We start from the raw sequence: 56,737 nt of genomic DNA, 5'->3' as shown, positions 1-56,737 counted from the left end.
CGTTGTCCAGGTCCGCCAGGGTTTCGAACAGCGGCACCACCCGCATCGGCCGGGTAAGGCCGGCTTCCTTGAGCAGCAGTTGTACGGCCAGCACATCAGAGGCCGCACCCGCCATCGAGATCACGTAGGAGCCCAGCGAAGCGCCCGGCGCAGCGGCGATCTCGCGGCAGGTGGCCAACACCTCGGCGGTCTCTGCCTGAGGCTTGAAGTGCGCGGGTAACAACGGCCGGCGATTCTTGAGTTCCGCCTGGAGGAATGCGATGCGCTGTTCTTCGTCCCAGTCGGCATAGCTGCCCAGGCCAAGGTAATCGGTAATCTCGGCCAGCGCATCACGGTGCCGGGCGGCATCCTGGCGCACATCCAGGCGGCCGAGGAACAGGCCGAAGGTCACCGCCCGGCGCAGGCTGTCGAGCAGCGGGCCATCGGCGATCACTCCCATGCCGCATTCGTGCAGCGACTGATAGCACAGCTCCAGCGGTGCGATCAGGTCGCGGTTATCCACCAGCACCTCGGCGCTGGCCGGCTGGTTGCTGGTCAATGCGAGTTGGGCCCAGGCGCGGGTCGCCCGCAGCCGTTCGCGCAACTGCTTGAGCACTGCCCGGTACGGCTCGGCACTGTCGCCCACACGTTCACGCAAGGCCTCACTGGCTTGTTGCATGGACAGCTCGGCCGCCAGCGCATCGATATCGCGCAGGAACAGGTCGGCGGCCATCCAGCGGGCCAGCAGCAATACCTCACGGGTCACGGCCGCCGTGACATTGGGGTTGCCGTCGCGGTCACCGCCCATCCACGAGGCGAAGCGAATCGGCGCAGCTTCCAGCGGCAGGTGCAGGCCGGTGGCGTCGAACAATGCCTTGTCGACCTTGCGCAAGTGGTTGGGGATGGCCTGCCACAGCGAATGTTCGATCACCGCGAAGCCCCATTTGGCCTCGTCTACCGGGGTGGGCCGGGTGCGGCGGATCTCTTCGGTGTGCCAGGCCTCGGCGATCAGCCGGCGCAGGCGCTCGCGCACCTGTTCACGCTCGGCGGGGGTCAGGTCGCGGTGGTCCTGGACGGCCAGCTGGCCGGCGATGGCATCGTATTTCTGGATCAACGTGCGCCGCGCCACTTCGGTCGGGTGTGCGGTCAGCACCAGCTGGATATCGAGCTTGGCGAGCTGCCGGGCCAGGGCCTCATCCTTGTGCCCGGCCTGCTTCAGGCGAGCCAGCAGTTCGGGCAGGACCCGCGCCTCGAACGGCTCTGGCTGACCGGCATCGCGACGGCGGATCAACTGATACTGCTCGGCCATGTTGGCCAGGTTGAGGAACTGGTTGAAGGCTCGCGCCACGGGCAGCAGGTCTTCTTCGGCCAGGTCGGCCAAGGTCGAGCTCAACTGCTCGCCAGCACCGCGGCGGTCGGCCTTGGCACTGTGGCGGATGTCCTCGATCTTCTGCAGGAACGCATCACCGTGCTGCTGGCGGATGGTCTCGCCGAGCAACTCCCCCAACACATGGACATCTTCACGCAGGCGCACATCGATATCAGTCATTGGCCCTCTCTTCGGCGCGGCTCGCCACGCTCTGCTCAGGAAACAGCACTGGGCCAAGAGTGCCCATTGCCGGGGCGCGATGGCAAGCCGCGATCGCGCAAAGCAAACTAAAGTTAAGCCAGCGCAGTCCGATGCAATGCAGCCTTTTCTGGCGTTCACAGAGGTCATCATGAAAATCCGCGAACTCGCCCAGCACTGGGAACAGAATGCCGCCGGCACCCTGAGCCCCACCGGCCACGCCTTGCACTTGGACCTGGAGTCCGAGGCACGCCTGGCTGCCCTGATCGACATGTACCCCAAGCGCACCGCCGAGGAACTGCTCGGCGAACTGGTCGCCGCCGCGCTGGAAGAGCTGGAAGCCAGCTTCCCCTACGTGCAGGGCCAGAAGGTCATCGCCACTGACGAAGAGGGTGACCCGCTGTTCGAAGACATCGGCCCGACCCCGCGTTTCCTGGCCCTGTCACGGCGCCACCTGCACGATCTCAGCAATACCGGCGAAGACACCGGGAACTGAGCGTTCAGTACCCCGATCCGGGCCTGCAACAGGCCCGGAAACCACTCCAGCGGGCGAAAGTTCCGGGCCAACTTCACTGACCGATCAGTCAGAAATAAATGGCAAAACGGCGCATTTTTTTCGGAACCATTCAAAAAACGGTCAAGTCCCAGCCAATAGCCATCACGCTAAAACCCTGCACTCCTGCCATGTGCATCGTTGAGCGCAAGCGCAGGCACTGTCAGGGATTGAGCGATGGACTGCTACGGACATCGTCGTAATCAGGAGTGATCCAATGGAACTGACCACCATCAAGACCCGCACCCCGAAACTCTCATCTACTCACGTGCGCGGATTGAAGCTGGCCGCGCTGGCCCTGGGCAGCAGCCTGGTCCTGGCCGGCTGTGCTGGCAACCCGCCTACCGAGCAGTACGCTGTCACCCAGTCCGCGGTCAATTCGGCCGTCAGTGCCGGTGGCACCGAGTTCGCCGCCGTGGAAATGAAATCGGCCCAGGACAAGTTCAAGCAAGCCGAAATCGCCATGCACGATAAAAAGTACGATGAGGCCAAGCGCCTGGCCGAGCAGGCCGAATGGGATGCCCGCGTCGCCGAGCGCAAGGCCCAGGCAGCCAAGGCCCAGAAGGCCGTGCAGGATGCCCGCCAGGGCGTTCAGGACGTACGTCAGGAAGGCCTGCGCAGCGCTGAATGAGCGCCGCCACGCCAACCCCAGCCTTCGCCACTGATCAAAGGATGAACACTATGCGCAACCACGTCATGATTCCCGCCCTGCTGGCACTGAGCGTCGGCCTTGCCGCCTGCTCCCACGACCCGAACCCCAACCTGGAGTCGGCTCGCACCAACTTCTCTGCACTGCAGAGTGACCCGCAGGCAAGCAAGGTCGCCGCGCTCGAGACCAAGGATGCCCAGGACTGGCTGAACAAGTCCGACAAGGCCTTCATGGACCGTGAAGACAGCCAGAAGGTCGACCAGCTCGCCTACCTGACCAACCAGCGGATCGAGGTGGCCAAGCAGACCATCGCCCTGCGCACCGCCGAGAACGAGCTGAAGAACGCCTCGGCCCAGCGCGCCCAGGCCAAGCTCGATGCCCGCGACGCACAGATCGCCAAGCTGCAGGAAAGCCTCAACGCCAAGCAGACCGACCGCGGCACTCTGGTGACCTTTGGTGATGTGCTGTTCGACTTCAACAAGGCCACCCTGAAGAGCAACGCCTACCCGAACATCACCAAGCTGGCCCAGTTCCTTCAGGAAAACCCGGAGCGCAAGGTGATCGTCGAGGGCTACACCGACAGCGTCGGCTCGGCCAGCTACAACCAGGGCCTGTCCGAACGCCGCGCCGCCAGCGTGCGCGCTGCACTGGTACGCGCAGGTGTCGACCCTGCGCGTATCGTCGCCCAGGGTTATGGCAAGGAATACCCGGTAGCGGACAACGGCAGCAACTCGGGCCGTGCGCAGAACCGTCGCGTGGAAGTGACCATTTCCAACGACAACCAGCCGGTGGCACCGCGTTCGGTGAGCCAGATTCAGCAGTAAGGCTGGCCGGCAGAAATGAGAAAGCCCCGTGATCAATGCGGGGCTTTTTCTTTGGGCGTTTTGTCTCATGCCTCTAGAGATGAGGCGGCGCTCGATGTCGCAGGCGCCATAAAAACCACGTCGATCCCTTACTGCACCTGCTGCGGCGTTTCCTGCCCCATGCAGCGCACCGCGCGCTTGCGGTTGTCCACCAGCACACCGGTCAGGCCTTTCTGCTCGGTATCGAACAGCACCAGCACGCCATCCACGCACTGGGCCACCTGGGGTGCCGGGTCCAGCGAGACCTTGTAATCCTCGCCAGGGATTGTCTTGAGCATGGTGAAGTCCTGCAGCAGCAGTGCATCCTCAGGTTTGGCGAAATGCAGGTAGCCGTAGTACCAGAGGGCTCCCACCGTCACGATGATGCTGCCGACACCGGTCAGGATCAGCGGGATGGCGTTGCGTTCTTCACTCATTGGGTGTTCTTCTCGTCAGGATAGTTGGGCACTTCGGCAAGCCGCCGCAGGCCATTGAAATGGCTGGGGTCATCGAGGAAGCGCAGCATCACCTGGCGCCATACCGGGTCGGCGAAGGTCTGCACGTGACCGCCACGGGTCAGTTGCAGCACCCGCGGCGCTGGCGTGTGCTGGTACAGGCGGATGCCGTTGTCCATCGGCACCAAGGTGTCGTCGATGCTGTGGAAGAACAGCTTTGGCGGGCTGCTTAGCTGCCCGATCGAACGGATTGCACTGTCGCCGTCCGGTACCAGCCAGGACAGCGGCACCTGCAGCGGCCAGGTCAGCCACGAGGTACTCAGGGCATAGCGACCGACCTCGCGGTAACTGGCCGGCACACCATCGAACACCAGGGCACTGAAACGCTGACGCTGCTCCGGGTGCTGTGCCAGGTAGTGGATCGCCATCGCCCCGCCGAGGCTCTGGCCGAGCAGTACCAGCGGCTTGCCCTTGACCTCGGGGGCCTGGGCCAACCATGCCATCGCCGCGTCGATGTCCAGATAGACCTCAGGCAAGCTTGGCGAGCCCTCGGACAGGCCATAGCCACGGTAATCGATCATCAATACCTGGTAGCCCTGCTCCGGTAGCCAGTAGCTGCCGCCAAGGTGACCGGACAGATTACCGCCGTTGCCGTGCAGATGCAGAACCGTGCCCTTGACCGCCACCCCCGCCTTGGCCGGCAGCCACCAACCGTGAAGGCGCAGGCCATCGGCGGTGGTCAGGCTGATGTCGCGGTACGCCAGCTTGGCCCGCTGCGGCGTGAACGGTTCGCCGGGTTCCGGGTAGAACAACAGGCTGCTGCAGCCGCACAGCCCCAGCAGGAGCATGCCCAGTGCCAGCAGGCGGCAGCGCTCAGAGAATGTTCGCGTAGTCGGCTTCAATGCGATCCAGGCTCAAATGGTTGAGGAAGTTGGAGAAGCACATCCAGGCCGACAGCGCGTTGAGGTCGCGGAACTGCTCAGGCAAGTACTTGGGCGGCTCGACCAGCCCTTCCTCGACCAGCTGGCGCAAGGTGCGCATGTCTTCCAGGGTGGTCTTGCCACAGAACAGCAGCGGTATCTGCTCGAGCTTGCCCTTCTTCACGGCCAACTGAATGTAGTTGTAAACCATGATGAAGCCCTTGAGGTAGGACAAGTCCTTGGTGAATGGCAGGCCATTGGGCACCGAACCCCGGAACACCCGGCTGGCGTTGCTGTAGCTCTGTCCCATCTCGAAGCCCTGCTCGCGGAAGAATCCGAACACTTGCAGGAAGTCGGCGCCCTCTTCGACCATGTGGATGGCGCGGGTGCGGTTGGTCAGCTTGCGCAGGCGGCTGGGGTAGGAAGCGAAGGCAATCACCTCCATGAGGATGGCCAGGCCTTCCTGGGTCACCGTCGACGAGGGCGGGCCCTTGGCCAGGAAGGTGCAGATCGGCTGGTTCAAACCGTTGAGGGTGGTCCCCACGTGCACCAGGCCCTCATGCACCTCCAGCGCACGCACGTCACGGTTGTTGAACATGGCATCGGCGCGCACCTTGATGTAGTCGGCACCGGCTGCGGCATCGGCGACGATACCGTCCGACTCGAACACGCGGATGGTCTCCTCGGCCTCGCCGAACACCTTGTTCAGGCGGCGCTGGAGGATGTCCACGGCCTCCTTGGCAGTCAGGTTCTTCGGCTCGTCCTTGAGGTCGCCACGCCCGTCGATATTGTTCAGGTAGTCCGAAAGCATCAGCCCCAGGTCGGCCAGGGTCGGGTCACCGGCGTGGAAGGCGTCGGAGGCCGCGCCATACAGTTCCTGCGAGATCAGCCCGAAGTCTTCGGTACCGCGGGCTTCGAGCATGCGCACGACCATGCGGTATTCGCGGCACATGCGCTTCATGATCTGCCCGACCGGGTTGAACTGGCCCAGCTGGCGGATGATGTCGCGCTCGATGGCCTGGAACTCGGCCTTTACCGCGCTGGAGTCGAATGCCAGCGGGCGCGCCAGGTAGTACTCGCGGTCAACGGCGGGCGGCTCCTTGCCCTTGGCCTTGAGGAAGCCCTGGCGGATATTGTCGTCCCATTTCACGGCGTCCAGGACCCGGATCGGGGTCTGCGCCGCGACGATGCGGTCGGACAGCGCGCGGATGGTCTGCTGGTACTCGTCCACTGGGGACTCCTTTCTAGAACAAGATACCGGTACCGGCCTCTTCGCGGCTTCAGCCGCGAAGAAGCCGACACGGTCATTTGCCGGAGCGCTGGAACCGCGCCACTTCGACGAACAGGTCGGAGTTGGCCGGGTCATCGAGGTACGCCAGCACGCGTTGCGACGGGCTGTCGATCAGCACGCCCTGCTCGCTGTCTTGCGCAATCTGGGTACTGCGCCCGCTCAGTTCCTTTTTCTCGACCGCCTGCTGCACTTGCTCGACATCGAGGTTATAGACCACCAGTTCCTTGCCATCGATGATGTCGAAACCGCCAATCAGGAAGTTGCCGCCCAGGCGCTTGGGCACGCCAGCCGACAAGTACCAGCGGTTGCCGTGGCGCGAGACGGTGAAGGTGTATTCCTCCGGCGCCTTGCCTTTGGCCGTGGCCACCGCCTTGTACGCATCACCGCCGCTGCGGCTGATGGTCAGCTTCAGCGGCTCGCCCCAGGCATCCTTGCTGCTCCACTTGCCGAGCAAGGCCTTGGGTGCAGCCTGGTTGTTCGGCAGCGGCTCATGAAAGCTCACAAGGCAACCGCCCAGCAGGAGGAATGACAACGTCAACAACACCACACGCCAGGCTTTCATCAGGTTCTCCTTGAAAGTTCGGTCACTGCTCAGGCCGAGGCCAACACCAGGTGCAGGTAACGGGTAAGCATAGCGAGCATCTGCCCATCGGCTTGCGCATCGGCATCCTTGAGCAGGCCCTGATATTCCATCTGCTCGATAATCGCCGTCAACATTTGGGCGTCCTGTTCCGGTTGCTGCGAGCCGACCACCTGCAGCAGCTGGCGGGCGCCGTGCAGCAGGATCTGCTCGTGCGCGCACACCAGTTCCGCCAGGCGCGGGCACAGCAAGGCCTCCTGGCGGAAGGCCTGCTCGGCCATCATGAAGTCGCGGCGGCTGAGCAGTTGACGCTGCACATAGTCGACGGTCATGCGGGCGATTTCATCAGCCAGCCGCGCCCGCGACTGCACACTGCCATCCCCCTGGGCGAGCAACTGGCGCAGCACCACCTCGGTGTTGGCCCAGAGCTTGGCCATGTAGGCGGCGCTGCGCTCGACATACTGGGCAAAGGTGTCGGTGAGCAGGTCTTCGATGTCCTTGAAGTAGTACGTGGTGGCCGATAGCGGCACTCCCGCCTCGGCGGCCACCGCACGGTGGCGCACGCCTCGCACGCCATCGCGCACGACGATGCGCATGGCGGCGTCGAGGATCAGCTGGCGGCGCTGTTCGCTGCCTTGACGGGCGGTCTTGCGACCCTGGTACTGCACGCTTTCGGCGACGGCGGTGGCGATGCCGGCGGCGCCTTGTTGGGCCATTGCGGGTGTCACAGTGGTTACCTCATGGTTCGAGTCATCTGCTGCCTGTACCGGCCCTATCGCGGCTGAAGCCGCTCCTACAGGACCACAGATACCTGGAGGAGCGGCTTCAGCCGCGATAGGGCCGGTACAGACAACATAAAGCTTCAGGCATGAAAAAGCCGCCCCGAAAGGCGGCTTGTTCAGTTCACTCAAGCCTGTGGGCGCATGTGCGGGAACAGGATCACGTCGCGAATCGACGGCGAGTTGGTCAGCAGCATCACCAGGCGGTCGATACCGATGCCTTCACCGGCAGTCGGTGGCATGCCGTACTCCAGGGCGCGAACGAAGTCGGCGTCGTAGTGCATGGCTTCATCGTCACCGGCGTCCTTTTCTGCCACCTGGGCCAGGAAGCGCTCGGCCTGGTCTTCGGCATCGTTGAGCTCGGAGTAGGCGTTGGCGATTTCGCGGCCGCCGATGAACAGCTCGAAGCGGTCGGTCACGGCCGGGTTGTCGTCATTGCGGCGGGCCAGTGGCGACACTTCGAACGGGTACTCGGTGATGAAGTGCGGCTGCTCCAGCTTGTGCTCGACCAGCTCCTCGAAAATCATCACCTGCAGCTTGCCCAGGCCTTCGTGGCCCAGCACCTTGGCGCCGGCCTTCTTGGCGATGTCGCGGGCACGGTCGACATCCTGCAGGTCGGCAGCGGTCAGCTCGGGGTTGTACTTGAGGATCGAGTCGAATACCGACAGGCGAGCAAACGGCTCGCCGAAGTGGAACACCTTGTCGCCGTATGGCACGTCGGTGGTGCCCAGCACCAGTTGCGCCAGCTCGCGGAACAGTTCCTCGGTGAGGTCCATGTTGTCGCGGTAGTCGGCGTAGGCCTGGTAGAACTCGAGCATGGTGAATTCAGGGTTGTGACGAGTCGAAACGCCTTCGTTACGGAAGTTGCGGTTGATCTCGAACACTTTCTCGAAGCCGCCAACCACCAGGCGCTTGAGGTACAGCTCCGGCGCGATACGCAGGAACATGGCCATGTCCAGGGCGTTGTGGTGGGTTTCGAACGGCTTGGCCGCTGCACCACCCGGGATGGTCTGCAGCATCGGCGTCTCGACTTCGAGGAAGTCGCGCTCGATGAGGAACTTGCGGATATGCGAGATCACCTGCGAACGCACCCGGAAGGTGTGGCGGGTTTCTTCGTTGACCATCAGGTCGACGTAACGCTGGCGATAGCGCTGCTCGGTGTCGGTCAGCCCGTGGTGCTTGTCCGGCAGCGGGCGCAGCGACTTGGTCAGCAGGCGCACCTGGGTCATCTCGACGTACAGGTCGCCCTTGCCGGAACGGGCCAGGGTGCCTTCGGCGCTGATGATGTCGCCCAGGTCCCAGGTCTTGACGGCGGCCAGGGTTTCTTCCGGCAGGGTCTTGCGGTTGACGTAGACCTGGATGCGGCCAGTCATGTCCTGGATGACCATGAACGAGCCACGGTTGAGCATGATGCGACCGGCAACCTTGACCGGGATCGCGGCTGCTTCCAGCTCTTCCTTGGTCTTGTCCGCGTACTGCTTCTGCAGGTCGTTGCAGTAGCTGTCGCGGCGGAAGTCGTTGGGGAAGGCATTGCCCTTGGCACGCTCGGCGGCAAGTTTTTCCTTGCGCAGGGCGATCAGGGCGTTTTCTTCCTGTTGCAGGTCTTGCGATTCGGTCTTCAGGTCGCTCATGTCGTCATTCTTTCCATCAGGTATTCGTTGCCCTTTCCGGGCAGGGCACGCGCTACCGGCAAGTGGCCAGGCAGCGCGGCGGTGGTGTACGGCTTACAGCCCCTGCTTGAGGCTCGCTTCCAGATACTGGTCGAGGTCGCCATCCAGGACCTTCTGGCAGTCGCTGCGCTCGACGCCGGTACGCAGGTCCTTGATGCGCGAGTCATCCAGCACGTAGGAGCGGATCTGGTGGCCCCAGCCGATGTCCGACTTGCTGTCTTCCAGCGCCTGCGAAGCGGCGTTGCGCTTCTGCATTTCCAGCTCGTACAACTTGGCCCGCAGCATTTTCATGGCGGTGTCCTTGTTGGCGTGCTGGGAACGTTCGTTCTGGCAAGCCACCACGGTGTTGGTCGGTACGTGGGTGATACGCACCGCCGAGTCAGTGGTGTTGACGTGCTGACCACCAGCACCGGAGGAGCGGTAGGTGTCGATGCGCAGGTCGGACGGGTTGATCTCGATCTCGACCTTGTCGTCGATCTCGGGGGACACGAACACCGCCGAGAACGAGGTATGGCGACGCGCGCCGGAGTCGAACGGGCTCTTGCGCACCAGGCGGTGCACGCCGATCTCGGTGCGCAGCCAGCCGAAGGCGTACTCGCCCTTGATGTGCACGGTGGCGCCCTTGATGCCGGCGACTTCACCTTCGGACAGCTCGATGATGGTGGCGTCGAAGCCACGCTTGTCGGCCCAGCGCAGGTACATGCGCAGCAGGATGTTGGCCCAGTCCTGCGCCTCGGTGCCGCCGGAGCCGGCCTGGATGTCCAGGTAGGCGTTGTTCATGTCCATCTCGCCGCTGAACATGCGACGGAACTCAAGCTGGGCGAGGGACTCTTCCAGGGCCTGCAGCTCGGTCTCGACGTCGCTGACGGCGCCTTCATCACCTTCCTCGACAGCCATGTCGAGCAGGTCCTTGCAGTCGGCCAGGCCATTGGACAGCTTGTCCAGGGTCTCGACGACCTGCGCCAGCATGGCACGCTCGCGGCCCAGCGCCTGGGCGTACTCGGGCTTGTTCCAGACGGCAGCGTCTTCCAGCTCGCGGTTGACTTCGATCAGGCGGTCATGCTTGTGATCGTAGTCAAAGATACCCCCGAATGGACAGGGAACGCTCGGTGAGGTCCTTGATGGTGTTCAGGATCGGTTGGATTTCCATGGGCGGCTGGCTCTCGTGCGAATTCGGTGAAAAGCCCGCGAGTATAACCCATCCAAAGAGCGGCGGCAGCCCGTTGGGCAGCCGCATCGGCGTCAGGCAATGCCGAGCTGGTTGCGCCCGTTGTTCTTGGCCTGGTACAGCCCCTTGTCCGCTGCCGAAATCAGCTGCCGCCAATGGCTGCCAATGGCCGGTGTCTGGGTCGCCAGGCCGATGCTCACGGTCAGCAGCGAGTCTGCCGTCGGCACACTGTGCGCAATGTTCAGGCCAAGCACGGTCTGGCGCAGCTTTTCGGCGATCAGGCGTGCACCGCCCGGCGAGGTGTTGGGCAACACCAGGGCGAACTCCTCGCCGCCGTAGCGCGCCGGCAGGTCGGTTGGCCGCGAGCAGGAGCCGCGAATGGCCTCGGCGACCTGGCGCAGCGCTTCGTCGCCGGCCAGGTGACCGAAGCTGTCGTTGAACACCTTGAAGTAATCGACATCGATCATCAGCAACGACAATTGCTGCTGCTCGCGCATGGCCCGGCGCCATTCCAGCTCCAGGTATTCGTCGAAGTGGCGGCGGTTGGACAGCCCGGTCAGGCCGTCGGAATTCATCAGCCGCTGCAGCATCAGGTTGGTGTCGAGCAGCTGCTGCTGGCTGACCCGCAAGGCGCGGTAGGCCTCGTCGCGTTGCAGCAGGGTCAGGTAGGAGCGCGAGTGGTAGCGGATGCGCGCCACCAGCTCGATGTTGTCTGGCAGCTTGACCAGATAATCGTTGGCACCGGCGGCGAAGGCGGCGCTCTTGACCAGCGGGTCTTCCTTGGTCGACAGGACGATGATCGGGATGTCCCGGGTGGCCGGGTTGTTGCGGTACTCGCGCACCAGGGTCAGGCCGTCCAGGCCGGGCATGATCAGGTCCTGAAGGATCACCGTGGGCTTGATGCGCACGGCCTGGGCTACCGCCTGATGCGGGTCGGCGCAGAAGTGAAAATCGATGTTCTCTTCCACTGCCAGGCCACGACGCACCGCTTCACCGATCATCGCCTGGTCATCGACCAGCAGGACCATCGCCATGTTTTCATTGGGGGTCGTGAACCCTTCGATCGGTAGATCAGTCATTCGAATTCACCTGACCACGTCCGCTCACGCGGCGCGATTCTATACAAGTCGTCATTTTGCGAAGAGTTCCATCAAGCGCCCGGCGATGCGTTCCAATGGGCGGATTTCCACTGCGGCATCGATCGCCGCAGCGGCCTTGGGCATGCCGTACACCGCACTGCTGGACTGGTCCTGGGCAATCGTCAGAAAGCCCTGCTGGCGCATCAATTTCAGGCCCTGGGCGCCGTCACGCCCCATGCCGGTAAGCAGCACCCCCACCGCATCGCCGTTCCAGTAGCGCGCCACGCTCTCGAAGAACACGTCGATCGAAGGCCGGTAGATTTCGTTGACGGGCTCGGCAGTGTAAGCCAGCTGGCCGCCCTGTAGCAGGCGGATATGGTGGTTGGTGCCGGCCAGCAGCACCTGCCCGGGCTGGGGCGGTTCGCCCTCGCGGGCCAGGCGCACGGGCAAGCCGCAGGCGCTGGCGAGCCATTCGGCCATGCCGGCAGCGAACACCTGGTCGACATGCTGGACCAGTACGATCGACGCCCCAAAACCGCGCGGCAGGCCTTTAAGCAGCACTTCGAGGGCGGCCGGGCCGCCTGCGGAAGAGCCAATCGCAACCAGGCCACTGCGCTGGGAAGCCTCGCGCAGGGGGGCGGCGACCGACTTGCTCGCGCCGGGCCGCTGCTGGCCAATCAACCAGCCGATATTGAGGATCTTGCGCAGCAGCGGCGCCGCAGCCTCACGTGCGTCACCGGCTCCCAGTGCGGGGGTGTCGACCACATCCAGGGCGCCATGGCCCATGGCCTCGAACACCCGGTGCACGTTCTGCTTGCGGTCGACCGTGACAATGACGATGGCGCAAGGCGATTCGGCCATGATCCGCCGGGTCGCCTCGACGCCATCCATCACCGGCATGATCAGGTCCATGAGAATCAGGTCGGGAGTGTCCTCGGCGCATTTGCGCACGGCTTCAGCGCCATCGCTGGCCACCCAGATCACCTGGTGCGCCGGTTCGAAGGCCAGGGCCCGGCGCAACGCCTCTACCGCCATGGGCATATCGTTGACGATGGCGATCTTCATCCCTGAGCACCTCCGATCAGTTCCACCACGGCATCCAGCAACGCATCGTCATGGAAGCTGGCTTTTGCCAAATAGTAGTCGGCTCCCGCATCAAGGCCACGCCGGCGATCTTCTTCGCGGTCCTTGTACGACACCACCATCACCGGCAGTGACTGCAACCGTTGGTCGCGGCGCACCAGGGTGACCAGTTCGATGCCATCCATGCGCGGCATGTCGATATCGGTGATCAGCAGGTCGAAGTCTTCGCTGCGCAGCGCATTCCAGCCGTCCATGCCGTCCACCGCCACCGCGACGTCATAGCCACGGTTGCCCAGCAGCTTGCGCTGCAGCTCGCGCACGGTGAGCGAGTCGTCGACCACCAGGACGCGCTTGCGGCTGGCACCTCGCGCCCCTTGCGCGCCGCGTTCGATGCGCTCCAGCCGGCCGGTGCTGAGCAGCTTCTCGACCGAGCGCAACAAGTCTTCGACATCGATGATCAGCACCACCGAGCCATCGTCCAGCAAGGCCCCGGCCGAGATGTCCTGGACCTTGCCCAGGCGCGGATCGAGCGGCATCACCACCAGCACCCGCTCACCGACCAGGCGCTCCACGGCTACCCCGTAAAGCTGCTCGCGCTCTCGGATCACCACCACCCGCAGGCTGCTGGCCTCGCCCTGCCCTGCCGGCCGGTTGAGCAACTGGCTGGCAGCCACCAGGCCGATATGCCGGCCTTCGTGCCAGAAGTGCTGGCGGCCCTCGATCTGCACGATGTCTTCGGTTGCCACTTCAAGGGTGCGCTCGATATGCGCCAGCGGGAACGCATAAGCCTCGCCACCGACCTCCACCACCAGGCTGCGCACCACCGACAGGGTCAGCGGCACCTCCAGGTGGAAACGACAGCCCTGGCCGGGCAGCTGCGTCAGCTCGATCGAACCACGCAGGTCGCGGACCATGTGCTGCACCGCATCCAGGCCGACGCCACGGCCAGACACTTCGGTGACCTTGTCGCGCAGACTGAAGCCCGGCAGGAACAGGAAGGTCAGCAGCTCGGCCTCGCTCATCTGCGCCACGGTGTCGGCCGGCGACAGGCCGCGCTCGACGATGTTGCGCCTGAGGCGCTCAAGGTCGATGCCCGCGCCATCATCGCTCAGTTCAAGGATCAGCAGCCCGGCTTGGTGCGAGGCGCGCAGTCGGATCGTACCTCCCTCCGGCTTGCCCGCCAGCAGGCGCCGCTCGGGCAGTTCAATGCCATGGTCGACAGCATTGCGCAGCAAATGGGTCAACGGCGCTTCGAGTTTTTCCAGCACATCACGATCGACCTGGGTTTTCTCGCCTTCGATCTGCAGATGCACCTGCTTGCCAAGCGAACGCCCGAGGTCGCGAACCATGCGGGTCTGGCCGGTGAGTACGTCGGCGAACGGGCGCATGCGACAGGCCAAGGCCGTGTCGTACAGCAGCTGCGCTCGCTGGCCGGCCTGCCAGCCAAACTCGTCGAGGTCGGCGGCCTGCTGCTGCAGGATCTGCTGGGTTTCCAGCAACAGGCGCTGGGTCTGCGCCAGGGCATCCAGCACCTCGGGGCTCTGGCCACTGTCTTCAAGCTGCGTCTTCAAACCGTCGAGGGCACGCATGCCCTGGCCATGCATGCGTTTGAGGCGCTGCAGGGTGGCCAGGTAGGGCTTGAGGCGCTGGGTCTCGACCAATGACTTGCTGGACAGGTCGAGCAGGCTGTTCAGCCGGTCGGCGGTGACCCGCAAGACCCGCTCACCGCCCTCACCTGCGCGCTTGCCGGCCTTGCGCGGCACGGCGGGTTCGACTTCGGCCGCGACGGCCGGCGCCATCGGCTCAGGCTCAGGCGGGGACGGCGGGGCCACGGCAAGCGCCGGTTCGAGCGCAGCCGCTGCCGGTACCGAGCCAGCGGGGTCGAGCAGGCCGGCCATCTGCACCAGGAACGCCGGCACCAATGCCTCGCCATTCGGATCGCCGGGGGTGGCGATGTGCATCAGCAAGTCGGTGCCGCGCAGCAGTGCATCGATGTGTTCGGCGCGCAGCAGCAGCCGGCCTTCCTGCGCCGCCACCAGGCAGTCTTCCATGACATGGGCGACGCTGACCCCGGCATCGATGCCGACGATACGCGCGGCGCCCTTCAACGAATGCGCCGCCCGCATGCAGGCTTCCAGCTGGTCGGCCTGGGTCGGGTTGTGTTCCAGTGCCATCAGCCCGGTACTGAGCACCTGAGTCTGTGCCTCGGCCTCCAGGCTGAACAGTTCGAGCAGCGATGCGTCGCGCATTTGCTCTGGGGTCATGACAGGCTCCGCTGCACGGCAGACAGTAAATGGTGATCGTCCAGCACCCGCACACTGCGCCCCCGCCACTGCAACACCGCAGCGGTAAACGGTGCGGCATCCTCGGTGTCCCCCTGCAAAGCGGCATCGAGGCGATGAATGCCGTCGATCTCGTCCACCGCCATCACCACCGGCCCGCCCGACGCTGCCAGGATCAGCATGCGCGGCATCGCCCGACCGCTGCGCGGCTGCTCGGGCATGCGCTCCACACCCAGCAGGTCGGCCAGTGACAGGCACGGCACCAACGCGCCGCGCACATTGGCGACCCCTTGCAGTACCCGGGAGCGTTGATGGGGCAACGAATGCACCGGTTGCAGGGGAGCGATCTCGGCCAGGCAGGCTGTGGCCAGGGCCAGCCACTCCTCGCCCAGGCGGAACAGCAGCAGCGAGCGCCCGGCCGAGGTTTCGACCGGGGCCGGCTCGTGCGCCAGGTCGGTTTCGATCAGCGCGTAGCGGTCGAGCAGGCGCGTGGCCGCCGCCGCATAGACTTCACAATTGCGACAATGGATATGCCGTTCCAGCAACGGGCAATCCTTGCTGCCGTGGACACCGATACGGTTCCAGCAGTCGTCGATGCGCTCATCGTCCTTGGCCAGCAGCTCGACCGCGTGTTCGGCTTTCATCGTTCAGACTCCCGGCCAGCACGTGCGGCACGTTCCTGCAAGCGGCGGGCACCGGCTTCGTCCCCTTGGGCAGCCAGCAGCGTGGCCAGGTGCAACAATGCCTCGGGATGCTGCGGCTCCAGGTACAGGGCCTTGCGGTAAAGGCTCAACGCCTGCTGCGCATCACCTTCGGTATCGCTCAGCAGCCCCAACCAGTAGTAGACCTGGGCTTTGGGGGCGAACAGGTGCAGGTAGCGCTGGCAACTGGCGCGGGCCTGGGCGCTGTCGCCGGCATTGGCCTGGCGCGCGATATTGGCCAGCAACTCGCTTTCGCTCTCGCGCGGTTCGGCTGCCTGGGCGGCCGGTGGCACCACGCGCAGGGGCCGCGCCGATGGCACCGTCATGGGCCGCGGGCGGCTCGGTGCTGCCGCAGCTGGCAGCGGCCGTGCTGGCTGGGCGGGTGCAGCCGGCACATCGGCAGGCTGACGAACGTAGGCAAACGACTGGGCGATGCCCAGCGGGCGCATGCCCAACCGCGCCAGCAAGCTGCCTTCGGCAGGGCCGATGAACAGCACGCCCTGCGGCTGCGCCAGGCGCTTGAGCACTTCGAACACCCGCTGCTGGGTCGGGACATCGAAATAGATCAGCAGGTTGCGGCAGAACACGAAATCATACTGACCATAGCGGCCGGCCAGCGCTGGGTCGAGCACGTTGCCAACTTCCAGATTCACCTGCTGCAGTACCCGCTCATTCAGCTTGTGGCCGTCACCATCCTCACGGAAATGCCGCTCGCGAAAACCAAGTTCAGTGCCGCGGAACGAGTTACGCCCGTAGACGCCCTGTATGCCTTTGGCCACCGAGATAGGGCTGATATCGATACCGTCGATGCGGAAATCGGCCGGGCTCATGCCCGCATCGAGCAAGGCCATGGCCAGCGAATACGGCTCCTCGCCGGTGGAGCAAGGCAGGCTGAGCAGGCGCAAGGGACGCTCGCCGGCCAACTCGGCCAGGCGCTTCTGGGCCAGCCCGACCAGCGCGGTGAACGAGTCCGGATAACGGAAGAACCAGGTTTCCGGGACGATCACCGCCTCGATCAGCGCCAGCTGCTCATCCGGCGACTGCTGCAGGCGAACCCAGTAGTCATGCAGATCGGCGGCATTCAGGGCGACGCAACGCTGGCGCAAGGCCCGCTCCACCATCGGCACACCAACCGACTCGACATCCAGGCCGATACGTTCCTGCAGGAAGCGGAAGAAACGTTGCTCGCTCATGGCGTCACCTGTTGTGGCGCGTGCGGGAACAACAGTTCGCGCACGCGCTCTGTCAGCAGGTCATCGACTTCTATCCGTTGCAGCAAGCCTTGGGCGTCCTGGCGGACCGGGCCCAAATAGCGCGCTTCGCCGTTGTCCAGGCCATAGGGCTGGAACTCGTCCGGCATGCAGCGCAGGGTTTCGGTCGCTTGTTCAAGGATCAGTCCCAGCACCTGGTCGCCACGGTAGCGCACCAGCACCAGGCGCGTGCTGGTGCGCTCGGCTGCCGGCTGGCCAAAGCTCAGCGCGCCGAGGTCGACCACCGGCACCAGGACACCGCGATGCGCCAGGATGCCAGCCACCCAGGCCGGCGCCTGTGCAATCGGCTTGAGCGGCCGTCGGGGCAGCACCTCGATCACATCGCGCACATCCAGGGCAAAGCGCTGCTGGTTGAGGCAAAACTGCAGATAAAGGCTGCCCTTGGCGCTGGCCGCCGCTGCCGGGGAGGAATGCAAACCGGTCATGGTGGTCAGACTTTGAAGCGCGATACACCACCGCGCAGGCCGGCGGCCACCTGGCTCAACTCATCGATGGCAAAGCTCGCCTGGCGCAGCGATTCCACCGTCTGAGTGCTGGCATCACTGAGCTGGGCCAGGGCCTGGTTGATCTGCTCGGCGCCAGTGGCCTGGGCCTGCATGCCCTCGTTGACCATCAGCACCCGCGGCGCCAAGGCCTGGACCTGATGGATGATCTGGCTCAGTTGCTCGCCCACCTGCTGCACTTCGAACATGCCACGGCGCACTTCTTCGGAGAACTTGTCCATGCCCATCACCCCGGCCGATACCGCCGACTGGATCTCGCGCACCATCTGTTCGATGTCGTAGGTGGCCACGGCAGTCTGGTCGGCCAGGCGTCGCACCTCGGTGGCGACCACGGCAAAACCGCGGCCATATTCACCGGCCTTTTCCGCCTCGATGGCGGCATTGAGCGAGAGCAGGTTGGTCTGGTCGGCCACCTTCACGATGGTCACCACCATCTGCGTGATGTTGCTGGCCTTTTCATTGAGGATGCCCAGCTTGGCGTTGACCAGGTCGGCGGCGCCCATCACCTGGTGCATGGTTTCTTCCATGCGCGCCAGGCCCTGCTGGCCGGAACCGGCCAGGCTCGAGGCCTGGTCGGCGGCAGAGGTGACCTCGGTCATGGTGCGCACCAGGTCGCGCGAAGTGGCAGCGATTTCACGCGAGGTGGCGCCGATTTCGGTGGTGGTGGCGGCCGTTTCGGTGGCGGTAGCCTGCTGTTGCTTGGAGGTGGCGGCGATCTCGGTGACCGACGTGGTCACCTGCACCGACGAGCGCTGCGCCTGGGCCACCAGGTTGGCCAGGGCTTCGGCCATTTCGTTGAAGCCGCTTTCGATGGCGCCGAACTCATCCTTGCGGTCCAGGCTCAGGCGCATGCTGAGGTCGCCCGACCGCAGCTTGTCGAGGGCATGGACAATGCGTTGTACCGGTGCGGTGATGGCACGCATCAACAGCAGGCCGCAGATACCAGCGGCCACGATCGCCAACAGCAGCGAGACCATCATGCTGCCCTTGGCGGTGCTCACGGCGCTGACGATTTCACGGGTCGCAGCATCTGCAGACTCGCGGTTGTGCTCGATTACCGTGTTGAGGTGCTTGCGCCCTTCCACCCAGGCCGGGGTGAGCACATCCCTGATCAGCCGCTCGGCTTCGACGTAGTTCTGCTGGCGGTAAGCCTCCAGCACTTGGCCGACGATCTTGAGGTAGTTTTCTTCAAGTTTGATGAAGGTATCGAAGCGTTCCTGGTCATCGGTGTCCTGAATGGTGCCTTGGTAGTTCGCCATGGATTGCCTGAGGCGATCTTCAAAGCTCTTGAACAGCTCCATGTCGGCCGTGGTGATTTCGCGGTGGCTGGACAGCCCCACCAGCTGCTGGCTGGTGACGTAGCTGTCGACCCAGGCGCTGCGGATCATCGAGCTGTAGTAGAGCCCCGGAATGCTGTCTGTTCCCACTGCCTCCTCGGCACTTTCAATCGTCACCAGCCGCGAGTAGGCGGCTACGATCATCAGCAGCATGATGGCGATGATCACGGCGAAACTTGCCAGGATCCGTTGGCGCAAGGTCCAGTTCTTCACATTCAGCCCTCAGGAATTCACAACGAGCGGGAAAAATCGCCGAAGTATAGCCCAGGCTTCCTACCCAATTGCGGCTGAAATGCGAGGTATCCGGGCCTCTATCCCTGGCGGCAAGGCCATTTGCCCGTTCATTGGCCTGCGGCCAGCCGTATCTGGCTCTCAAGTTCCAGGCGCAGGGCCGGGTCGAGGCGCAGCTGACGGGCCAGTTCGTCGAGGTAGGCACGCTCCATGAAGTTTTCCTGATCGACCATCATCACACTGGCCAGGTACATCTCCGCCGCCATCTCCGGTGTTTGCGCCGCGCGGGCAACCTCGGCCGGGTCCAGCGGCTTGTTCAGCTCATCGTGCAGCCAGTGCTGCAGGTCGCGGTCGCTGTCCAGGCGGCTGAACTCGCCTTCGATCAAGGCCCGCTCGCGCTCGTCGATATGGCCATCGGACTTGGCCGCCGCCACCAGGGCACGCAGCACCGCCTGGCTGTGCTGCTCGGCCTGGGCCGGCGGCAGGCGGTCGAGGGTCTGCGGCTCGGCGCCCTGGCCTGCGCCCTGGCGCGCCTGCCAGTTGCCATAGGCCTTGTAGGCCAGCACGCCAAGTGCGGCCAGGCCGCCATAGGTGAGCACCTTGCCGCCATACTTGCGGGCCTTCTTGCTGCCCAGCAGCAGGCCCAGCGCCCCTGCCCCCAGGGCACCGCCTCCAGCACCGGAGAGCAGGCTGCCCAGCCCACCCGTGCCAGCCGAGGGCTTACCCGCAGCAGAAGGCTTGTTGAGCAGTTCCTGACCGGATTTGAGCAGTTGGTCGAGCAGGCCCCGGGTGTTCATGCGCGCGTCTCCACGGTATGAGAAGGAGCGCCCAGAGTAAGGCTTGCCACCCGGCACGCCACCCAAGGATTTGCTTCCGGATGTTGCATTAGCTGGCAAAAAGCCAACTAGACTCGTCATCGCCAACCACTTGCACAGGCGACTACGCTTATAACCGTTGCTTCACTGCTTTCTTGACGACTGCCCCGACCAAGATCTCCAAAAAGAGGGAACACCATGTCAGTGCACAAGACCGCATTGCTCGGCGCCGCGACCGGCGCGCTGCTGGCCGGCGCCAGCCTGCAGGCCGGCGAGATGCCCAAGGCCCTGGGCGCCGGTGAAGGCCGGCTGGATATCATCGCCTGGCCCGGCTACATCGAGCGCGGCGAAAGCGACAAGGCCTATGACTGGGTCACCGGTTTCGAAAAGGAAACCGGCTGCAAGGTCAGCGTCAAGACCGCAGCCACGTCCGATGAAATGGTCAGCCTGATGACCAAGGGTGGCTACGACCTGGTCACGGCTTCCGGTGACGCTTCGCTGCGCCTGATCGTCGGCAAGCGCGTGCAGCCCATCAACACGGCACTGATCCCCAACTGGAAGAACATCGACCCGCGCCTGCAGAACGGCGGCTGGTACGTGGTCGACAAACAGGTGTACGGCACGCCGTATCAATGGGGCCCGAACGTGCTGCTGTACAACACCAACACCTTCAAGCAGCCACCCACCAGCTGGAACGTGGTGTTCGAGCCGCAAGACCTGCCCGATGGCAAGCCGAACAAAGGCCGCGTGCAGGCATATGACGGGCCGATCTACATCGCCGACGCGGCGCTTTACCTGAAATCAGCCAAACCCGAGCTGGGCATCAACGACCCGTACGAGCTCAATGAGGCGCAGTACAAGGCCGTGCTCGAACTGCTGCGCCAACAGCAACCGCTGGTCCACCGCTACTGGCACGACGCCACAGTGCAGATGAGCGACGTGAAGAACGAAGGCGTGGTCGCCTCCAGTTCGTGGGGCTACATGGTCAACGGCCTGAAGGCCGAGAACCAGCCTGTGGCCTCGACCATTCCGCAGGAAGGCGCCACCGGCTGGGCCGACACCACCATGCTGCACAGCGAGGCCAAGCACCCCAACTGCGCGTACAAGTGGATGGACTGGTCGCTGCAACCCAAGGTGCAGGGCGATGTCGCGGCCTGGTTCGGCTCCTTGCCGGCAGTCCCGGCAGCCTGTACCGGCAGTGAACTGCTGGGGGCTGAAGGGTGCAAGACCAACGGCTTCGACAACTTCGACAAGATCGCCTTCTGGAAAACCCCTCAGGCCCAGGGCGGGAAGTTCGTGCCGTACAGCCGCTGGACCCAGGATTACATTGCGATCATGGGCGGACGCTGAATCCGGTTGAAGCCGGTGCCGTCCTCTTCGCGGGTTTACCCGCGAAGAGGACGGCACAGAATAAAGACAGTTGTCCGGAGCCCACGCATGCCCCTAGCCGTCCAGTTCACCCAGGTTTCCCGCACCTTCGGCGAGATCAAGGCCGTCGACCAAGTCAGCATCGACATCGATGACGGCGAATTCTTCTCCATGCTCGGCCCCTCCGGCTCGGGCAAGACCACCTGCCTGCGGCTGATCGCCGGCTTCGAGCAACCCAACAGCGGTTCGATCCGCATCCATGGCGTCGAGGCCGCTGGCGTGCCGCCCTACCAGCGCGACGTCAACACCGTGTTCCAGGACTACGCCCTGTTCCCGCACATGAACGTGCGCGACAACATCGCCTACGGCCTCAAGGTCAAGGGCGTGGCCAAGGGCGAACGCCATGCCCGCGCCGAACAGGCGCTGGCCATGGTTGCCCTGGCCGGCTACGGCGAACGCAAACCGGCGCAACTCTCCGGCGGCCAGCGCCAGCGCGTGGCCCTGGCCCGCGCCCTGGTCAACCGGCCACGGGTACTGCTGCTCGACGAGCCGCTGGGCGCGCTCGACCTGAAGCTGCGCGAACAGATGCAGGGCGAACTGAAGAAGCTGCAGCGCCAGTTGGGCATCACCTTCATCTTCGTCACCCACGACCAGACCGAAGCACTGTCGATGTCGGACCGGGTGGCGGTGTTCAACCGCGGGCGCATCGAGCAGGTCGACACGCCGCGCAACCTGTACATGAAACCCGCGACCACCTTCGTCGCCGAATTCGTCGGCACCTCCAATGTCATACGGGGCGACCTCGCCGAACAGCTCAGTGGCAGTCGCTCGCCGTTTTCCATTCGCCCGGAGCATATCCGCCTGGTGGAGCAGGCCGGCCAGGCGCATGACGTCCAGCTCAGTGGCCTGCTGCGCGATATCCAGTACCAGGGCAGTGCCACGCGCTATGAGGTGCAGCTGGACAACGGCCAGCTGCTGGCTGTGAGCCACGCCAATGACCGCTGGCAGGCGCAACCGCTGCCCTGGCAGGCCGGCCAGCAGGTGCAGGTGCGTTGGCCACGCGAGGCGATGACCGCGCTGCAGGAAACCGTCCTGGCCGAGGCGCGCTGACATGCGCCGCCTGTCCGACCTGCTGTACCGGCGCCCCAATCTCTACCTGGCGTTGCTGCTAATCCCGCCGCTGACCTGGTTCGGCGCCATCTACCTGGGCTCGCTGCTGAGCTTGCTGTGGCAAGGCTTCTACACTTTCGACGACTTCACCATGGCGGTCACCCCGGAACTGACCCTGGGCAACTTCGCTGCGCTGTTCAATCCGTCCAACTTCGACATCATCCTGCGCACCCTGACCATGGCCGTGGCGGTCTCGCTGGCCAGTGCGGTGCTGGCCTTCCCGATCGCCTACTACATGGCGCGCTACACCAGCGGCAAGACCAAGGCGTTCTTCTACATCGCGGTGATGATGCCGATGTGGGCCAGCTACATCGTCAAGACCTACGCCTGGACCCTGCTGCTGGCCAAGGGCGGCGTGGCCCAGTGGTTCGTCCAGCAGCTGCACCTGGATGCCCTGCTGCAGGCCGTGCTGGCCGTGCCCGGCGTAGGCGGCAGCACGTTGTCGACCTCGCACCTGGGGCGCTTCATGGTCTTCGTGTACATCTGGCTGCCGTTCATGATCCTGCCGATCCAGGCCTCGCTGGAGCGCCTGCCACCGTCGCTGCTGCAGGCTTCGGCAGACCTGGGAGCCAGGCCTGGGCAAACCTTCTGGCAGGTGATCCTGCCGCTGTCGATCCCCGGCATTGCCGCCGGCTCGATCTTCACCTTCTCGCTGACCCTGGGCGACTTCATCGTGCCGCAACTGGTCGGCCCACCGGGCTACTTCATCGGCAGCATGGTCTATGCCCAGCAAGGGGCGATCGGCAACATGCCGATGGCGGCGGCGTTCACGCTGGTGCCGATCGTGCTGATCGCGGTGTACCTGTCCATCGTCAAGCGGTTGGGGGCCTTCGATGCACTCTGAGAAAGCGTCTGTCGGCTTGCGCCTGGCGGCCTGGGGCGGGTTGCTGTTCTTGCACTTCCCGATCTTTATCATCTTCCTGTATGCCTTCAATACCGAGGATGCGGCGTTCAGCTTCCCGCCCAAGGGCTTCACCCTCAACTGGTTCAGCGTGGCCCTCGCCCGCCCCGACGTGCTCGAAGCCATCAAGCTGTCATTGCAGGTGGCCTGCCTGGCCACGCTGATCGCGCTGGTGCTCGGCACCCTGGCCTCGGCGGCGCTGTACCGGCGCAGCTTCTTCGGCAAGGAGAGCATCTCGCTGATGCTGATCCTGCCGATCGCCCTACCCGGCATCATCACGGGCATTGCCCTGCTCTCGGCATTCAAGCGCCTGGGTGTAGAACCCGGCGTGTTGACCATCGTCACGGGCCACGCCACGTTCTGCGTGGTGATCGTCTACAACAACGTGATCGCCCGCCTGCGGCGCACCTCGCAGAGCCTGATCGAAGCGTCCATGGACCTCGGTGCCGACGGCTGGCAGACCTTCCGCTACATCATCCTGCCCAACCTTGGCTCGGCCCTGCTGGCCGGCGGCATGCTGGCGTTCGCCCTGTCGTTCGACGAGATCATCGTCACCACCTTCACCGCCGGCCACGAGCGCACCCTGCCAATCTGGCTGCTCAACCAGCTCAGCCGCCCCCGCGACGTGCCGGTGACCAACGTGGTCGCCATGCTGGTGATGCTGGTGACCATGTTGCCGATTCTCGGCGCCTATTACCTGACCCGTGGCGGCGAAAGCGTCGCGGGCAGTGGCAAATGACCCTCAAGGAGTCCCTCAATGCAAACCCGAATGCTGATCAACGGTAAGCTGGTCGCGGGCGAAGGCCCTGCCTGGACTGTACTCAATCCGGCCGAAGGCAGCGCCCTGGCGCAAATCAACGAAGCCACCGAGGCCCAGGTCGATACCGCTGTGCGCGCCGCCGACCAGGCTTTCGACAGCTGGTCTCAGACCAGCCCCAAGGAGCGCTCGCTGGTGCTGCTGGCGCTGGCCGACACCCTCGAAGCCCATGGCGATGAACTGGCCCGACTCGAGTCGCAGAACTGCGGCAAGCCGTTTGCCGCGGCCCTGAATGATGAAATCCCGGCCATCGCCGACGTATTCCGCTATTTTGCCGGCGCCGCACGCTGCCTCGGCGGTTCGGCGGCGGGTGAATACCTGCCGGGCCATACCTCGATGATCCGCCGCGACCCGCTGGGTGTGGTGGCTTCGATTGCGCCGTGGAACTACCCGTTGATGATGCTGGCGTGGAAGGTCGCCCCGGCGTTGGCAGCGGGTAACACGGTAGTCATCAAACCCTCCGAGCTGACCCCGCTGACCGCCCTGCGCCTGGGCGAACTGGCCAAGGACCTGTTGCCGCCCGGCGTGCTCAACATCCTCTTCGGCCGCGGGCAGACGGTCGGCAACCCGCTGGTCACCCACCCCAAGGTGCGCATGGTCTCGCTGACCGGCTCCATTCCCACCGGCGCGCATATCATTGGCGCCACTGCCAGCAGTGTGAAACGCATGCACATGGAACTGGGCGGCAAGGCGCCAGTGCTGGTGTTCGATGATGCCGATATCGACGCAGCCATCGATGGCATTCGCACGTTCGGCTTCTACAACGCCGGCCAGGACTGCACGGCGGCCTGCCGCCTGTATGTGCAGGCGGGCATCTACGAGCGCTTCGTCGAGCGCCTGGGCAAAGCCGTCTCCAGCCTCAAGGCCGGCCTGCAGGATGCCGAGGACACCGAACTCGGCCCGCTGATCAGCGCCCAGCACCGCGACAAGGTGGCCGGCCTGGTCCAGCGCGCCATCGCCCAGCCGCATATCCGCCTGGTGACGGGCGGCAAGGTGATTGCGGGGGATGGCTTCTTCTTCGAACCGACCGTGCTGGCCGATGCCTTGCAGGATGACGAGATCGTGCGCAACGAGGTGTTCGGCCCGGTGGTGTCGGTGACCCGCTTCAGCACCGAAGAGCAGGCGCTGGAATGGGCCAACGACTCCGATTACGGCCTGGCATCATCGGTGTGGACCCGCGACACCGGCCGCGCCCACCGCCTGGCGGCGCGCTTGCAGTATGGCTGCACCTGGGTGAATACCCACTTCATGCTGGTCAGCGAAATGCCCCATGGCGGGCAGAAGCATTCGGGGTATGGCAAGGACATGTCGATGTATGGGCTGGAGGATTACACCTGTGTGCGGCATGTGATGATCAAGCATTGAGGCGGGGCGGGTGGGTATGCCGGTAGTTGTTCACCGCCTGTGAGATCGAGCTCCGCGCGGGCGCCGCTCGATCTCCGCCGCATCGCTCCACTCATGCTTTGCACAAAGCAGCCCGCAAGACGATTCCCACAGATAGGGCCCAGCTCATCCTACATACCGACACTCAGCTGGTATCATATTCTGATACCATGAACAATCATCAAAGATCGACCCTTGAGGCCATTTTCAAAAAACCGGTTCCAAAGTCGCTGGAATGGGCGAGATTGGAGTCATTTCTGATATCGATAGGCGCCACGGCGATCGAGGGCCGTGGATCGCGAGTGCGCTTTGAGCTCAATGGAACCCTTGCCACATTCCATCGACCTCATCCCGACAAGGATGCCAAATCCTATCAGGTGCGGAGCGCGCGCCAGTTCCTGGAACAGGCAGGAGTAACACCATGAATGTAATGACTTACCGCGGCTATGCCGCACGCATTGAATACAGTGACGAAGACCAATTACTGATCGGTCATGTGGCCGGCATACGCGACGTGATCGGATTTCACGGAGAATCGATCAGTGAGCTAAGGCGAGCATTCGAAGAGGCTGTCGATGACTACATCGAGACCTGCGAAAAGCTCGGGAGGGAGCCTCAGAAAGCTTACTCCGGCAAGTTGAGCCTGCGTCTTGAACCTGCTCTTCACGCCAGCGTGGCTGCTAAAGCCGAGCTGGCGGAAAAGAGCATCAACCAATGGGTAAGTGACATCCTTAGCCAAGCTGCTTTCAGTTAAAACAAGCGATCAATCCCGCAAATCCGACTCGTGAATTGGATTGGCGCGGCTGGTCGCCCGTTGATACTGCGCCGGCCAGGTAGCTTTGTTACCACCCAGATCATCATCGGCATGCAGCGGCCAGTAAGGATCGCGCAGCAGTTCCCGCGCAAGGAAGATCACGTCGGCCTGCCCGGTGCGCAGAATGTGCTCGGCTTGGGCAGGCTCAGTGATCATGCCGACGGTGCCAGTGGCGATCTCCGCCTCCTTGCGCACGCGCTCGGCGAAGCGCGTCTGGTAACCGGGGCCTGTTGGGATTTCGGCGTTGACCGAGGTACCACCTGAGGACACATCGATCAGGTCGACACCCAGCACCCGCAGGCGACGAGCCAGTTCGACGGTTTCATCCGGGTTCCAGCCATCCTCCACCCAGTCGGTCGCCGATACCCGCACGAACAGCGGCAGTTCGGCCGGCCAGACGCTGCGCACCGCTTCGACCACTTGCAGGGTCAGGCGGATACGGTTCTCGAAGCAGCTGCCATATTCGTCGCGGCGCTGGTTGCTGAGCGGTGATAGGAACTGGTGCAGCAGATAACCATGGGCGGCGTGGATCTCGACCACCTTGAAGCCGGCCTTGAGCGCCCGCTGGGTCGAGGCGACGAAGGCGTTGATCACGTCCTGGATCTCGTCCTTGCTCAACTCGCGCGGCGGTGTGTGTTGCGGGTCGAAGGCAATCTTCGACGGGCCCACAGGCTGCCAGCCGCCGTCTTCGAGCTTCACACTGCCCTGCTTGCCCAGCCAGGGCCGATAGGTACTGGCCTTGCGCCCGGCGTGGGCCAGCTGGATGCCGGGCACGGAGCCTTGCGCGGTGATGAAACGGGTGATGCGCTGCAACGGGGCAATCTGGGCGTCGTTCCACAGGCCGAGGTCTTCGGCGGTAATGCGACCATCGGCAGTCACCGCGACGGCTTCGCTGATGACCAGGCCTGCGCCACCCACGGCGCGGCTGCCCAGGTGAACAAGGTGCCAATCGTTGGCCAGACCATCGACGGCAGAATACTGGCACATCGGCGAGACCGCGATGCGGTTGGGCAGCGTCAGCTGACGCAGGGTGTAAGGCTCGAGCAGCAGGCTCATGAGGGCACCTCCCAAGGACTCCAATGGTGATCCGGCCCGGACACTCAAGTGCACATCCCTGGCCCGGTGCCGGTCATTAATCAGACTAGACCAGATTGGTGGGGGGGAAGGTTCAGTGGGATTTCGACGTGTTCGCCGAAAGGGTTGCAGCGCCTGTGAAATCGAGCGCCGCCCGCGCGGCGCATCGCGGATAAATCCGCTCCTACAGTTTGTTTCGGGCCAATCATTCCTGTGCCGCCAACAGGGACCGCCTTGGTGCCCACCTCGTTATCGAAGGGAACAAATAAGGCGAACAGCGTTGACCTCACAGGAGAGACTGGCCCGAAACAAACTGTAGGAGCGGATTTATCCGCGATGCGCCGCGCGGGCGGCGCTCGATTTGTGTCCCACTGGAATAACCACGGCGGGCACCTGCGGCAAACTCAGCGCGGCTCCATATGCGCAATCATCAACTGCACACTCTCATTCCCACGAAACTCGTTCACATCCAGCTTGTACGCCAGCTCCACCCAGCGCACCGTCGGGTTCGGCCACACATCACGGTCAATGCCAAAGGCAATACCATCCAGCCGCACCGACCCGCACTCGCTCTTGAGCACCACCTTCAAGTGCCGCTCGCCAACCACGCGCTGCTCCACCAACTGGAACACCCCATGGAACAGCGGCTCGGGGAAGTGCTGCCCCCAAGGGCCGGCATTGCGCAGGGCCTTGGCCAGGTCGAGGTGGAACTCCTCCACCGCCAGGCTGCCGTCCGAGAGCAGGCGACCGGTCAGGTCCTCTTCACGCAGCTGGCGCCGGACCTCCTCATCGAACGCTTCGGCAAACGCCGGGAAATTGCTTTCGGGCAGGGACAAGCCCGCCGCCATGGCATGCCCGCCGAACTTGCTGATCAACTGCGGATGACGCGCTGCCACGGCATCCAGCGCGTCGCGAATGTGGAAGCCCGGCACCGAACGCGCCGAGCCCTTGAGCATGCCGTCGCCAGCATCGGCGAAGGCGATGGTTGGCCGGTGGTAACGCTCTTTCAGGCGCGAGGCGAGAATCCCGATCACGCCCTGGTGCCAATCGGCATCGAACAGGCACAGGCCATAAGGCATGGACTCGACCGGCAAATCCTTGAGCTGGGCCAGGGCCTCGCGCTGCATGCCCTGCTCGATCGACTTGCGGTCCTGGTTCAGGTCATCCAGCTGCTGGGCCATGTCCTGGGCCAGGGCTGCGTCTTCGCACAGCAGGCATTCGATGCCCAGGCTCATGTCGTCCAGGCGCCCGGCAGCATTGAGCCGTGGGCCGAGGATAAAGCCGAGGTCGGTGGAAGTGATGCGCCGATGGTCGCGTCGCGCCACCTCCAGGATGGCCTTCAGGCCAGGCCGCGCGCGGCCGGCGCGAATGCGCTCCAGGCCCTGGTGGACGAGGATGCGGTTGTTGGCATCCAGCGGCACCACGTCGGCCACACTGCCCAGGGCAACCAGGTCGAGCAGCTCGCCGATGTTCGGCTGCGGCTGCGTTTCGTAACGCCCCATACTGCGCAACCGGGCGCGCAAGGCCATGAGCACGTAGAAGATCACCCCGACGCCGGCCAGCGACTTGCTCGGGAAGTCGCAACCAGGCTGGTTCGGGTTGACGATGGCGTCAGCATCGGGCAACTGCTGGCCCGGCAGGTGGTGGTCGGTGACCAGCACCTTGAGCCCGGCAGCCTTGGCGGCGGCAACACCCTCAACACTGGAGATACCGTTGTCGACAGTCACCAGCAGGTCTGGCTGGCGCTCGAGCGCGACCTTGACGATCTCCGGGGTCAGGCCGTAGCCGTATTCGAAACGGTTGGGCACCAGGTAGTCGACGTGGGCCGCGCCCAGCAGACGCAGGCCAAGCACGCCGACGGTGCTGGCAGTGGCGCCGTCGGCGTCGAAGTCACCGACAATCAGGATACGCTGGCGCTGGTCGAGGGCTTCGACCAGCAGGTCCACCGCGGCCTCGATGCCCTTGAGCTGCTGATACGGCACCAGCCGCGCCAGGCTCTTGTCCAGTTCGGCCTCGGACTGCACGCCACGGGCGGCGTACAGGCGAGTCAGCAGGGGTGGCAGGTTACCCAGGAATGGCAGGGTCGGGGGCAGCGGGCGGGGTTCGATACGCATGGTGTCTTCGGCAGTCAGGTGTCAGTCGGTTCAGCCACGCTCACCGAGCAGCCATTGCAGTTGCACTTCGTGCTGGCCACGGTCGTCGGTGACGAATACCGTGCCTTCGCTGATCATCACATCCCATTTGATGGTGCGCGGCATGTCGGTGGCCAGGACTTCCAGTACTTCCTGCGGCACGGCGGCAATGCTCAGGTTCTTCAGGCCCTTGACTGCGCCCACCACCTTGCCTTCCCACACCCGCAGGCTGCCGTAGGCCAGCAGGCTGGTGCGTTCGGTGCGGCGCGAGCACCAGGTCAGGCGGTCGGCATCCGGCTGGCCGACTTCGATCCAGTGCAGGATGCGGTCGTCCAGGCTCTTTTCCCACAGCGCCGCTTCATCGACATCGGACAGGCCACGGCCGAACGACAGGTTCTCGTTGTACCACAGGGCATAGGCCAGCAGGCGTACGGCCATGCGCTCTTCGGTTTCCGAAGGGTGACGGGCAATGGTCTGGCGGACGTTTTCATATACGCCGCGATCGAGGTCGGTCAGGTTCAGTTCGAATTTGTACGTGGTGGACGGCTGGGCCATGGTCGAATGGGCTTCGTGCGTAAAGAAAAGGCCGCTAGTCTAACCGATCCTGCCTGCGCTTGCGCCGGAGCAGTATCGGCCGCTTCGGACCTATGCTAAAACCACGGCTCTGACCAGTTGCCACGGATGCCTAATGTCTACGCCCAGCAAACCCCTCGCCGGCTTGAAAGTCATCGAACTCGGTACCCTGATCGCCGGGCCGTTCGCCTCGCGCATCTGCGCCGAATTCGGCGCCGAAGTGATCAAGGTGGAGTCGCCGGACGGCGGCGACCCGCTGCGCAAGTGGCGCAAGCTGTACGAGGGCACATCACTGTGGTGGTTCGTGCAGGCGCGCAACAAGCAGTCGCTGACACTCAACCTCAAGCACCCCGAAGGCCGCGAGGTGCTCAAGCGCCTGCTCGCTGAGGCCGACATCCTGATCGAGAATTTCCGCCCTGGCGTGCTGGAGAAACTTGGCCTGGGCTGGGACGTGCTGCACGCCCTGAACCCGCGCCTGGTCATGGTACGCCTGTCCGGCTTCGGCCAGACCGGGCCGATGAAGGATCAGCCGGGCTTCGGTGCGGTCGGTGAGTCGATGGGCGGGTTGCGCTACATCACCGGCTTCGACGACCGCCCGCCCGTACGCACCGGGATCTCCATCGGTGATTCGATCGCTGCGCTGTGGGGCGTGATTGGCGCGCTGATGGCACTGCGTCATCGCGAGGTCAATGGTGGCCAGGGCCAAGTGGTGGACGTGGCGCTGTACGAGGCGATCTTCGCCATGATGGAAAGCATGGTGCCGGAGTTCGACGTGTTCGGCTTCATCCGCGAGCGTACCGGCAACATCATGCCCGGCATCACGCCCTCTTCCATCCACACCAGCGCCGACGGCAAGCATGTGCAGATCGGCGCCAACGGTGACGCCATCTTCAAGCGCTTCATGCAGGCCATAGGCCGCGCCGACCTGGCCGACGACCCTGGCCTGGCCAGCAATGATGGCCGCGATGCCAGGCGCGACGAGCTGTACGGGGTGATCGACCGCTGGGCCAACAGCCTGCCGCTGGACCAGCTGATGCAGGTGCTCAACGACGCGCAAGTGCCGGCCAGCCGGATCTACTCGGCCGAGGACATGTTCAGCGACCCGCAGTACCTGGCCCGCGAGATGTTCCTGCAGGCGCGCCTGCCAGACGGCAAGCCGTTCAAGATGCCGGGTATCGTGCCCAAGCTTTCGGATACCCCGGGCTCTGCCGAATGGGTAGGTCCGACGTTGGGTGAACACACCGATAGCGTGCTGGCTGGCCTGGGCTACGACCAGGCGGCGATCGCCAGCCTGCGCCAGGCGGGCACGGTCTGAAGCGGCTGCCGATGCGTTCGCCAGCCCTGTACTGCGCGCTGCTGCTTGCCCTGCTGGTAACGCCGGCACAGGCCAAGGAACGCCTGTTGTGGCTGGTGCGCGACCTGCCGCCCTTCACCGTGTTCGAAGGCACGGAGAAAGGCCAGGGGGTCATCGACCAGATGCTGCCGCTGCTGATCGAGCAGATGCCCGAATACGAGCACAGCATCATCCGGGTAAACCGTGCGCGCGGGCTCCAGATGCTCCAGGACCCGTCCAGCTTCACCTGCGACCCGACGCTGCTGTGGACTGCAGAGCGGGCGAAGTTCGTGCACTTCTCGCAACCGATGCTGGGCGTGCTGAGCAGCGGCGTGGTGGTGCGCAAGAGCGGGCAGGCGCTGCTGGCACCCTACCTGGATGGCCAGCAGGTCGACCTCAAGGGCTTGCTCGGCAATACCCCGCTGAAGCTGGGCATCGTCGCCGAGCGCAGCTACAGCAGCCAGGTCGACGAAATCCTGCGACAGCTGCCCGACTCGGCGTTCAGCCGCCACTACGGTAACGATGCCACCGCCAACCTGTTGCAAATGCAACAGCTCGGGCGCCTGCAACTGGTGCTGGGCTACTGGCCCGAGTTGCGCTACCTGATTCAACAACAAGGCGGCTCGCCGGCGGACTATCAGTTCCATCCGATCCAGGGTGTGACCCGCTATCAGTTTCTGCATGTAGGCTGCTCGGACACGCCACTGGGGCGCACCGCCATAAGCCACATCGACCAGTTGCTACCGGCCCTGCGCATGAATACCCTGCCCGCCCTGTACGCACACTGGCTCGACCCGGAGCTGCGCGCAGCCTACCTGGAAGAGAGCCAGCACTTTTTCGAAAGCCACTGACAAACAGGCAAAAAGAAACCCCGGACGCTGGGGTGGACGCCCGGGGCCAATCGAAAGTCCTGATGGACTTTCCACGACAACCCGCCAGTGCCGGAGCTGTGCACTGGCCGGCTGCCCTTGATGTTTAGGATAAGCCTTTCAGGCAAAGGTTCCCTGTGGCTGCTGGCGCTGTTGCAAGGCCGCGATCACACAGGGCTGCAAGCGCCCCTCGACAATCTGCAAGTCACGGTGCAAGCCGTCCACCAGATCAATCAGCAGGCTTTGCTCCTGCAGCTGGCGTTGGCTGACCGTGCGCCGCAAGGCCGTGCCGCCGAGGCTGTCGTACACGGTCAATTGACGGTTGCCGTTGGCATCCGTGGCGCCCAGCATGGCCTGGTAGGGCGTTAGTGCGTCGTTGAGCAGTCTGCAGATTCTTTCCATCCGGATCACTCGCATGTAATGGGACATGAAGGAACTGACCAGCACGCGTGGCGAAAAGTTCGTTACGCCCCGGCTGTTTCAGTGAGGATGCGTGGGCGACGTGACAGTTTGAATACGTTGCAGGGCGCGTTGCCAGCGCCGGACTGGCAGCGGCCAAGGGAGGTCGGCGAGCACCCACAGGCCCTGGCGCCGGGCTTCATGGGCGAGGTTCGGGGAACCCGCGTTGGCATGCCCGACAAACAGCACGGCACGGGTGCGACCGGCCCGTTCGAGCAAGGCCAGGCCATCGTTCACGGCATGCTCGAGAATCAGCAGGTCAGCGCGCGGTGGACGGGCCAGGCAGCTGTCGAGGTCGGCCAGGTCGTGGGTGACGCGCACATTGAACAGGCCCATGGCGTTGCAGGCCTGGTGCAGGAGGATCTGGTGGGATGGGCGTGCCGGGTGAATCAACACGAAGGGCTGTCGCATGTGCCGCTCCTTGGTAAAGGACCGGCCACTCTAGACAAGGCTTTCACAGCCTTACATAGGACAATTCCGCAAAAGAGGTAGGAACTTTTTGAAATCCGGGGCTGCATCGCAGCCCCGAACGCCATGCGATTACAGAGGCTTGCCGCGATTACCGTGCTGGCTGACAAAGGCTTGAACAGCCTTCAGGTCATTGGCCAAGACGGTGCAACGCTCTTCACGGCTGAACAGGTCGCTCAGGTGCGCCGGCAGCTCCAGCGCCTTGCCGACACCGGCCTTCTCCACCGCCTCAGGGAACTTGACCGGGTGGGCAGTGCCCAGCACCACCATTGGCGTGTCCAGGCTGCGGCGGCACTCGCGGGCGGCCTTGACGCCGATCGCGGTGTGCGGGTCGAGCACCTCACCCGTGGCGGCAAATACCTCGGCGATGGTCTCGCAGGTCTGCTCATCGCTGACCGCCAGCGAATCGAACAGCTTGCGCGCTTCGGTCCAGCGGTCTTGCTCGACGCTGAAGCCGCCACCCTGCTTGAAGGTGGCCATCAGCTCGGCCAGCGCGGCGCCGTTGCGGCCGTGCAGGTCGAACAGCAGGCGCTCGAAGTTGGACGAAACCATGATGTCCATGGACGGCGACAAGGTCGCGTGCAGGGTTTCCTTGACGTACTGGTTGCCGCTCATGAAGCGGTGCAGGATGTCGTTGCGGTTGGTGGCGACGATCAGCTGGCTGACCGGCAGGCCCATGTTGCGCGCCAGGTAACCGGCGAAGATATCGCCGAAGTTGCCGGTCGGTACCGAGAATGCCACCGAACGGGCCGGGCCGCCCAGCTGCAGGGCCGCATGGAAGTAATAGACGATCTGGGCCATGATCCGCGCCCAGTTGATCGAGTTGACCGCGACCAGGCGGGTGCCCTTGAGGAACGACTGGTCGGCGAAGCTGGCCTTGACCATTTCCTGGCAGTCGTCGAAGTTGCCTTCGATGGCGATGTTGTGGACGTTGTCGCCGAACAGGGTGGTCATCTGCCGACGCTGCACTTCCGACACACGCTGGTGCGGGTGCAGGATGAAGATGTCGACGTTTTCGCAGCTGCGGCAGCCTTCGATGGCGGCCGAACCGGTGTCACCGCTGGTGGCGCCGATGATCACCACACGCTCGTTGCGCTTGGCCAGCACGTGGTCGAGCAGGCGACCGAGCAGTTGCAGGGCGAAGTCCTTGAAGGCCAGGGTCGGGCCGTGGAACAGCTCGAGCACCCATTCGTTGCTGTTCAGCTGGCGCAGCGGGGCGACCGCAGCGTGGGCGAACTCGCCGTAGGTTTCTTCGAGGATCTTCTTGAAGTCGGCGTCGGCGATGCTGCCTTCGACGAACGGGCGCATCACCCGGAAGGCCAGCTCGTGATACGGCAGGCCGGCCCAGGAGGCGATTTCTTCCTGGGTGAAGCGAGGCAGGTTCTCAGGGACGTACAGGCCGCCGTCGCTGGCCAGGCCAGCCAGCAGCACGTCTTCGAAATTCAGGGCCGGAGCCTGGCCGCGGGTACTGATATAGCGCATGGGTGCAAACCTTCGATGCTAGGGCCGCCAGAGCGGCCCGATTGGCAGATTAATTCAGCTGTTCGACGCGGATGCGTACGACCTTGCCGACCACGTCCTGCAGGGATTCCAGCGCGACGATGGCGTCGTTGATGCGCTGCTCGACCACACCGTGGGTCAGCAGGATCATCGGCACCAGGCCGTCCTGCTCCTCGGCTTCCTTCTGCATGATCGACTCGATGTTGATGCCGCGCTCCGAGAGGATGCTCGCCACCTGGGCCAGCACGCCCGGATGGTCCTTGGCCTGGATACGCAGGTAGTACGCACTTTCGCAGGCTTCGATTGGCAGGATCGGATGGGCCGACAACGAGTCTGGCTGGAAGGCCAGGTGCGGCACGCGGTTTTCCGGGTCGGAGGTCATGGCACGGACCACGTCGACCAGGTCACCCACCACCGACGACGCAGTTGGCTCCATGCCGGCGCCAGCGCCGTAGTACAGGGTCGAACCGGCGGCGTCGCCGTTGACCATGACCGCGTTCATCACGCCGTTGACGTTGGCGATCAGGCGGTCGGCCGGGATCAGCGTCGGGTGCACGCGCAGCTCGATGCCTTCGGCGGTGCGGCGGGCCACGCCCAGGTGCTTGATGCGGTAGCCCAGCGCTTCGGCGTAGTTCACGTCAGCGGTAGTCAGCTGGGTGATGCCTTCGGTGTAGGCCTTGTCGAACTGCAGCGGGATACCAAAGGCGATGGACGCCAGGATGGTCAGCTTGTGCGCGGCATCGATGCCTTCGACGTCGAAGGTCGGGTCGGCTTCGGCATAGCCCAGCGCCTGGGCTTCGGCCAGCACATCGGGGAAGGCGCGGCCTTTCTCACGCATTTCGGTGAGGATGAAGTTGCCGGTGCCGTTGATGATGCCGGCCAGCCAGTTGATGCGGTTGGCCGACAGACCTTCGCGGATCGCCTTGATCACCGGGATACCACCGGCCACTGCGGCTTCGAAGGCAACGATGACCCCCTTCTCGCGCGCCTTGGCAAAAATCTCGTTACCGTGCACGGCGATCAGCGCCTTGTTTGCAGTCACCACGTGCTTGCCATTCTCGATGGCCTTGAGCACCAGGTCACGCGCCACGGTGTAGCCACCGATCAGCTCGATGACAATGTCGATCTCCGGGTTGCTCGCAACGTCGAACACATCAGCGGTAATGGGGGTACCGGTAATCTGGCAGTTCGGGTTCTGCGAGCGCATGGCAATCTGTGCCACTTCAATACCGCGCCCGGCACGGCGGGCAATCTCCTCGGCGTTGCGCTGAAGTACATTGAAGGTTCCGCCACCGACGGTCCCCAACCCACAGATGCCTACTTTGACCGGTTTCACTGTGAACTCCCCATTGAACGGCCGGCGCCTTCACCGACCGTGAAACATGCCGTCACCCCATGACGACGGCGTATTGAATGAATTACTTGGCGGCCTGCTGCTCGCCAGCCAGGGCCAGTTTGGCCACTTGTGGTGCCGGCTGGTAACCCGGAATCACATGCCCGTTCTCGAGCACGATGGCCGGCGTGCCGTTGACGCCGATCTGCTGGCCCAGCTGGAATTGCTTGCTGACCGGGTTGGCGCACTTGGCAGCCTTGATTTCCTTGCCTTCGACCATCTTGTCCATCGCCGCGCGGCGATCGCTGGAGCACCAGACTGCCTGCAGCTGCTCGTCACCAGGCGAACCGAGGCCCTGACGCGGGAAGGCGACATAGCGCACTTCGATACCGCGGCGGTTGAGCTCGGGCACTTCGGCGTGCAGCTTGTGGCAATACGGGCAGGTGGTGTCGGTGAAGACAGTGATGTGCGACTTGGTCTCGCCCTTGGCAGGATAGACAACGGTCTCGGCGGCAGGAATGCCGTTGATGAGCTTGGCAACACCCTGACGCTCGGCCTTCTCGGTCAGGTTGACCGGCTTGCCGTCCTGCAACTGATACAGGTAGCCCTGCATGACGTATTGGCCATCGGCACTGGCATACAGCACACGGCCGCCCTGCAGCTTGACTTCATAAAGGCCATTGAGCGGGCTGCTGCCGACGCTTTCCACCGGCACTTCGAGTTCGAGGTTCTGCAACGACTTGCGGATGGCCTGCTCGGCGCTGGCATTGCTGTCAGCCGCGGCAACGGCAAAGGTACTGGCCAGCGCCATCACGGCGGCGGCGAAAATATGGGTCACGCGCATGGGGAACTCCTGGAGGCGGACAGGGGCCGGAGGGCGTCACCTGCGCAAAAAATCGCGGCGACCGTGCGGCCCTTGATGCAAACCGCCCAAGCCTACCACATCACGCTGCGGATGAAGGGGCCTGCAAGGACCGGTCGGCGGAACATGAAAAACATTCATCCACGCGGATGGTGCTGGGCGTGCAATTGCTGGAGCCGCGCCTTGGCTACATGGGTATAGATCTGCGTGGTGGAAAGGTCACTGTGGCCCAGCAGCATCTGCACCACGCGCAGGTCGGCACCGTGGTTGAGCAGGTGGGTGGCAAAAGCATGGCGCAGGGTATGCGGCGACAGCGGCTTGTCGATGCAGGCCACCCGCGCCTGGTGCTTGATGCGGTGCCAGAAGGTCTGGCGGGTCATCTGCTCGCCGCGCTGACTGGGGAACAGTACGTCGCTGGGGCGGCCGTTCAGCAGTTCGGCGCGGCCATCACGCAGGTAGCGCTCCAGCCAGGCCACCGCCTCCTCGCCCATTGGCACTAGGCGTTCCTTGCTGCCCTTGCCCATCACCCGCAGCACACCCTGGCGCAGGTTGACCTGGTCGAGGGTCAGGCTGACCAGTTCGCTAACGCGCAGGCCGCAGGCGTAAAGGACTTCGAGCATGGCGCGGTCGCGTTGACCGATGGCTTCGCCCAGGTCCGGAGCCTGCAGCAGGGCTTCGACGTCGGCTTCCGACAGGGATTTGGGCAAGGGCCGACCGAGTTGCGGCATGTCGACCTGCAGGGTCGGGTCGACGGCGACCAGCTTTTCCCGCAACAGGTAGCGAAAGAAGCCCCGCAGCCCGGAGAGAAAGCGCGCTGTGGAGCGAGGTTTGTAACCTTGGTCCAGGCGCCAGGCCAAGTGATCAAGGATCAGTTCGCGGCCGGCGTCGGGCAGCGCTACCGAATGCTCATGGAGCCAGCCATTGAACAGGGCCAGGTCGCTGCGGTAGGAGGTGCGGGTGTTGTCGGACAGGCCTTTTTCGAGCCACAGGGCGTCGAGGAACTGGTCGATCAGGGGATGGTCTAGGGCGGGCATGCGGGGCTGCTGGGTGTTGGAAGTCGGCCTAGTGTTTCACAGCAGCTTATGGGTTGTCTGTACTGGCCCTATCGCGGCTTAAGCCGCCCCTACAGGTGCTGCGCGCTTCTTGCAGGAGCGGCTTTAGCCGCGACAGGGCCAGAGCAGGACAACTCAGGCCTGGGGCAAAACGGGTACCGGGCGTTTGTCCTCGTCGATGGCGACAAAGCTGAACACCCCGTGGATTGCCCGCTCGCGGCCATCCAGGTACATGTTTTCGACGAACACATCCACCTGTACCTGCAAGCTGGTATTCCCCACCTTGACCACCGTGCCCACCAGTTCGACGATCGAACCTGCCGGGATCGGGTGCTTGAAGTCGATGCGGTCGGTGGACACGGTCACCAGCGGCAGCCGGCAGAAGCGCGTTGCGGCGATGAACGACACTTCGTCCATCCAGGCCAGCGCCGTGCCGCCGAAGAGGGTGTTGTGGTGGTTGGTGGTGTTGGGGAACACCGCTTTGGTCACGCGGGTCACCGACAGCTCGGTGCGGCGCTGGATTTCCTGGTCTCGGCTGCTCATATCCATCACTTTCACAGGTTTCAGAAAGCAAAAAAGCAGCCCGAAGGCTGCTTTTTTCTCGCTAGGCGGCCTTGGCCACCGGGCAAACTGTACTCAGGACAGTTTTTCCTTGATGCGAGCGGCTTTGCCGGACAGGTCGCGCAGGTAGTACAGCTTGGCTTTACGCACGTCACCACGACGTTTCACGGCCAGGCTGTCGATCTGCGGGCTGTAGGTCTGGAAGGTACGCTCAACGCCGACGCCGCTGGAGATCTTGCGCACGGTGAAGGCGCTGTTCAGACCGCGGTTACGCTTGGCGATAACAACGCCTTCGAACGCCTGCAGACGGGAACGATCACCTTCCTTCACTTTAACCTGGACGACGATGGTGTCGCCTGGTGCGAAGGTCGGGATTTCCTTGTTCATCTGCTCGGCTTCGAGCTGCTGGATGATCTTGTTGGTCATGCTGTGCTCCTAAGATGGATACTTGATCCACCATCGATACGTTTAACTATCGTCCCGCTCGCGGAGATATTCCTCGAGCAGCTTCTTCTCTTCTCCAGAAAGCGAGCGACTTTCCAGAAGATCGGCGCGTCGTTCGAAGGTCCTACCAAGGGACTGCTTCATCCGCCATCGCCGGATATGTGCATGGTTGCCACTTAGCAACACGTCGGGAACACGCTGATCCGCATACACCTCAGGTCGGGTGTAGTGCGGGCAATCCAGCAGACCGTCGGTGAAAGAGTCTTCCTCCGCCGAGTCCACATGCCCTAAAGCTCCGGGCAGCAGCCGTGTAACCGCATCGATCAGTACCATGGCCGGCAGCTCGCCACCGGAAAGCACATAGTCACCAATCGACCACTCCTCATCGACATGAGCCTCGATAAAGCGCTCGTCGATGCCTTCATAACGACCGGCGATCAGGATCAACGATTCCTGTTCGGCCAGGCCTTTGACCGCCTGCTGAGTCAGCTTGCGGCCTTGTGGCGAAAGGTAGATCACCTTTGCCGCAGCTCCGGTCGCTTGCCTGGCGCTAACCAGGGCATCTTCCAGAGGCTTGATTTTCATCACCATGCCCGGACCACCGCCAAACGGCCGATCATCCACGGTATGGTGGCGATCTGTGGTGTAGTCCCGCGGGTTCCAGCAAGTCACCTGAAGCAACCCCTGTTTCACCGCGCGGCTGGTAATGCCGTACTCTGTGATGGCCGAGAACATCTCGGGGAACAGCGTGATGACGTCTACGCGAAGGTTACCCATCGGTTAGAAGTCCGCGTCCCACTCAACCCGCATCACGCCCGCTTCCAGGTCGATATCGAGCACGCATTGCGCCGTGTAGGGCAACAGACGCTCGCGATCATCCAGGCTGCCTGCGCAGGGTTTGACCACCATTACATCGTTCGCACCGGTCTCCAACAGGTGATCGACCTTGCCGAACAGCTGTTCGTCCTGGTTGATGACCTTCAGACCCACCAACTGGTACCAGTAGTACTCGTCGGCAGCCAGGTTGGGCAAAAGGCTCCGCGCAATGCAGATTTCGTGACCACTCAGAAGACGGGCTTCATCACGATCATCGAGGCCTTTCAACTTCACGACCAGGCCCTTTTGGGAGCCACGACCGCTGACCAGCTCGACCTGCTTTACCTTGCCTTCGTGCCGAAGCGTCCAGCGTGGATAATCCAACAGGTTTTCAATCGGATCGGTAAAGGAATACACCTTCACCTCGCCGCGAACGCCGTGAACCGAAAAAATCTTGCCAACGACGATCAGGTCGTCAGCCTTTTCTGGCGTCGCGTTCATACTACTCAGGCAGCAGCCTTGGCAGCGTCCTTCAGCAGCTGAGCAACGCGCTCAGACGGCTGTGCACCCTGGCTCAGCCAGTAGTTGACGCGCTCTTGGTTGACCGACAGCTTGACTTCGGCGCCAGCAGCGATCGGGTTGAAGAAACCTACGCGCTCAACGAAACGGCCGTCACGGGCGTTACGCGAGTTGGTCACGGTCAGGTGGTAGAATGGGCGCTTTTTCGAGCCGCCACGGGCCAGACGAATGGTTACCATGTGAACATCGTTCCTATAGTCGGTGCTGCAGTTCATACAGCAGCTGGTACTGCAAATCTGAATGCCAAATAGGCACACGGGTGCCCAAAAGGCCGCATATTCTCGGGGAATACACGGACATTTGCAAATGCCTTTTTCGGCAGGGCCCTGCCCCACCGCACAGATTTGCCGGTTAAGCCACGCAATCCGTGGCCGTTGCCCCGCCGCAGCGGGGGTTCCGGGGGCCCACTCATCCAAGAGTAGGCCCCCAAAATAGGGGTTACAGCTTCGGCATGCCGCCGCCCGGCAGCATCCCGCCCAGGCCGCGCATCATCTTGGCCATGCCGCCCTTGGCAGAAAACTTCTTCATCATCTTCTGCATCTGCTTGTGCTGTTTGATCAGCCGGCCGATGTCCTGAACCTGGGTGCCAGAGCCGAGGGCGATGCGGCGCTTGCGCGAACCGCTGATCAGGTCAGGGTCGCGACGCTCGGCCGGGGTCATCGAGTTGATGATCGCTTCCATCTGCTTGAACTGCTTCTCGGCCGCGCCCTGGGCGTTGCCCATCTGCGACAGGTTGACCCCGCCGATGCTCGGCAGCTTGTCCATCAGGCCGCCCAGGCCGCCCATGTTCTTCATTTGCTGCAGCTGGTCGCGGAAATCTTCGAGGTCGAAACCCTTGCCCTTTTTCAGCTTCTTGGCCAGCTTGTCGGCCTTGGCCTTGTCGATGGTCTGCTCGGCCTGCTCGATCAGGCTGAGCACGTCACCCATGCCGAGGATGCGCGAAGCGACACGGTCCGGGTGGAAGGGTTCGAGGGCTTCAGTCTTCTCGCCCATACCGATGAACTTGATCGGCTTGCCAGTGATGGCGCGCACCGACAGCGCGGCACCGCCACGGGCATCACCGTCGACCTTGGTCAGCACCACACCGGTCAGCGGCAGGGCCTCGCCGAACGCCTTGGCGGTGTTGGCAGCGTCCTGGCCGGTCATGGCGTCGACCACGAACAGGGTCTCGATCGGCTTGACTGCGGCGTGCAGGGCCTTGATCTCGTCCATCATGTCGGCGTCGATGTGCAGGCGACCGGCGGTGTCGACGATGACCACGTCGATGAACTTGAGCTTGGCTTCGCGGATCGCAGCTTCGGCGATGGCCACCGGCTTCTGGCTGATATCGGACGGGAAGAAGGTCACGCCGATGTCGTTGGCCAGGGTTTCCAGCTGCTTGATCGCCGCCGGGCGATAGACGTCGGCGGAAACCACCATCACGCTTTTCTTCTTGCGCTCCTTGAGGAAGCGCGCCAGCTTGCCGGCAGTGGTGGTCTTACCGGCGCCCTGCAGGCCGGCCATCAGCACCACGGCAGGCGGCGCGGCGTTCAGCGCGAGGTCTTCGTTGGCCGCGCCCATCAGGCTTTCCAGTTCGGCCTGGACGATCTTCACGAACGCCTGGCCCGGAGTCAGGCTGCGCGATACCTCGGTGCCGACCGCACGGTCCTTGACGCTGTTGACGAAATCCTTGACCACCGGCAGGGCAACGTCGGCCTCGAGCAGGGCCATGCGCACTTCGCGCAACGTGTCCTTGATGTTGTCTTCGGTCAGCTTGGCCTTGCCGGTGACATGGCGCAGCGTCTGTGACAGGCGGTCGGTCAGGTTTTCGAACATGGTGATCCTTTCAGGCCCAGTAAAAGCCGAGGTTTGTCAGGCGCCCGAGGGGGAAATGCACACCCGTCAGGCACAGCAAGGCGGCGATTATAACGAAGTGCAGCGGCGGCGCACACCTCGCTGCCGATCGGTCTGGATGGCCGGTGGCGTTCTATGCCAAACTCCGTCTCTTTCAGGGCTCTGCAACCAGGACTTATGGTTTCCTCACCCAGCCTCATCCCCAACCTGATCGCCGCCGGCTTATATATAGCTGCGGCCATCTATCAGGGCACCTACTTGGCCCGGGGCCGCAAGGCCGACAAACGCCTGCTCGGCCTGCTCGGCGCCCTCGCCGTGGTCGCCCAGGGTGGCGCACTGTTCTTCCAGCTGATCACCCCGCTGGGGCTGAGCCTGGACTTCTTCAGCGCTGCCAGCCTGATCGCCGTGGCGGTCATCGCCCTGACGCTGCTGGCCTGCCTGCGTATCCCAGTGGAAAACCTGCTGGTGCTGCTGTTCCCGCTCGGCGCCGTCACCGCCCTGCTGGCCCAGTTCGCCCCGCCCGGCACCGTGCCGCTGATCGACGAAGAGCCGGGCATCCTCGCGCACATCCTGCTGTCGATCCTGGCCTATGGCCTGTTCACCATCGCGGTGTTCCAGTCGCTGCTGTTGCTGCTGCAGGACCGCCAGCTGAAGAACAAGCACCCGTCCGGCCTGATCCGCAACTTCCCGCCGCTGCAAACCATGGAAAGCCTGCTGTTCGGCTTCCTCTGGGCAGGCTGGTGCCTGCTCTCGCTGTCGCTGATTTCCGGCTGGCTGTTCCTCGAGAACCTGTTTGCCCAGCATCTGGTGCACAAGACGCTGCTGGCCTGTGTGGCCTGGGTGGTGTTCAGCGTGCTGCTGTGGGGCCGCACCCGCCTGGGCTGGCGCGGGCACAAGGCGATCCGCTGGACCCTGGCGGGTTTCTGCCTGCTGATGCTGGCCTACTTCGGCAGCAAGCTGGTCCGCGAATTCATCCTGCATATCTGACGGCCGCCCATGGACACCCTGCCGTACGCACCGCTACTCGGCATTCTGGCACTGGCGCTACTGTGGTCGGCACTGTTCACCGCCGTCGACGCTGCCCGCCTGCAGCTCAATGGTTCACTGCGCAACGGCGATGACGCCCCGCCGCCGCTGCCAGCCCAGGCCCTGGTGCTGTGCGCCAGCCTGGGCAAGCTGCTGGTGCTGGGCCTGGCGTGCCTGATCGGCCAACGCCAGAGCGGCGAACACGGCTTCTGGCTCGCGGGCCTGGGCGCGGTGGCAGCGCTGCTGGTGTTCGCCGAATTCCTGCCGCGGCGCCTGGCCCGGCGCAACCCGCAGGCGTTCATCAGCCTTGGCCTGAGCCTGCGCCCGTTTCCGCTCGCCCTGCTGCAACCTTTGGCCTGCCTGTTCGATGGCATCGCCAAGCTGATGCTGCGGCCGTTCCGCGCGCAGCCCACGGCAGTGGCCTTGCATCCGCAGGAAGACGACGTCTTCGACGAAGACGATGAGCACGAGGCGCCGCGCCATGGCCTGCTGGACGGCTTGCAGTCGCTGGACAAGATCACCGTCAACGACATCCTGGTGCCTCGCAACGAAGTCGACGGCATCAACCTCGACGACCCCATCACACAGATCATCGAGCAATTGATCGTCAGCCGGCACACTCGCCTGCCGGTGTATCACAGCGACATCAACCAGGTCGAAGCGATCCTCAACACCAAGCTCATCAGCCACTTGCTGCCCAAGGCCGAGCTGACTGCGGAGCAGCTGCTGGGCGCCTGCTACGAGCCCTACTTCGTGCCGGAAAGCACGCCACTGCAGATGCAACTGCTGAACTTCCACAAGCAGCAGCGGCGCCTGGGCGTGGTGGTGGACGAGTATGGCGAGGTGCTGGGTATCGTCACCCTGGAAGACATCCTTGAAGAGATCGTCGGCGAGTTCGAGGACGAGCAGAGCCTGGACAACCCGCACGTGCACCCGCAGCCCGATGGCACCTTCGTCATCGAAGGCAACGCCTCGCTGCGTGAAATCAACCGTACCCTGGGCTGGCACCTGCCGTGTGACGGTGGCCCGAAAACCCTCAACGGGCTGGTCACCGAAGCCCTCGAAAGCATTCCGGAAAGCGCCGTTTGCCTGAAGATCGGCCGCTATCGCCTGGAAATCCTCGAAACAGAGGACAATTGTGCCAGCAAGGTACTGGTATGGACCGTGACCCGGTAGCTATACTCGGGTCACGCTTACCCAGCCCCGCCGTTCCGCCCGCTACCCGCACCCGGCGCCACACGGCCAGTCCGCTGCACTGACACGCCCCGCGGTCCTGCTTCAACACCCCGAACAGTGCCCGCTCCCACCCCTACCCTTGCGGGCCGGTGTCAGGTGCGCGAACACAACAACAATACGCTCCGGCGTCCGCCAAGCCGTGCCCACCCTCAACGCCGGCACCGGCCACGGACAATGCCGTGGAGCGGAACAGACTGTCAGGGACCTACTTAATGACATCCACCACCTATGCCGAGGCGCCTGCCGCGCCGGTCAACTCGCCTGCGCGGGTCGCCACCGCCAGCTTCATCGGCACCGCCATCGAGTTCTACGACTTCTACGTCTACGCCACTGCCGCCGCGCTGGTCATCGGCCCGGTGTTCTTCCCTTCCGGGTCGGGCACCGCACAGATGCTCGCCGCATTCATTACCTTCGGCATCGCCTTCCTTGCCCGCCCGCTGGGCTCGGCGCTGTTCGGTCACTTCGGCGACCGCATCGGGCGCAAGTCGACCCTGGTTGCTTCGCTGCTGCTGATGGGTGTATCGACCACACTGATCGGTGTGCTGCCGGGCTACGACAGCATCGGCGTATGGGCACCGATCCTGCTCTGCCTGCTGCGTTTCGGCCAGGGCCTTGGCCTGGGTGGCGAATGGGGCGGCGCCGCGCTGCTGGCCACCGAGAACGCGCCGGAGGGCAAACGCGCCTGGTTCGGCATGTTCCCGCAACTTGGCCCATCGATCGGCTTCCTGGCGGCTAACGGCCTGTTCCTGTCCCTGGCCATGCTGCTCAGCGACGAGCAATTCCGGGACTGGGGCTGGCGCATTCCGTTCCTGCTCAGTGCCGCGCTGGTGCTGGTGGGGCTGTATGTGCGCCTGAAGCTTGAAGAGAGCCCGGTGTTCGCCAAGGCAGTCGCCCGTCACGAACGGGTGAAGATGCCGGTGGTCGACCTGTTCGGCAAATACTGGATGCCAACGCTGCTGGGCGCCGCCGCCATGGTGGTGTGCTATGCGCTGTTCTATATCTCGACGGTGTTCTCGCTGAGCTACGGCGTGACCACGTTGGGCTACAGCCGCGAAACCTTCCTTGGCCTGCTGTGCTTCGCCGTGGTGTTCATGGCCCTGGCCACGCCGCTGTCGGCTTGGCTGAGCGACCGTTACGGACGCAAGCCGGTGCTGGTCGTCGGCGGCCTGCTGGCGGTGGCTTCGGGCTTTGCCATGGAGCCCCTGCTGACCTCGGGCTCGACCACGGGCGTGGCGTTGTTCCTGGCCATCGAGCTGTTCCTGATGGGCGTGACCTTCGCACCGATGGGGGCGCTACTGCCAGAGCTGTTCCCGACCCACGTGCGTTATACCGGCGCTTCGGCGGCGTACAACCTGGGCGGCATCGTCGGCGCCTCGGCAGCACCGTTCTTTGCCCAGAAGCTGGTGAGCATGGGGGGCTTGAGCTGGGTGGGTGGCTACGTGTCGGCGGCGGCCGTGATCAGCCTGATTGCCGTGCTGTGCCTGAAGGAAACCCGCGATACCGAGCTGTAAGCAAGTGGGGCCGCTTTGCGGCCCCCTTCGGATCAGAACTCGACCTTGACCGCCTGCGATGCGCGGGTCGCCTTGGCCCGCGCCGCTTCGACCGATTCATCACGCGCCAGGCACACACCCATACGGCGCGTGCCGTTGATTTCCGGCTTGCCGAACAGGCGAATCGCCGTGTCAGGCTCGCTCAGGGCGGCTCCCAGGTTGGCAAAGCTGGTCTGCTGTGACTGGCCTTCCGGCAAGATCACCGCCGAAGCCGACGGCCCGAACTGGCGCACTACCGGGATCGGCAGGCCGAGAATGGCGCGGGCGTGCAGGGCGAACTGCGACAGGTCCTGGGAAATCAGGGTCACCAGGCCAGTGTCATGCGGGCGCGGCGAGACTTCGCTGAACCACACCTGGTCGCCCTTGACGAACAGCTCCACGCCGAACAGACCACGGCCACCCAGTGCATCGGTAACCGCCTTGGCCACGCGTTGCGACTCGGCCAGGGCTTTCGCGCTCATGGCTTGCGGCTGCCAGGATTCCTGATAGTCGCCCTTCTCCTGACGGTGCCCCACCGGTTCGAGGAAGGTGGTACCGCCGACATGGCGCACGGTCAGCAGGGTGATTTCATATTCGAAGTCGATGAAGCCCTCGATGATCACCCGGCCCTTGCCGGCACGGCCGCCTTCCTGGGCGTAGTCCCAGGACTTCTGCAGGTCGGCATCGCTGCGCAGCAGGCTCTGGCCCTTGCCCGAAGAGCTCATCACCGGCTTGACCACACAGGGGTAGCCGACGTCGGCCACGGCCTTGGCGTAGTCCTCGAAGGTGTCGGCGAAGTGGTACGGCGAGGTTGGCAGGTCCAGCTCTTCGGCCGCCAGGCGGCGAATGCCCTCACGGTTCATGGTCAGCTGGGTGGCGCGTGCGGTCGGCACCACGTTGAAGCCTTCGTTCTCCAGCTCGACCAGCGTGGCGGTGGCGATGGCCTCGATTTCCGGAACGATGTAGTGCGGTTTTTCCGCTTCGATGATTGCCCGCAGGGCAACGCCATCGAGCATGTTGACCACGTGGCTGCGGTGCGCCACCTGCATCGCCGGGGCATTGGCGTAGCGGTCGACGGCGATCACCTCGACGCCCAGGCGCTGCAGCTCGATCACCACTTCCTTGCCCAGCTCGCCACAGCCGCAGAGCAGCACACGGGTCGCGGTTGGCGACAATGGGGTTCCGATACGGGTCATTTCAGGTCCTCGAAGGCGTCCGGGGCCGCACCAGGCTTTGGCACGGCCCGCTGAAAAAGGACCGGTATTCTACACCATCAGCCCGCGACAGCGGCCCGCCGCGCACGAAATGCCATGGCCAGCCAGACGGCCGTGACACCGGCGAATTTGGACGCCATGGCGGTGCCGATCACCGCCGGTGTGAGCGCACCGATCATGCCGAAGAAGATGAAGGTATCCACCGGAATGCTCAGTGCCGAGCTCAGCCACAGGCGGTCACGCAGCGGCCGGCGCGTGATGCTGAACACCAGCCAGTCGATCAGCTCGGAGACGAAGAACGCGGTGGCGCTGGCCAAGGCAATGGCCGGCTCCGAGGTGGCGTACGACAGCACCAGGGCCAGCAGCATGGCAATCAGCGCGCCGTGGCCAAAGCGGGTCTGCACCATGTCGCGCAGAATGAACACCAGGCCGCCCCAGCAGGACCAGATGATGTCCAGGTGCGGGGCGCTGGAGAAGGCGTAGTTGATCAGTACTACGCTACTGATATAGGCAATGAGATAGAACATGGCGAGTGATCTGTGGGCAAGCCACACAGGTTACTTGATTTCGCGGTCAGTGCCCAATGATCAGGCCGGCAGCCACCGCGCGCTCATGGCACAGCTTGAGCACCGCCCGGCGCTCGGTATTGTCCATCCTTCCCCAGCGGCCGATCTCGGCCACGGTACGCTGGCAGCCGGTACAGATGTCCTGCTCGTCCAGGGCGCAGATGCTTACGCACGGCGAAGCCACCGGCCGCTCTACGGCTACGTCACTCATCGTCAACCACCAGCTCCCGCGCATAACGCTCGGCATTGTGTACATAGTGCGCAGCGCTGGCTTCGAGCATGCGCATCTGCTGTTCGGTCAGCTCGCGCACCACCTTGCCCGGCGAGCCCATCACCAGCGAGCCATCAGGAATTTCCTTGCCTTCCGGGATCAGCGCGTTGGCGCCGATGATGCAGTGCTTGCCGATCCGCGCGCCGTTGAGGATGACGGCGTTGATGCCGATCAGGCTGTAATCGCCGACCGAGCAGCCATGCAGCATGGCGTTATGGCCGATGGTCACGCCCTTGCCCAGGGTCAACGGCGAGCCCATGTCGGTGTGCATCACCGTACCGTCCTGGACGTTGCTGTCCTCGCCGATGTCGATCAGCTCGTTGTCACCCCGCAGCACCGCACCGAACCACACGCTGGCACGGGCCTGCAGGCGCACCTTGCCGATCAGGGTGGCATTGGGTGCGGCCCAGCTGGTGGGGTGGCATTCGACCCGATGGTCGCCCAGGCGGTATTTCATGTTTGCTCCTCAGGGGTTCACGCAGGCGGCGGGGTGTGCGCCGCTCAGATTTCGATGTAGCGCTCGGGGGGTTGATGCAGGCTGATACCGGCGTCATACAACAGGTTGACCAGCTCGACGATCATGATCGCCGACAACCCCCAGATCTTGTACTCGCCGTAGCGGTAGCTGGGCACGTACCAACTGCGCCCCTGGTAATCGATACGGTGGGTGTGGTCACGCGGGTCCTGGCGGAAGAATTCCAGCGGCACGCTGAAGACTGCCGCGATTTCAGCATCATTGGCGCGGTATTCGACGAAATCCGGGATCAAGCCGACGAACGGGGTCACTTTCAGGCCGTGCAGGGAGATCAGCGGGCTGAGTGGGCCGATCACTTCCACCAGGCCGGGCGGCAGGCCGATTTCTTCTTCGGCTTCGCGCAGCGCGGTAAACACCAGGTCCGGGTCTTCCGGGTCGCGGCGGCCGCCAGGAAAGGCGACTTCACCGCCGTGGGTCGACAACCCCTTGGCACGCAGGGTCAAGACCAGCTCGGGCGCTTCGCTGCGGGTGATGGGCAAAAGTACCGCCGCCTCGGGGAACCGTCGGTCGGTTTCCAGTGAAGCGGGTTGGTGGTTGCTCATACGGCGAAGTAGCTCGTCCAGCATTGCGCACTCTCGTTTCCAAGGCCTGCCTTGCATGATGCACCAAAGCCGCGAAGCACCCAAGCCCCGTGCGCTTGCGGCAGCCCCGCCTGGCGCGCCAAGATAACCCCGTCAAGAGGGAAGAAAAGCATGAAATTTTGCAGCGCGTGCGGCCAGCCAGTCATTCAGCAGATTCCCGAGGGCGACAGCCGCCTGCGGTTCGTCTGCGAGTCTTGCCAGACTATTCATTACCAGAACCCCAACATCGTCGCCGGGGTATTGCCCACCTGGGGCAGCCAGGTGCTGCTGTGCCGTCGCGCCATCGAGCCGCGCCGCGGCTTCTGGACGCTACCGGCGGGCTTCATGGAAAACGGCGAGACCCTCGACCAGGCCGCCCGTCGCGAAACCGACGAGGAAGCCTGCGCCCGGGTCGGCGACATGGCCCTGTACCAGCTGTTCGACCTGCCGCACATCAACCAAGTACATGTGTTCTTCCGTGCCGAGCTGGCCGACCTGGATTTTGCCGTCGGCGTCGAAAGCCTGGAGGTGCGATTGTTCGAGGAACACGAAATCCCGTGGGGCGAGCTGGCTTTCCGCACCGTCACTCGCACACTAGAATGCTATTATCGCGACCGCATCAGGCAGCACTACCCGATTGGCCATGAATACCTGCCGCCGATGAATGTTTCGCCCACCACTTAAGCTCGCAGGTACTGCTTCATGCGTTGGTTGTTCGCCCTTTTCTGCCTTTGCGTTACCACGGTGTCCCAGGCGGCCTTCACCGAAGTCATCATTCGCAAGCCGCAACCGCCGGTGCCGGCCCAGTCGCAATCCCAAGCGGCCATGCAGCCGCTGATCGACAAGGTGCTGGTGATCAAGTCCGAGCGCCGCCTGCAGCTGATCAGCCGCGGCGAACCGCTGAAGACCTACCGCATTTCGCTGGGCAAGCAGCCCAAGGGCGCCAAGGAACGCGAGGGCGACAAGAAGACCCCTGAAGGCCTGTACTGGCTGGACTGGCGCAAGGAAAGCGACCGCTTCAACCTGGCCATGCACATCACCTACCCGAACATCAGCGACGCCGCCCGCGCCAGCCGCGAAGGCTGGAGCGCTGGCAGCATGATCATGATCCACGGCACGCCGATCGACGAGAACTACCCCGAGTGGTACTTCCACACCCTCGACTGGACTGACGGCTGCATCGCCATGCGCAACCGCGACATGCAGGAAGTCTGGGACCTGGTCCGCGACGGCACCCTGATCGAGATTCGCCCTTGATAGTCCTGCATTCAGATTGAGCTTGTAGGACGTTTCATACTTCAAATACACACCTGCCCTACATCTTGCTTAGGCCAGGGACTGCATCCAACCGACGGCTTGAATTCTTAGCATCCACGCAAACGAGTACGTAACCCGTACGCCATTTGCGAGGGTGCCTAATGCAGTGCCGACTCCTTCACGCCGCCAGCAGGCTGCTCGCCGGTTGCCTGGCTGGCATGCTGATCTCCCACACGGTCCTGGCTGACGACCCTGCCAGCCTGCAACTGCGCGACCAGCAGCAATCCCTGCGGCATTTCGAACAGCAACAGCGGCTCAAGCGCTGGCAACAGCCGTCTGCACCGGAGCGCAATGGGCAGAGCGCCGCCCTGCCGGAAGACAGTCAGTGCTGGGCCGTGTCCGGCCTGCGCATCATCGGCAACCGCCAACTTGCGGATCAGGCGCTCGAGCCCGCGCTGCGCAAGTGGCTGCTGCCCTGCATGGGCATCGATCAGATCAATAGCCTGCTCAGGGGCATCACCCAGCTGTATGCCAGTGCCGGATTTCCAACCAGCCGCCCCTACCTGCGCCAACAGCCTCGGGATGCTGCCCCCCTGGACATCGTCATCGTCGAAGGCTTCGTCGAATCCATCGAACTCGACGACCCCGAGCTGCCATTGTCTTTGCCAGGCGCCTTCCCTGGCGTACTAGGCAAGCCCCTTTACCTGCCTGCCCTCGAGCAGGGGCTGGACCAACTCAATCGCCTGCGCGCCTTTGACGTGGGCATGGATTTGCTGCCCGGCGAGCTGCAGGGCGGCACCCGGGTTGTGCTGCAACCGCACAAGATTGGCTCACGCTGGCACCTGGACAGTCGCCTGGACAACCGCGGCAGTGAGCTGACCGGTCGCCACCGGCTTAACCTCGGCCTTGGCCTGGACAGCCCGCTGGGGCTCAATGACGACCTGCGCGTGTCGTTGCTCTCCAGCGTCTACCAAGCCCCCGGCCAGGTGCAGGGCGTCACGTTGTACTACAGCGTCCCCTACGGCCCCTGGACCTTTGCCCTCAACGCCAGCCAACTGACCTACGACGCACCGCTGCCGCACAGTCGGCAGACCAGCGACGGCAGCAGCAGCTACCAGGGCCTGAGCATCGAGCGGATGCTGTGGCGCAACCAGCAAGGCATGCTCAGCGCCAGCGTGCGGCTGGACCGCAAGCAGTTGATCAATCGCAGCGCTGGCGCCGTCATCACCCAGCAGAGCCCGACACTCAGCAGTATCGAGGCTGGCATCAATCTGCTGTGGCTCGAAGGCGGGTTATGGAACGGCTATGTGGGTGTTGCCCAAGGCCTGGACTGGTTCGCTGCCGACGAGGAGCCATTGGGTGCCGAACGCCTGCGCCCGGATTTTCGCAAGTACCGCGCCAGCCTGCTGCACCTGCGCCAGGGGCCGCCTGAAACACCTTGGCGCTGGCAAAGCGAGCTGGCCTTGCAGTACAGCGAACACGCGTTGCCCGCCGTCGAGCAATTACTGGTCAGCGACGACTCGACGGTACGCGGCTTTCGCCTGCGCACCTACTCCGGAGCCAACGGTGCGGCCTGGCGCAATACCTTCAGCCAACCACTGCCAGCGCACTGGGCCCACCCCCTGCAGATACGCCCCCACCTCGGCCTGGACGTGGGCTGGACCCGACACGCCACGGGCAAGCCCTCGCAACGCCTGGCAGGCGCAGCCGCCGGCATCGAACTGAGCCTGACAAACGCCCGGCTGCGGCTCGACTACCAACGCGCCCTCTATACCAGTGACCTGCCCCGCTCCCGCCTGGAGCCTGGCTTCTGGGTACTGGAGTGCACCCTGAGCATCTGATTCACCCACAACAAAGAGAACGAGAACATGCAGATACTCTCGCCGTTACCGTCTGACCGCCCGGACACCTTGCGCTGGGCAATCTTCCTCGCCCTGCTCGGGCCCACCAGCGCGCTGGCGCAGGGCGGGCTGGAGGCCGTCAGCGGCCCGGCAGGCACGCCCATCATCAACAACGATCATGGCGTGCCGGTGATCGACATCGTCCCACCCAACGCCAGTGGCCTGTCGCATAACCAGTTCCTCGACTACAACGTCGCCCGCGCAGGTGTAGTGCTGAACAACGCCTTGCAAGACGGCCAGTCGCAACTGGCCGGCGCATTGGCCGCCAACCCGCAGTTCCAGGGCCAGGCGGCGTCGACCATTCTCAACGAGGTGGTCAGCCGCAACGCCTCGCTGATCGAAGGCCCGCAGGAAATTTTCGGCCGCCCTGCCGACTACATTCTTGCCAACCCCAATGGCATCACCCTCAATGGCGGCAGTTTCATCAACACCACCCGTGCCGGGTTCGTGGTCGGCACACCCGAGTTGCAGGATGAACAGCTGCGCAATTTCAACACGCTGAACACCGCAGGCACCTTGCAGGTGCTAAGCGATGGCCAGAGCAATGCCGAGGGTGCGCTTGATCTGATTGCCCCCAAGGTGGACCAGCAAGGCTTGCTCATGGCCAAGGGGGACCTCAACGTGATCGTCGGCCGTAATCGCATCGCTCATGCCGATGGGCAGGTCCTCGAACACCTGCCTGGCACCCCGTCGAGCATCGACGCCAGTCTGTTCGGTGCCATGCGCGCCGGGCGCATTCGCGTGGTGAGCACTGCCGAAGGTGCAGGCGTGCGCATGGGGCCGATGGACTTCCGGGCCGATCACGGCATCGACGTGCAATCGGCCGGCGCCCTGACGATCAGCGGTGCAGGCGAGCAGTACGCCACGCTGAATACCAAACACGGCTTGCTGCGTCTCGGCGCCGCTGATGACCTTGCGCTACACAATGCCGATGGCCAGGCGGAACGCATCGAGATCAGGGCCGGGAACAAACTGACGCTGGATGGCGAAGCCCGTCAGGCACTCAGCAAAGACAAGGACAACTGGAGCAAGAAATTTGTCTTCATCACCCACGAAACCTATGACAGTGAGCGCACCACCACTCAGACCAGTCAGCAAGGCACCCGCCTGCTGGGCCGGGACAGTGTGCTACTGGAGTCAGGCGGCGACATGCAACTGGTGGCCGCCGATATCAATGTACTGGAAGAACTGACCCTCGCCAGCGGCGGCGACCTGGATATCGCCGGCGGGCTGGACAGCGAGCGCATCGAAGAAACCATTCGCCACCGCAAGCATCTGTGGCGGGGCGACCGCGATACCGAGCAGTTCAAGGAAACGGCCAAACCCAGCGAGTTGAACGCCAATCGCATGACGCTGAAGGCAAGCGATACCGTCAAGGTACGCGGCAGCACATTGAAAAGCCGCAGCGACATGGCCATCAACGGCAGGCAGGTAGAAGTGGGCACCCTGGCGCTGCAAGACACCAACAGCGAAAGCGGCTACCGCGGCGACCTGGTGTCCGGGACATTCTTCGGTGACCGCAAAGGTAATGACACTCAAGGCCAGACCGTCGCCGGCAGCCAGGTGATTGCAGGTGGAAAGCTGGAGGTGATTGCCGACCAGGTGACCATCAAGGGCAGCACAGTCAACGGTACCGAGGACGCAGTGCTCTACAGCACGAAAGGCCAGCTGACGATCGCGGCTGATCACGCCAGCAGCACCTCGACCGATCATGACAGCAGCAGCCAGGTGTTCGGCCTGTTCGGCAACGACAACACGCGCACATCCCGCAACGATCAGGTATTGATCAGCGATGTCTCCTCCAGCAGCAACCTGCGCCTGGCCAGTGCCGATGAAATGCGTATCCAGGGCGCCAAGGTGGAAGCGGGCCAGCATTTGCAAGTCGAGGCCAAAGGGGACGTCATGATAGAAAGCAGCCAGGCGCTTGCCGAGAGCGAAACCCACACCCGGCAGCGTGGCTTGACTGCCAGCGCCAAGCAGACCCAAGGCGCCAAAGATGGCAAGCGCGAGTCACATCAGTACAGTGCCGGCCTGGCCTACGACGTGGATGACAGCACCCGCAAGCAAAGCGAAACGACCCAGGTTGCAAGCGAACTCAAGGGGGCATCGGTCGCCCTGAACAGCGGGACACATCTGCAGGTCAATGGCTCCAAGGTCCAGGCCAGCGACGGCGATCTCGACGTGGACGCCAGCCAGGTCACGCTCGGCGCCACGCGCAACAGCCGCGACTCAACCATCACCGACACCCAGAGCGGCGGCGGTTTGACTGTTACGGGAGGCATCGACCGCCTGGGCAGCCTGTTCGAAGGCCATCACAACAAGGCCGTGCTGACCGAGCGCGACAGCCAGGCCCAACGCAGCGAACTGCAGGCCAGCGGCAACGTGAAGGTCAATGCTGACGAACTGGTGACCGAAGCCGCACGCGTCACTGCCGGGGATACCCTCATGGTCAGCGCCAAGCGCATCGACAACCGCGCAGTTCTGGATACCCATGATCGGGAAGAACTCCGCAACGAATGGTCCGGCAGCCTCGGCGCCAGCGTCGAGTACCGCGACCTGACCCGGCCGATCGAACGGCTGGTGCTGGGCGAAGAAGCCGCGCGCTTCCAGCAGGCCTCACCCGAGGACGCCATGGTGGCCCCCAGCGTCGGTGCCGACATGACCGTCGAGCACCTCAAACGCCTGGAAAACCAGCGCCGTGGCATTGCCCAGGTGAGTGAGCTGTCGGGTGCGAAGGTCGAGGTCAAGGCTGACACCCTCGACGACCAGGGTACCGCCTGGCGTGCCAATGCCGGCCAACTGCAGATCGAGGCCCAGACGCATACGATGCGTGCCGCCGAAAACACCCAGGAGGACAGCGTGCAGCGCCTGGCCTATGGCGGTGACCTGCGCATCGACACCAGCTCCGGCAGCGACCTGAACGCCCGCGGCGCGGGCAAGGGTGGCTCGCTGGACAAGCAGACAACGGCCGGCACTGCAGTACCCGGCAGCCTTTATGGGCAACAGGGCATTCAGGTCCAGCTGGGTAGCGATGGTCAATATGAGGGTACACGCATCAATGGTGGCGAAGGTGAAGTGGTCATCCACAGTGAAGGCAACCTGTCGCTGCCCCAGGCCAACGACCGCACCGAGGAGTTGACCCGCCAGCTCGACGGCAATGCGTGGGCCAAGGTCGGCAACCGGCCGGGCAGCACCGGCTTCGATGGCCGTGGCTACCTTGACCACGCGCAGCTGCAAACCGTGCAGACCAAGGCACACGTCGCACAGATCGACGCCAAGGGGGAAGTCCGCCTGAGCAGCGCAGGTGATCTGTCGCTGGAAGGCACCCGCATCGGCAGTCGTGAAGCCAAGGTGGGCGATATTCGCCTGCACAGCGATGGCGTGCTGCAGGTCAAGGCAGGCAGCGACACCCAGCAGGCCAACGGCGGCAAACTCGGCGGTGGCCTGGAGCTGGCTGCCAAGATGGGCGAGACCAAAGGCGGCGGCATCGGTGGCCATTTCACCCATGGCACGCAGGACGAAAACGCCCGTCAGGCCGTAGATGCCCGGTTCGCCAGTGCCGGCAAGCTGACCCTCAGCAGTGCTGCTCGCGAAGACATCGCCCTGCACCTGGAGGGCCTGCAGGCAGCCGCCGAACAGATCGCGCTCAACGCGTCCAGCGGCGGCATGCTGATCGAAGCCTCCTCCAATCAGGAGCAGCGCAACAATCTCGAGATCACTGCCGGTGCCGGTTTCAACATGACCGCAGGCACCACCGACACCCGTGGCCTGCATGGCCGGGCCAAGGTCGAACTGGACAAACGCGACAACCAGACCTGGAACGCCAGCAACCTGCGCGCCGAAACCATCGACCTGCAAAGCCGTGGTGATACCCGCATCGAAGGCGCCAGCCTGGAAGCCGGGCGCATCACCGGCGCGATCGATGGGGACCTGCGCATCGCCAGCCGCAAGGACAGCGTCGACAGCCTGACGGTGAAGGGCGATGCACGCTTGAGCCAGGAGAAAAACCCGCAGGGCTATGTCAACGCCGCCACCTCGCTGGCCGGGCCGCTGGGTGGCAAGGTGAAGGAGAAAGCCGGGTCGGCCTTGAGCAAGGCCGACCCGGGCTTCTCGCCGACCTTGAGCTTTCAGGTGTCGCACGTGCAGCGTGACAGCGTAGGGCAGCAGGCGGTGCTCAAGGGCAGTGACGGTGTCGAGCTGAAGGTGGGCGGTGATGCCCAGCTGGTTGGCGCGCGGTTGCAGTCGGCCAAGGGTGCGGTCGCGCTCGATGCTAGCTCGGTGAGCCGGGAAACCTTGAGTGGCAATGATTACCGTCGGGATGTGTCGGTCGATGCGTCCAATTCGCCGGTGGACCTGGGTACGGCGATTGCCGAGATGGCCAAGGGCAAAGGCGCGGCGAATGGCGAAAATGCGCTGGACCTGGGGCTGTTGCGGACCAGTGGGCATAGTCGCAGTGAGCAGTGGGTTTCCAGTGTGCAGGGTGGTAAGGCGGAATAAGGGGGGAGGCACGGATGTGCCTGCCTTGGGATGTTCAGCGCCTATGGGA

At 63.9% G+C, this 56,737-nt stretch carries 54 protein-coding genes and 1 pseudogene (1 of these 55 cut by a window edge); 19 read left to right on the top strand and 36 right to left on the bottom strand.

Features of this window, described 5'->3' with window-relative positions:
* Positions 1–1,528, bottom strand: the 5' portion of a protein-coding gene (gene ppc / locus HU738_RS08290) for a phosphoenolpyruvate carboxylase (RefSeq protein WP_186603214.1). 1,100 nt of this gene lie to the left of the window's left edge; only the first 1,528 of its 2,628 coding nucleotides appear in the window; it begins with the start codon at positions 1,526–1,528; its stop codon lies beyond the left edge, outside the window.
* Between the two features lie 169 nt (positions 1,529–1,697).
* On the opposite strand from ppc, the gene HU738_RS08285 reads away from it, so the two are divergent.
* From HU738_RS08285 to lptF, 3 genes are all read left to right on the top strand, one after another.
* On the top strand, positions 1,698–2,042 hold the full coding sequence (locus tag HU738_RS08285; RefSeq protein ID WP_176509728.1) for a pilin assembly protein: 345 nt from the start codon (positions 1,698–1,700) through the stop codon (positions 2,040–2,042).
* A 274-nt stretch (positions 2,043–2,316) separates the two neighbouring features.
* Positions 2,317–2,730 carry a DUF4398 domain-containing protein gene (locus HU738_RS08280; protein ID WP_176509729.1) on the top strand — a complete coding sequence of 138 codons (414 nt, stop codon included), beginning with the start codon at positions 2,317–2,319 and terminating at the stop codon, positions 2,728–2,730.
* Between the two features lie 50 nt (positions 2,731–2,780).
* On the top strand, positions 2,781–3,572 hold the full coding sequence (gene lptF, locus HU738_RS08275; protein ID WP_176509730.1) for a lipotoxin F family OmpA-related lipoprotein LptF: 792 nt from the start codon (positions 2,781–2,783) through the stop codon (positions 3,570–3,572).
* A 128-nt stretch (positions 3,573–3,700) separates the two neighbouring features.
* Here lptF and HU738_RS08270 read toward each other — a convergent pair whose 3' ends face one another.
* The 15 genes from HU738_RS08270 to HU738_RS08200 all read right to left on the bottom strand — a co-directional run bounded on the left by HU738_RS08270 (position 3,701) and on the right by HU738_RS08200 (position 19,737).
* Complete coding sequence (locus HU738_RS08270; RefSeq protein ID WP_110639385.1) at positions 3,701–4,027, bottom strand: PA3694 family proteiin; 327 nt, start codon at positions 4,025–4,027, stop codon at positions 3,701–3,703.
* The gene (locus HU738_RS08265; RefSeq protein ID WP_186603215.1) at positions 4,024–4,947 is read right to left on the bottom strand and encodes an alpha/beta hydrolase; all 924 of its coding nucleotides are present in this window, start codon (positions 4,945–4,947) and stop codon (positions 4,024–4,026) included. Before HU738_RS08265 ends, HU738_RS08270 begins: the two co-directional genes overlap by 4 nt.
* On the bottom strand, positions 4,919–6,196 hold the full coding sequence (locus tag HU738_RS08260) for a flavohemoglobin expression-modulating QEGLA motif protein (RefSeq protein WP_176509732.1): 1,278 nt from the start codon (positions 6,194–6,196) through the stop codon (positions 4,919–4,921). Before HU738_RS08260 ends, HU738_RS08265 begins: the two co-directional genes overlap by 29 nt.
* A 73-nt stretch (positions 6,197–6,269) precedes the next feature.
* Positions 6,270–6,818 carry a LolA-like protein gene (locus HU738_RS08255; RefSeq protein ID WP_186603216.1) on the bottom strand — a complete coding sequence of 183 codons (549 nt, stop codon included), beginning with the start codon at positions 6,816–6,818 and terminating at the stop codon, positions 6,270–6,272.
* Positions 6,819–6,847: 29 nt separating this feature from the next.
* Positions 6,848–7,552 (bottom strand): TetR/AcrR family transcriptional regulator, encoded by a 705-nt coding sequence (locus HU738_RS08250; RefSeq protein WP_176509734.1) that lies wholly within the window; start codon positions 7,550–7,552, stop codon positions 6,848–6,850.
* A gap of 191 nt (positions 7,553–7,743) precedes the next feature.
* On the bottom strand, positions 7,744–9,246 hold the full coding sequence (lysS, locus tag HU738_RS08245) for a lysine--tRNA ligase (protein ID WP_176509735.1): 1,503 nt from the start codon (positions 9,244–9,246) through the stop codon (positions 7,744–7,746).
* Between the two features lie 93 nt (positions 9,247–9,339).
* Positions 9,340–10,435, bottom strand: a protein-coding gene (gene prfB / locus HU738_RS08240) for a peptide chain release factor 2 (RefSeq protein WP_186603217.1) whose coding sequence is annotated in 2 segments (ribosomal slippage) — positions 9,340–10,362 and positions 10,364–10,435 — 1,095 coding nt in all. Because the reading frame shifts where the segments join, the coding sequence is not laid out codon by codon here.
* Positions 10,436–10,527: 92 nt separating this feature from the next.
* On the bottom strand, positions 10,528–11,532 hold the full coding sequence (locus HU738_RS08235) for a response regulator (RefSeq protein ID WP_186603218.1): 1,005 nt from the start codon (positions 11,530–11,532) through the stop codon (positions 10,528–10,530).
* Positions 11,533–11,583: 51 nt separating this feature from the next.
* Positions 11,584–12,597, bottom strand: coding sequence for a chemotaxis response regulator protein-glutamate methylesterase (locus tag HU738_RS08230; RefSeq protein WP_176509737.1), 1,014 nt, complete (start codon positions 12,595–12,597; stop codon positions 11,584–11,586).
* Positions 12,594–14,879, bottom strand: a complete 2,286-nt coding sequence (locus HU738_RS08225) for a hybrid sensor histidine kinase/response regulator (protein WP_186603219.1) — start codon at positions 14,877–14,879, stop codon at positions 12,594–12,596. Before HU738_RS08225 ends, HU738_RS08230 begins: the two co-directional genes overlap by 4 nt.
* Positions 14,876–15,541, bottom strand: coding sequence for a chemotaxis protein CheW (locus tag HU738_RS08220; protein WP_186603220.1), 666 nt, complete (start codon positions 15,539–15,541; stop codon positions 14,876–14,878). The genes HU738_RS08225 and HU738_RS08220 overlap by 4 nt, the downstream gene beginning before the upstream one ends.
* Positions 15,538–16,791 (bottom strand): CheR family methyltransferase, encoded by a 1,254-nt coding sequence (locus HU738_RS08215; RefSeq protein ID WP_186603221.1) that lies wholly within the window; start codon positions 16,789–16,791, stop codon positions 15,538–15,540. Before HU738_RS08215 ends, HU738_RS08220 begins: the two co-directional genes overlap by 4 nt.
* Positions 16,788–17,294: a chemotaxis protein CheW gene (locus tag HU738_RS08210; protein WP_186603222.1), complete on the bottom strand. Its 507-nt coding sequence runs from the start codon at positions 17,292–17,294 to the stop codon at positions 16,788–16,790. Before HU738_RS08210 ends, HU738_RS08215 begins: the two co-directional genes overlap by 4 nt.
* Positions 17,295–17,299: 5 nt before the next feature.
* Positions 17,300–18,922 (bottom strand): methyl-accepting chemotaxis protein, encoded by a 1,623-nt coding sequence (locus HU738_RS08205; protein WP_186603223.1) that lies wholly within the window; start codon positions 18,920–18,922, stop codon positions 17,300–17,302.
* Positions 18,923–19,050: 128 nt separating this feature from the next.
* Positions 19,051–19,737, bottom strand: a complete 687-nt coding sequence (locus tag HU738_RS08200; protein WP_186603224.1) for a tellurite resistance TerB family protein — start codon at positions 19,735–19,737, stop codon at positions 19,051–19,053.
* A 216-nt stretch (positions 19,738–19,953) separates the two neighbouring features.
* Between HU738_RS08200 and ydcS the strand changes: the two genes are divergently transcribed.
* The 7 genes from ydcS to HU738_RS08165 all read left to right on the top strand — a co-directional run bounded on the left by ydcS (position 19,954) and on the right by HU738_RS08165 (position 26,148).
* Positions 19,954–21,105 carry a putative ABC transporter substrate-binding protein YdcS gene (ydcS, locus tag HU738_RS08195; protein ID WP_186603225.1) on the top strand — a complete coding sequence of 384 codons (1,152 nt, stop codon included), beginning with the start codon at positions 19,954–19,956 and terminating at the stop codon, positions 21,103–21,105.
* An 87-nt stretch (positions 21,106–21,192) separates the two neighbouring features.
* Positions 21,193–22,233, top strand: coding sequence for an ABC transporter ATP-binding protein (locus HU738_RS08190; RefSeq protein WP_186603226.1), 1,041 nt, complete (start codon positions 21,193–21,195; stop codon positions 22,231–22,233).
* A 1-nt stretch (position 22,234) separates the two neighbouring features.
* On the top strand, positions 22,235–23,137 hold the full coding sequence (locus HU738_RS08185; protein WP_060512591.1) for an ABC transporter permease: 903 nt from the start codon (positions 22,235–22,237) through the stop codon (positions 23,135–23,137).
* Entirely contained in the window at positions 23,127–23,933 is an 807-nt protein-coding gene (locus HU738_RS08180; protein ID WP_186603227.1) for an ABC transporter permease, read from the top strand. The genes HU738_RS08185 and HU738_RS08180 overlap by 11 nt, the downstream gene beginning before the upstream one ends.
* Positions 23,934–23,951: 18 nt before the next feature.
* A complete protein-coding gene (locus tag HU738_RS08175; protein WP_054886925.1) occupies positions 23,952–25,376 on the top strand; it encodes a gamma-aminobutyraldehyde dehydrogenase in 1,425 nt (474 codons plus the stop codon).
* 188 nt (positions 25,377–25,564) lie between these two features.
* Positions 25,565–25,819, top strand: a complete 255-nt coding sequence (locus HU738_RS08170; RefSeq protein ID WP_186603228.1) for a type II toxin-antitoxin system HicA family toxin — start codon at positions 25,565–25,567, stop codon at positions 25,817–25,819.
* Positions 25,816–26,148: a type II toxin-antitoxin system HicB family antitoxin gene (locus tag HU738_RS08165; protein WP_176509748.1), complete on the top strand. Its 333-nt coding sequence runs from the start codon at positions 25,816–25,818 to the stop codon at positions 26,146–26,148. The genes HU738_RS08170 and HU738_RS08165 overlap by 4 nt, the downstream gene beginning before the upstream one ends.
* A gap of 9 nt (positions 26,149–26,157) precedes the next feature.
* On the opposite strand, the gene HU738_RS08160 is transcribed toward HU738_RS08165, so the two are convergent.
* From HU738_RS08160 to HU738_RS08150, 3 genes are all read right to left on the bottom strand, one after another.
* Complete coding sequence (locus HU738_RS08160; protein WP_176509749.1) at positions 26,158–27,264, bottom strand: NADH:flavin oxidoreductase/NADH oxidase; 1,107 nt, start codon at positions 27,262–27,264, stop codon at positions 26,158–26,160.
* A gap of 422 nt (positions 27,265–27,686) precedes the next feature.
* Complete coding sequence (recJ, locus tag HU738_RS08155) at positions 27,687–29,396, bottom strand: single-stranded-DNA-specific exonuclease RecJ (RefSeq protein WP_186603229.1); 1,710 nt, start codon at positions 29,394–29,396, stop codon at positions 27,687–27,689.
* 30 nt (positions 29,397–29,426) lie between these two features.
* Positions 29,427–29,969, bottom strand: a complete 543-nt coding sequence (locus HU738_RS08150) for a YaeQ family protein (protein WP_054887014.1) — start codon at positions 29,967–29,969, stop codon at positions 29,427–29,429.
* A 133-nt stretch (positions 29,970–30,102) separates the two neighbouring features.
* Between HU738_RS08150 and HU738_RS08145 the strand changes: the two genes are divergently transcribed.
* Together HU738_RS08145 and HU738_RS08140 are read left to right on the top strand one after the other, a co-directional pair.
* Positions 30,103–31,302 (top strand): CaiB/BaiF CoA transferase family protein, encoded by a 1,200-nt coding sequence (locus HU738_RS08145; RefSeq protein ID WP_186603230.1) that lies wholly within the window; start codon positions 30,103–30,105, stop codon positions 31,300–31,302.
* An 11-nt stretch (positions 31,303–31,313) separates the two neighbouring features.
* Positions 31,314–32,171: a TIGR02285 family protein gene (locus HU738_RS08140; RefSeq protein WP_176509753.1), complete on the top strand. Its 858-nt coding sequence runs from the start codon at positions 31,314–31,316 to the stop codon at positions 32,169–32,171.
* A gap of 138 nt (positions 32,172–32,309) precedes the next feature.
* Here the strand turns inward: HU738_RS08140 and HU738_RS08135 are convergent, their stop codons facing one another.
* From HU738_RS08135 to ffh, 12 genes are all read right to left on the bottom strand, one after another.
* On the bottom strand, positions 32,310–32,591 hold the full coding sequence (locus tag HU738_RS08135; RefSeq protein ID WP_176509754.1) for a DUF3509 domain-containing protein: 282 nt from the start codon (positions 32,589–32,591) through the stop codon (positions 32,310–32,312).
* A 78-nt stretch (positions 32,592–32,669) separates the two neighbouring features.
* Positions 32,670–33,059 (bottom strand): histidine kinase, encoded by a 390-nt coding sequence (locus HU738_RS08130; RefSeq protein ID WP_186603231.1) that lies wholly within the window; start codon positions 33,057–33,059, stop codon positions 32,670–32,672.
* 129 nt (positions 33,060–33,188) lie between these two features.
* Positions 33,189–34,598 carry a threonine synthase gene (gene thrC / locus HU738_RS08125; RefSeq protein ID WP_027920098.1) on the bottom strand — a complete coding sequence of 470 codons (1,410 nt, stop codon included), beginning with the start codon at positions 34,596–34,598 and terminating at the stop codon, positions 33,189–33,191.
* Between the two features lie 49 nt (positions 34,599–34,647).
* Positions 34,648–35,952, bottom strand: a complete 1,305-nt coding sequence (locus HU738_RS08120) for a homoserine dehydrogenase (RefSeq protein WP_186603232.1) — start codon at positions 35,950–35,952, stop codon at positions 34,648–34,650.
* An 82-nt stretch (positions 35,953–36,034) separates the two neighbouring features.
* On the bottom strand, positions 36,035–36,793 hold the full coding sequence (locus tag HU738_RS08115; protein ID WP_186603233.1) for a thioredoxin fold domain-containing protein: 759 nt from the start codon (positions 36,791–36,793) through the stop codon (positions 36,035–36,037).
* Positions 36,794–36,948: 155 nt separating this feature from the next.
* Complete coding sequence (gene xerD / locus HU738_RS08110; RefSeq protein ID WP_176509757.1) at positions 36,949–37,845, bottom strand: site-specific tyrosine recombinase XerD; 897 nt, start codon at positions 37,843–37,845, stop codon at positions 36,949–36,951.
* Positions 37,846–37,998: 153 nt separating this feature from the next.
* Positions 37,999–38,406 carry an acyl-CoA thioesterase gene (locus HU738_RS08105; protein ID WP_054887023.1) on the bottom strand — a complete coding sequence of 136 codons (408 nt, stop codon included), beginning with the start codon at positions 38,404–38,406 and terminating at the stop codon, positions 37,999–38,001.
* Between the two features lie 93 nt (positions 38,407–38,499).
* The gene (gene rplS / locus HU738_RS08100; RefSeq protein WP_054887024.1) at positions 38,500–38,850 is read right to left on the bottom strand and encodes a 50S ribosomal protein L19; all 351 of its coding nucleotides are present in this window, start codon (positions 38,848–38,850) and stop codon (positions 38,500–38,502) included.
* A gap of 42 nt (positions 38,851–38,892) precedes the next feature.
* Positions 38,893–39,645: a tRNA (guanosine(37)-N1)-methyltransferase TrmD gene (trmD, locus tag HU738_RS08095; protein ID WP_003252146.1), complete on the bottom strand. Its 753-nt coding sequence runs from the start codon at positions 39,643–39,645 to the stop codon at positions 38,893–38,895.
* A gap of 3 nt (positions 39,646–39,648) precedes the next feature.
* Positions 39,649–40,185: a ribosome maturation factor RimM gene (gene rimM / locus HU738_RS08090; protein WP_054887025.1), complete on the bottom strand. Its 537-nt coding sequence runs from the start codon at positions 40,183–40,185 to the stop codon at positions 39,649–39,651.
* A gap of 5 nt (positions 40,186–40,190) precedes the next feature.
* Positions 40,191–40,442 (bottom strand): 30S ribosomal protein S16, encoded by a 252-nt coding sequence (rpsP, locus tag HU738_RS08085; RefSeq protein WP_003259424.1) that lies wholly within the window; start codon positions 40,440–40,442, stop codon positions 40,191–40,193.
* A 259-nt stretch (positions 40,443–40,701) separates the two neighbouring features.
* Positions 40,702–42,078, bottom strand: a complete 1,377-nt coding sequence (gene ffh, locus HU738_RS08080) for a signal recognition particle protein (RefSeq protein ID WP_003252139.1) — start codon at positions 42,076–42,078, stop codon at positions 40,702–40,704.
* 195 nt (positions 42,079–42,273) lie between these two features.
* Between ffh and HU738_RS08075 the strand changes: the two genes are divergently transcribed.
* The 3 genes from HU738_RS08075 to HU738_RS08065 all read left to right on the top strand — a co-directional run bounded on the left by HU738_RS08075 (position 42,274) and on the right by HU738_RS08065 (position 45,869).
* Positions 42,274–43,083, top strand: coding sequence for a cytochrome C assembly family protein (locus HU738_RS08075; protein ID WP_186603234.1), 810 nt, complete (start codon positions 42,274–42,276; stop codon positions 43,081–43,083).
* Positions 43,084–43,092: 9 nt separating this feature from the next.
* Positions 43,093–44,298, top strand: a complete 1,206-nt coding sequence (locus HU738_RS08070) for a transporter associated domain-containing protein (RefSeq protein WP_186603235.1) — start codon at positions 43,093–43,095, stop codon at positions 44,296–44,298.
* A gap of 272 nt (positions 44,299–44,570) precedes the next feature.
* On the top strand, positions 44,571–45,869 hold the full coding sequence (locus HU738_RS08065) for an MFS transporter (RefSeq protein WP_186603236.1): 1,299 nt from the start codon (positions 44,571–44,573) through the stop codon (positions 45,867–45,869).
* A 32-nt stretch (positions 45,870–45,901) separates the two neighbouring features.
* On the opposite strand, the gene purT is transcribed toward HU738_RS08065, so the two are convergent.
* The 5 genes from purT to HU738_RS08040 form a co-directional block, all read right to left on the bottom strand.
* Positions 45,902–47,083, bottom strand: a complete 1,182-nt coding sequence (gene purT, locus HU738_RS08060) for a formate-dependent phosphoribosylglycinamide formyltransferase (protein ID WP_103445466.1) — start codon at positions 47,081–47,083, stop codon at positions 45,902–45,904.
* 77 nt (positions 47,084–47,160) lie between these two features.
* Positions 47,161–47,628 (bottom strand): 7-cyano-7-deazaguanine/7-aminomethyl-7-deazaguanine transporter, encoded by a 468-nt coding sequence (locus HU738_RS08055; protein WP_027920112.1) that lies wholly within the window; start codon positions 47,626–47,628, stop codon positions 47,161–47,163.
* A 46-nt stretch (positions 47,629–47,674) separates the two neighbouring features.
* Positions 47,675–47,878 carry a DUF1289 domain-containing protein gene (locus HU738_RS08050; RefSeq protein WP_060512568.1) on the bottom strand — a complete coding sequence of 68 codons (204 nt, stop codon included), beginning with the start codon at positions 47,876–47,878 and terminating at the stop codon, positions 47,675–47,677.
* On the bottom strand, positions 47,871–48,395 hold the full coding sequence (locus tag HU738_RS08045) for a gamma carbonic anhydrase family protein (protein ID WP_110637284.1): 525 nt from the start codon (positions 48,393–48,395) through the stop codon (positions 47,871–47,873). The genes HU738_RS08050 and HU738_RS08045 overlap by 8 nt, the downstream gene beginning before the upstream one ends.
* Before the next feature lie 44 nt (positions 48,396–48,439).
* Positions 48,440–49,039: a CoA pyrophosphatase gene (locus tag HU738_RS08040; protein WP_027920115.1), complete on the bottom strand. Its 600-nt coding sequence runs from the start codon at positions 49,037–49,039 to the stop codon at positions 48,440–48,442.
* 126 nt (positions 49,040–49,165) lie between these two features.
* Between HU738_RS08040 and HU738_RS08035 the strand changes: the two genes are divergently transcribed.
* The 4 genes and pseudogenes from HU738_RS08035 (at position 49,166) to HU738_RS08020 (ending at position 56,688) form a co-directional block, all read left to right on the top strand.
* Positions 49,166–49,717, top strand: a complete 552-nt coding sequence (locus HU738_RS08035) for an NUDIX hydrolase (RefSeq protein ID WP_176509762.1) — start codon at positions 49,166–49,168, stop codon at positions 49,715–49,717.
* A 153-nt stretch (positions 49,718–49,870) separates the two neighbouring features.
* Positions 49,871–50,290: pseudogene (locus HU738_RS08030) on the top strand (L,D-transpeptidase family protein); the annotation flags it as partial.
* Positions 50,291–50,451: 161 nt separating this feature from the next.
* Positions 50,452–52,131, top strand: a complete 1,680-nt coding sequence (locus tag HU738_RS08025; RefSeq protein WP_186603238.1) for a ShlB/FhaC/HecB family hemolysin secretion/activation protein — start codon at positions 50,452–50,454, stop codon at positions 52,129–52,131.
* A 27-nt stretch (positions 52,132–52,158) separates the two neighbouring features.
* On the top strand, positions 52,159–56,688 hold the full coding sequence (locus HU738_RS08020; RefSeq protein WP_186603239.1) for a hemagglutinin repeat-containing protein: 4,530 nt from the start codon (positions 52,159–52,161) through the stop codon (positions 56,686–56,688).
* The last annotated feature ends 49 nt before the right edge of the window (positions 56,689–56,737 follow it).

The organism is Pseudomonas vlassakiae, assembly GCF_014269035.2.
In the GTDB taxonomy this organism is placed as follows: Bacteria; Pseudomonadota; Gammaproteobacteria; order Pseudomonadales; family Pseudomonadaceae; genus Aquipseudomonas; species Aquipseudomonas vlassakiae.
Note: the sequence above shows the minus strand (reverse complement) of the source record. Positions and strands in the feature narration are given on the sequence as shown.

Coding starts and splice junctions, on each gene's coding strand:
- HU738_RS08075 (WP_186603234.1), top strand. CDS start 42,274: ATGGTTTCCTCACCCAGCCTCATCCCCAACCTGATCGCCGCCGGCTTA.
- lptF (WP_176509730.1), top strand. CDS start 2,781: ATGCGCAACCACGTCATGATTCCCGCCCTGCTGGCACTGAGCGTCGGC.
- HU738_RS08170 (WP_186603228.1), top strand. CDS start 25,565: ATGAACAATCATCAAAGATCGACCCTTGAGGCCATTTTCAAAAAACCG.
- HU738_RS08115 (WP_186603233.1), bottom strand. CDS start 36,793: ATGCGCGTGACCCATATTTTCGCCGCCGCCGTGATGGCGCTGGCCAGT.
- HU738_RS08270 (WP_110639385.1), bottom strand. CDS start 4,027: ATGAGTGAAGAACGCAACGCCATCCCGCTGATCCTGACCGGTGTCGGC.
- HU738_RS08175 (WP_054886925.1), top strand. CDS start 23,952: ATGCAAACCCGAATGCTGATCAACGGTAAGCTGGTCGCGGGCGAAGGC.
- rplS (WP_054887024.1), bottom strand. CDS start 38,850: ATGACCAACAAGATCATCCAGCAGCTCGAAGCCGAGCAGATGAACAAG.
- HU738_RS08250 (WP_176509734.1), bottom strand. CDS start 7,552: ATGGCCCAACAAGGCGCCGCCGGCATCGCCACCGCCGTCGCCGAAAGC.
- HU738_RS08035 (WP_176509762.1), top strand. CDS start 49,166: ATGAAATTTTGCAGCGCGTGCGGCCAGCCAGTCATTCAGCAGATTCCC.
- HU738_RS08050 (WP_060512568.1), bottom strand. CDS start 47,878: ATGAGTGACGTAGCCGTAGAGCGGCCGGTGGCTTCGCCGTGCGTAAGC.
- xerD (WP_176509757.1), bottom strand. CDS start 37,845: ATGCCCGCCCTAGACCATCCCCTGATCGACCAGTTCCTCGACGCCCTG.
- HU738_RS08285 (WP_176509728.1), top strand. CDS start 1,698: ATGAAAATCCGCGAACTCGCCCAGCACTGGGAACAGAATGCCGCCGGC.
- HU738_RS08070 (WP_186603235.1), top strand. CDS start 43,093: ATGGACACCCTGCCGTACGCACCGCTACTCGGCATTCTGGCACTGGCG.
- HU738_RS08045 (WP_110637284.1), bottom strand. CDS start 48,395: ATGAAATACCGCCTGGGCGACCATCGGGTCGAATGCCACCCCACCAGC.
- recJ (WP_186603229.1), bottom strand. CDS start 29,396: ATGCGTATCGAACCCCGCCCGCTGCCCCCGACCCTGCCATTCCTGGGT.
- HU738_RS08020 (WP_186603239.1), top strand. CDS start 52,159: ATGCAGATACTCTCGCCGTTACCGTCTGACCGCCCGGACACCTTGCGC.
- HU738_RS08255 (WP_186603216.1), bottom strand. CDS start 6,818: ATGAAAGCCTGGCGTGTGGTGTTGTTGACGTTGTCATTCCTCCTGCTG.
- HU738_RS08280 (WP_176509729.1), top strand. CDS start 2,317: ATGGAACTGACCACCATCAAGACCCGCACCCCGAAACTCTCATCTACT.
- HU738_RS08065 (WP_186603236.1), top strand. CDS start 44,571: ATGACATCCACCACCTATGCCGAGGCGCCTGCCGCGCCGGTCAACTCG.
- trmD (WP_003252146.1), bottom strand. CDS start 39,645: ATGGGTAACCTTCGCGTAGACGTCATCACGCTGTTCCCCGAGATGTTC.
- HU738_RS08180 (WP_186603227.1), top strand. CDS start 23,127: ATGCACTCTGAGAAAGCGTCTGTCGGCTTGCGCCTGGCGGCCTGGGGC.
- rimM (WP_054887025.1), bottom strand. CDS start 40,185: ATGAACGCGACGCCAGAAAAGGCTGACGACCTGATCGTCGTTGGCAAG.
- HU738_RS08185 (WP_060512591.1), top strand. CDS start 22,235: ATGCGCCGCCTGTCCGACCTGCTGTACCGGCGCCCCAATCTCTACCTG.
- HU738_RS08225 (WP_186603219.1), bottom strand. CDS start 14,879: ATGACCCCAGAGCAAATGCGCGACGCATCGCTGCTCGAACTGTTCAGC.
- ydcS (WP_186603225.1), top strand. CDS start 19,954: ATGTCAGTGCACAAGACCGCATTGCTCGGCGCCGCGACCGGCGCGCTG.
- HU738_RS08160 (WP_176509749.1), bottom strand. CDS start 27,264: ATGAGCCTGCTGCTCGAGCCTTACACCCTGCGTCAGCTGACGCTGCCC.
- ffh (WP_003252139.1), bottom strand. CDS start 42,078: ATGTTCGAAAACCTGACCGACCGCCTGTCACAGACGCTGCGCCATGTC.
- HU738_RS08230 (WP_176509737.1), bottom strand. CDS start 12,597: ATGAAGATCGCCATCGTCAACGATATGCCCATGGCGGTAGAGGCGTTG.
- rpsP (WP_003259424.1), bottom strand. CDS start 40,442: ATGGTAACCATTCGTCTGGCCCGTGGCGGCTCGAAAAAGCGCCCATTC.
- HU738_RS08165 (WP_176509748.1), top strand. CDS start 25,816: ATGAATGTAATGACTTACCGCGGCTATGCCGCACGCATTGAATACAGT.
- HU738_RS08145 (WP_186603230.1), top strand. CDS start 30,103: ATGTCTACGCCCAGCAAACCCCTCGCCGGCTTGAAAGTCATCGAACTC.
- HU738_RS08220 (WP_186603220.1), bottom strand. CDS start 15,541: ATGAAAGCCGAACACGCGGTCGAGCTGCTGGCCAAGGACGATGAGCGC.
- HU738_RS08140 (WP_176509753.1), top strand. CDS start 31,314: ATGCGTTCGCCAGCCCTGTACTGCGCGCTGCTGCTTGCCCTGCTGGTA.
- HU738_RS08190 (WP_186603226.1), top strand. CDS start 21,193: ATGCCCCTAGCCGTCCAGTTCACCCAGGTTTCCCGCACCTTCGGCGAG.
- HU738_RS08055 (WP_027920112.1), bottom strand. CDS start 47,628: ATGTTCTATCTCATTGCCTATATCAGTAGCGTAGTACTGATCAACTAC.
- HU738_RS08150 (WP_054887014.1), bottom strand. CDS start 29,969: ATGGCCCAGCCGTCCACCACGTACAAATTCGAACTGAACCTGACCGAC.
- HU738_RS08105 (WP_054887023.1), bottom strand. CDS start 38,406: ATGAGCAGCCGAGACCAGGAAATCCAGCGCCGCACCGAGCTGTCGGTG.
- HU738_RS08040 (WP_027920115.1), bottom strand. CDS start 49,039: ATGCTGGACGAGCTACTTCGCCGTATGAGCAACCACCAACCCGCTTCA.
- HU738_RS08210 (WP_186603222.1), bottom strand. CDS start 17,294: ATGACCGGTTTGCATTCCTCCCCGGCAGCGGCGGCCAGCGCCAAGGGC.
- HU738_RS08025 (WP_186603238.1), top strand. CDS start 50,452: ATGCAGTGCCGACTCCTTCACGCCGCCAGCAGGCTGCTCGCCGGTTGC.
- HU738_RS08235 (WP_186603218.1), bottom strand. CDS start 11,532: ATGACTGATCTACCGATCGAAGGGTTCACGACCCCCAATGAAAACATG.
- HU738_RS08130 (WP_186603231.1), bottom strand. CDS start 33,059: ATGCGACAGCCCTTCGTGTTGATTCACCCGGCACGCCCATCCCACCAG.
- purT (WP_103445466.1), bottom strand. CDS start 47,083: ATGACCCGTATCGGAACCCCATTGTCGCCAACCGCGACCCGTGTGCTG.
- HU738_RS08200 (WP_186603224.1), bottom strand. CDS start 19,737: ATGAACACCCGGGGCCTGCTCGACCAACTGCTCAAATCCGGTCAGGAA.
- thrC (WP_027920098.1), bottom strand. CDS start 34,598: ATGCGCTATATCAGTACCCGCGGCCAGGCTCCGGCCCTGAATTTCGAA.
- HU738_RS08135 (WP_176509754.1), bottom strand. CDS start 32,591: ATGGAAAGAATCTGCAGACTGCTCAACGACGCACTAACGCCCTACCAG.
- HU738_RS08215 (WP_186603221.1), bottom strand. CDS start 16,791: ATGAGCGAGCAACGTTTCTTCCGCTTCCTGCAGGAACGTATCGGCCTG.
- lysS (WP_176509735.1), bottom strand. CDS start 9,246: ATGAGCGACCTGAAGACCGAATCGCAAGACCTGCAACAGGAAGAAAAC.